55 protein-coding genes and 1 tRNA gene (2 of these 56 cut by a window edge) are annotated in these 57671 nt (G+C 45.1%); 31 read left to right on the top strand and 25 right to left on the bottom strand.

Features of this window, described 5'->3' with window-relative positions:
- On the bottom strand, positions 1 to 472 hold the 5' portion of the coding sequence (locus tag E2R66_RS10340; protein ID WP_133229146.1) for a ParB/RepB/Spo0J family partition protein. 449 nt of this gene lie to the left of the window's left edge; 472 of the gene's 921 nt are visible here — the first part of the coding sequence; the start codon lies at positions 470 to 472; its stop codon lies off the left edge, out of view.
- 5 nt (positions 473 to 477) lie between these two features.
- Positions 478 to 1281: a ParA family protein gene (locus tag E2R66_RS10335; RefSeq protein ID WP_133229148.1), complete on the bottom strand. Its 804-nt coding sequence runs from the start codon at positions 1279 to 1281 to the stop codon at positions 478 to 480.
- Positions 1282 to 1752: 471 nt separating this feature from the next.
- Here E2R66_RS10335 and E2R66_RS10330 point away from each other — a divergent pair, with 471 nt between their 5' ends.
- Positions 1753 to 2274: an NADPH-dependent FMN reductase gene (locus tag E2R66_RS10330; protein ID WP_133229150.1), complete on the top strand. Its 522-nt coding sequence runs from the start codon at positions 1753 to 1755 to the stop codon at positions 2272 to 2274.
- 17 nt (positions 2275 to 2291) lie between these two features.
- On the opposite strand, the gene E2R66_RS10325 is transcribed toward E2R66_RS10330, so the two are convergent.
- Positions 2292 to 4253 (bottom strand): gliding motility-associated C-terminal domain-containing protein, encoded by a 1962-nt coding sequence (locus E2R66_RS10325; protein ID WP_133229152.1) that lies wholly within the window; start codon positions 4251 to 4253, stop codon positions 2292 to 2294.
- A gap of 158 nt (positions 4254 to 4411) precedes the next feature.
- Between E2R66_RS10325 and E2R66_RS10320 the strand changes: the two genes are divergently transcribed.
- The 3 genes from E2R66_RS10320 (at position 4412) to E2R66_RS10310 (ending at position 9401) form a co-directional block, all read left to right on the top strand.
- Complete coding sequence (locus tag E2R66_RS10320) at positions 4412 to 5728, top strand: PQQ-dependent sugar dehydrogenase (RefSeq protein WP_133229154.1); 1317 nt, start codon at positions 4412 to 4414, stop codon at positions 5726 to 5728.
- Between the two features lie 242 nt (positions 5729 to 5970).
- On the top strand, positions 5971 to 8040 hold the full coding sequence (locus E2R66_RS10315; RefSeq protein ID WP_133229156.1) for a TonB-dependent receptor: 2070 nt from the start codon (positions 5971 to 5973) through the stop codon (positions 8038 to 8040).
- A gap of 299 nt (positions 8041 to 8339) precedes the next feature.
- The gene (locus tag E2R66_RS10310; protein ID WP_133229158.1) at positions 8340 to 9401 is read left to right on the top strand and encodes a DUF2157 domain-containing protein; all 1062 of its coding nucleotides are present in this window, start codon (positions 8340 to 8342) and stop codon (positions 9399 to 9401) included.
- A gap of 9 nt (positions 9402 to 9410) precedes the next feature.
- Here E2R66_RS10310 and E2R66_RS10305 read toward each other — a convergent pair whose 3' ends face one another.
- Positions 9411 to 9824 (bottom strand): hypothetical protein, encoded by a 414-nt coding sequence (locus E2R66_RS10305; protein ID WP_133229160.1) that lies wholly within the window; start codon positions 9822 to 9824, stop codon positions 9411 to 9413.
- Between the two features lie 19 nt (positions 9825 to 9843).
- Positions 9844 to 10470, bottom strand: coding sequence for a LysE family translocator (locus tag E2R66_RS10300; RefSeq protein ID WP_133229162.1), 627 nt, complete (start codon positions 10468 to 10470; stop codon positions 9844 to 9846).
- A gap of 378 nt (positions 10471 to 10848) precedes the next feature.
- On the opposite strand from E2R66_RS10300, the gene E2R66_RS10295 reads away from it, so the two are divergent.
- Both E2R66_RS10295 and E2R66_RS10290 read left to right on the top strand, forming a co-directional pair.
- Positions 10849 to 11772, top strand: coding sequence for a cobalamin-binding protein (locus E2R66_RS10295; protein WP_133229164.1), 924 nt, complete (start codon positions 10849 to 10851; stop codon positions 11770 to 11772).
- A gap of 83 nt (positions 11773 to 11855) precedes the next feature.
- A complete protein-coding gene (locus tag E2R66_RS10290; protein WP_133229166.1) occupies positions 11856 to 14414 on the top strand; it encodes a family 20 glycosylhydrolase in 2559 nt (852 codons plus the stop codon).
- Positions 14415 to 14518: 104 nt separating this feature from the next.
- Here E2R66_RS10290 and E2R66_RS10285 read toward each other — a convergent pair whose 3' ends face one another.
- Positions 14519 to 15577, bottom strand: a complete 1059-nt coding sequence (locus tag E2R66_RS10285; RefSeq protein ID WP_133229168.1) for a proline iminopeptidase-family hydrolase — start codon at positions 15575 to 15577, stop codon at positions 14519 to 14521.
- A 265-nt stretch (positions 15578 to 15842) separates the two neighbouring features.
- Here E2R66_RS10285 and E2R66_RS10280 point away from each other — a divergent pair, with 265 nt between their 5' ends.
- From E2R66_RS10280 to E2R66_RS10265, 4 genes are all read left to right on the top strand, one after another.
- Positions 15843 to 16040, top strand: a complete 198-nt coding sequence (locus E2R66_RS10280; protein WP_133229170.1) for a hypothetical protein — start codon at positions 15843 to 15845, stop codon at positions 16038 to 16040.
- 202 nt (positions 16041 to 16242) lie between these two features.
- Positions 16243 to 17001 (top strand): endonuclease III, encoded by a 759-nt coding sequence (gene nth / locus E2R66_RS10275; RefSeq protein WP_133229172.1) that lies wholly within the window; start codon positions 16243 to 16245, stop codon positions 16999 to 17001.
- A gap of 137 nt (positions 17002 to 17138) precedes the next feature.
- Positions 17139 to 18146: a recombinase RecA gene (recA, locus tag E2R66_RS10270; protein ID WP_133229174.1), complete on the top strand. Its 1008-nt coding sequence runs from the start codon at positions 17139 to 17141 to the stop codon at positions 18144 to 18146.
- A gap of 129 nt (positions 18147 to 18275) precedes the next feature.
- Entirely contained in the window at positions 18276 to 18527 is a 252-nt protein-coding gene (locus E2R66_RS10265; protein WP_133229176.1) for a hypothetical protein, read from the top strand.
- Positions 18528 to 18562: 35 nt separating this feature from the next.
- Here E2R66_RS10265 and E2R66_RS10260 read toward each other — a convergent pair whose 3' ends face one another.
- Complete coding sequence (locus tag E2R66_RS10260; protein ID WP_133229178.1) at positions 18563 to 19048, bottom strand: DUF4293 domain-containing protein; 486 nt, start codon at positions 19046 to 19048, stop codon at positions 18563 to 18565.
- A gap of 434 nt (positions 19049 to 19482) precedes the next feature.
- Here E2R66_RS10260 and truA point away from each other — a divergent pair, with 434 nt between their 5' ends.
- Positions 19483 to 20268, top strand: coding sequence for a tRNA pseudouridine(38-40) synthase TruA (truA, locus tag E2R66_RS10255; protein ID WP_133229180.1), 786 nt, complete (start codon positions 19483 to 19485; stop codon positions 20266 to 20268).
- A 113-nt stretch (positions 20269 to 20381) separates the two neighbouring features.
- A complete protein-coding gene (locus E2R66_RS10250; RefSeq protein ID WP_240049284.1) occupies positions 20382 to 22136 on the top strand; it encodes an ABC transporter ATP-binding protein in 1755 nt (584 codons plus the stop codon).
- Positions 22137 to 22138: 2 nt separating this feature from the next.
- Here the strand turns inward: E2R66_RS10250 and E2R66_RS10245 are convergent, their stop codons facing one another.
- On the bottom strand, positions 22139 to 22390 hold the full coding sequence (locus E2R66_RS10245) for a hypothetical protein (RefSeq protein WP_133229184.1): 252 nt from the start codon (positions 22388 to 22390) through the stop codon (positions 22139 to 22141).
- Positions 22391 to 22797: 407 nt separating this feature from the next.
- On the opposite strand from E2R66_RS10245, the gene E2R66_RS10240 reads away from it, so the two are divergent.
- From E2R66_RS10240 to E2R66_RS10220, 5 genes are all read left to right on the top strand, one after another.
- Positions 22798 to 23676: a cell division protein FtsX gene (locus E2R66_RS10240; RefSeq protein WP_133229186.1), complete on the top strand. Its 879-nt coding sequence runs from the start codon at positions 22798 to 22800 to the stop codon at positions 23674 to 23676.
- Positions 23677 to 23756: 80 nt separating this feature from the next.
- Positions 23757 to 24035 carry a DUF3098 domain-containing protein gene (locus tag E2R66_RS10235; protein ID WP_133229188.1) on the top strand — a complete coding sequence of 93 codons (279 nt, stop codon included), beginning with the start codon at positions 23757 to 23759 and terminating at the stop codon, positions 24033 to 24035.
- A complete protein-coding gene (locus E2R66_RS10230; RefSeq protein WP_133229190.1) occupies positions 24032 to 24829 on the top strand; it encodes an undecaprenyl-diphosphate phosphatase in 798 nt (265 codons plus the stop codon). The genes E2R66_RS10235 and E2R66_RS10230 overlap by 4 nt, the downstream gene beginning before the upstream one ends.
- Positions 24830 to 25016: 187 nt before the next feature.
- Positions 25017 to 25754: a tRNA pseudouridine(55) synthase TruB gene (gene truB / locus E2R66_RS10225; protein WP_133229192.1), complete on the top strand. Its 738-nt coding sequence runs from the start codon at positions 25017 to 25019 to the stop codon at positions 25752 to 25754.
- Positions 25755 to 25820: 66 nt separating this feature from the next.
- On the top strand, positions 25821 to 26771 hold the full coding sequence (locus tag E2R66_RS10220) for a bifunctional riboflavin kinase/FAD synthetase (RefSeq protein ID WP_133229194.1): 951 nt from the start codon (positions 25821 to 25823) through the stop codon (positions 26769 to 26771).
- A gap of 129 nt (positions 26772 to 26900) precedes the next feature.
- On the opposite strand, the gene uvrA is transcribed toward E2R66_RS10220, so the two are convergent.
- Positions 26901 to 29864: an excinuclease ABC subunit UvrA gene (gene uvrA / locus E2R66_RS10215; protein ID WP_192901959.1), complete on the bottom strand. Its 2964-nt coding sequence runs from the start codon at positions 29862 to 29864 to the stop codon at positions 26901 to 26903.
- 383 nt (positions 29865 to 30247) lie between these two features.
- On the opposite strand from uvrA, the gene E2R66_RS10210 reads away from it, so the two are divergent.
- Both E2R66_RS10210 and E2R66_RS10205 read left to right on the top strand, forming a co-directional pair.
- A complete protein-coding gene (locus E2R66_RS10210; protein WP_133229196.1) occupies positions 30248 to 30832 on the top strand; it encodes an RNA polymerase sigma factor in 585 nt (194 codons plus the stop codon).
- Between the two features lie 173 nt (positions 30833 to 31005).
- Positions 31006 to 31686 (top strand): tetratricopeptide repeat protein, encoded by a 681-nt coding sequence (locus E2R66_RS10205; protein ID WP_133229198.1) that lies wholly within the window; start codon positions 31006 to 31008, stop codon positions 31684 to 31686.
- A gap of 412 nt (positions 31687 to 32098) precedes the next feature.
- Here the strand turns inward: E2R66_RS10205 and E2R66_RS10200 are convergent, their stop codons facing one another.
- On the bottom strand, positions 32099 to 32344 hold the full coding sequence (locus E2R66_RS10200) for a hypothetical protein (protein WP_133229200.1): 246 nt from the start codon (positions 32342 to 32344) through the stop codon (positions 32099 to 32101).
- Positions 32345 to 32503: 159 nt separating this feature from the next.
- Here E2R66_RS10200 and E2R66_RS10195 point away from each other — a divergent pair, with 159 nt between their 5' ends.
- Together E2R66_RS10195 and E2R66_RS10190 are read left to right on the top strand one after the other, a co-directional pair.
- Complete coding sequence (locus E2R66_RS10195; RefSeq protein WP_133229202.1) at positions 32504 to 33544, top strand: sensor histidine kinase; 1041 nt, start codon at positions 32504 to 32506, stop codon at positions 33542 to 33544.
- Positions 33541 to 34269: a LytR/AlgR family response regulator transcription factor gene (locus E2R66_RS10190; RefSeq protein WP_133229204.1), complete on the top strand. Its 729-nt coding sequence runs from the start codon at positions 33541 to 33543 to the stop codon at positions 34267 to 34269. The genes E2R66_RS10195 and E2R66_RS10190 overlap by 4 nt, the downstream gene beginning before the upstream one ends.
- A 1-nt stretch (position 34270) precedes the next feature.
- Here E2R66_RS10190 and E2R66_RS10185 read toward each other — a convergent pair whose 3' ends face one another.
- The 8 genes from E2R66_RS10185 to E2R66_RS10150 form a co-directional block, all read right to left on the bottom strand.
- Positions 34271 to 34624, bottom strand: a complete 354-nt coding sequence (locus E2R66_RS10185) for a hypothetical protein (RefSeq protein WP_133229206.1) — start codon at positions 34622 to 34624, stop codon at positions 34271 to 34273.
- A gap of 28 nt (positions 34625 to 34652) precedes the next feature.
- Entirely contained in the window at positions 34653 to 35873 is a 1221-nt protein-coding gene (locus E2R66_RS10180) for an ABC transporter permease (protein WP_133229208.1), read from the bottom strand.
- Positions 35870 to 36622: an ABC transporter ATP-binding protein gene (locus tag E2R66_RS10175; RefSeq protein ID WP_317130766.1), complete on the bottom strand. Its 753-nt coding sequence runs from the start codon at positions 36620 to 36622 to the stop codon at positions 35870 to 35872. Before E2R66_RS10175 ends, E2R66_RS10180 begins: the two co-directional genes overlap by 4 nt.
- Positions 36622 to 37821: an efflux RND transporter periplasmic adaptor subunit gene (locus E2R66_RS10170; protein ID WP_133229210.1), complete on the bottom strand. Its 1200-nt coding sequence runs from the start codon at positions 37819 to 37821 to the stop codon at positions 36622 to 36624. The genes E2R66_RS10175 and E2R66_RS10170 overlap by 1 nt, the downstream gene beginning before the upstream one ends.
- Positions 37822 to 37836: 15 nt before the next feature.
- On the bottom strand, positions 37837 to 39132 hold the full coding sequence (locus E2R66_RS10165; protein ID WP_133229212.1) for a TolC family protein: 1296 nt from the start codon (positions 39130 to 39132) through the stop codon (positions 37837 to 37839).
- A 546-nt stretch (positions 39133 to 39678) separates the two neighbouring features.
- Complete coding sequence (locus E2R66_RS10160) at positions 39679 to 40767, bottom strand: acyltransferase family protein (RefSeq protein WP_133229214.1); 1089 nt, start codon at positions 40765 to 40767, stop codon at positions 39679 to 39681.
- Positions 40768 to 40903: 136 nt separating this feature from the next.
- Positions 40904 to 41173, bottom strand: a complete 270-nt coding sequence (locus E2R66_RS10155; RefSeq protein WP_262710297.1) for a GIY-YIG nuclease family protein — start codon at positions 41171 to 41173, stop codon at positions 40904 to 40906.
- A 46-nt stretch (positions 41174 to 41219) separates the two neighbouring features.
- Positions 41220 to 41293: transfer RNA gene (locus E2R66_RS10150), tRNA-Met, on the bottom strand.
- Positions 41294 to 41529: 236 nt separating this feature from the next.
- On the opposite strand from E2R66_RS10150, the gene E2R66_RS10145 reads away from it, so the two are divergent.
- The 9 genes from E2R66_RS10145 to E2R66_RS10105 all read left to right on the top strand — a co-directional run bounded on the left by E2R66_RS10145 (position 41530) and on the right by E2R66_RS10105 (position 48186).
- Positions 41530 to 41805, top strand: coding sequence for a helix-turn-helix domain-containing protein (locus tag E2R66_RS10145; protein WP_133229218.1), 276 nt, complete (start codon positions 41530 to 41532; stop codon positions 41803 to 41805).
- 2 nt (positions 41806 to 41807) lie between these two features.
- Positions 41808 to 42212, top strand: a complete 405-nt coding sequence (locus E2R66_RS10140) for a hypothetical protein (protein WP_133229220.1) — start codon at positions 41808 to 41810, stop codon at positions 42210 to 42212.
- A gap of 6 nt (positions 42213 to 42218) precedes the next feature.
- Positions 42219 to 42440, top strand: a complete 222-nt coding sequence (locus tag E2R66_RS10135) for a hypothetical protein (protein ID WP_133229222.1) — start codon at positions 42219 to 42221, stop codon at positions 42438 to 42440.
- Positions 42441 to 42464: 24 nt separating this feature from the next.
- Positions 42465 to 44087, top strand: a complete 1623-nt coding sequence (locus tag E2R66_RS10130) for a coiled-coil domain-containing protein (RefSeq protein ID WP_133229224.1) — start codon at positions 42465 to 42467, stop codon at positions 44085 to 44087.
- Between the two features lie 439 nt (positions 44088 to 44526).
- Entirely contained in the window at positions 44527 to 45735 is a 1209-nt protein-coding gene (locus tag E2R66_RS10125; RefSeq protein WP_133229226.1) for a tyrosine-type recombinase/integrase, read from the top strand.
- A gap of 225 nt (positions 45736 to 45960) precedes the next feature.
- Positions 45961 to 46155 (top strand): helix-turn-helix domain-containing protein, encoded by a 195-nt coding sequence (locus E2R66_RS10120; RefSeq protein ID WP_133229228.1) that lies wholly within the window; start codon positions 45961 to 45963, stop codon positions 46153 to 46155.
- An 81-nt stretch (positions 46156 to 46236) separates the two neighbouring features.
- A complete protein-coding gene (locus E2R66_RS10115) occupies positions 46237 to 47136 on the top strand; it encodes a toprim domain-containing protein (RefSeq protein ID WP_133229230.1) in 900 nt (299 codons plus the stop codon).
- Between the two features lie 9 nt (positions 47137 to 47145).
- Positions 47146 to 47631 (top strand): JAB domain-containing protein, encoded by a 486-nt coding sequence (locus E2R66_RS10110; protein WP_133229232.1) that lies wholly within the window; start codon positions 47146 to 47148, stop codon positions 47629 to 47631.
- Positions 47632 to 47814: 183 nt separating this feature from the next.
- Positions 47815 to 48186, top strand: coding sequence for a DUF2958 domain-containing protein (locus E2R66_RS10105; RefSeq protein ID WP_133229234.1), 372 nt, complete (start codon positions 47815 to 47817; stop codon positions 48184 to 48186).
- A gap of 125 nt (positions 48187 to 48311) precedes the next feature.
- On the opposite strand, the gene E2R66_RS10100 is transcribed toward E2R66_RS10105, so the two are convergent.
- Positions 48312 to 49244 (bottom strand): hypothetical protein, encoded by a 933-nt coding sequence (locus E2R66_RS10100; RefSeq protein WP_133229236.1) that lies wholly within the window; start codon positions 49242 to 49244, stop codon positions 48312 to 48314.
- 310 nt (positions 49245 to 49554) lie between these two features.
- Positions 49555 to 52236 (bottom strand): MobF family relaxase, encoded by a 2682-nt coding sequence (gene mobF / locus E2R66_RS10095; protein ID WP_133229238.1) that lies wholly within the window; start codon positions 52234 to 52236, stop codon positions 49555 to 49557.
- Between the two features lie 296 nt (positions 52237 to 52532).
- Here mobF and E2R66_RS10090 point away from each other — a divergent pair, with 296 nt between their 5' ends.
- Complete coding sequence (locus tag E2R66_RS10090) at positions 52533 to 52781, top strand: helix-turn-helix transcriptional regulator (protein WP_158288370.1); 249 nt, start codon at positions 52533 to 52535, stop codon at positions 52779 to 52781.
- A gap of 40 nt (positions 52782 to 52821) precedes the next feature.
- On the opposite strand, the gene E2R66_RS10085 is transcribed toward E2R66_RS10090, so the two are convergent.
- The 5 genes from E2R66_RS10085 to E2R66_RS10065 all read right to left on the bottom strand — a co-directional run.
- Entirely contained in the window at positions 52822 to 53280 is a 459-nt protein-coding gene (locus tag E2R66_RS10085) for a GNAT family N-acetyltransferase (RefSeq protein ID WP_133229242.1), read from the bottom strand.
- A 3-nt stretch (positions 53281 to 53283) separates the two neighbouring features.
- Positions 53284 to 54213 (bottom strand): fatty acid desaturase family protein, encoded by a 930-nt coding sequence (locus tag E2R66_RS10080; protein ID WP_133229244.1) that lies wholly within the window; start codon positions 54211 to 54213, stop codon positions 53284 to 53286.
- Positions 54210 to 54680, bottom strand: a complete 471-nt coding sequence (locus tag E2R66_RS10075) for a GNAT family N-acetyltransferase (protein ID WP_133229246.1) — start codon at positions 54678 to 54680, stop codon at positions 54210 to 54212. Before E2R66_RS10075 ends, E2R66_RS10080 begins: the two co-directional genes overlap by 4 nt.
- Before the next feature lie 12 nt (positions 54681 to 54692).
- The gene (locus tag E2R66_RS10070) at positions 54693 to 56723 is read right to left on the bottom strand and encodes an SUMF1/EgtB/PvdO family nonheme iron enzyme (RefSeq protein ID WP_133229248.1); all 2031 of its coding nucleotides are present in this window, start codon (positions 56721 to 56723) and stop codon (positions 54693 to 54695) included.
- A 108-nt stretch (positions 56724 to 56831) separates the two neighbouring features.
- A protein-coding gene (locus E2R66_RS10065) for a type IV secretory system conjugative DNA transfer family protein (protein ID WP_133229250.1) crosses the window boundary here: on the bottom strand, positions 56832 to 57671 show its 3' end. The gene runs 957 nt beyond the window's last position; 840 of the gene's 1797 nt are visible here — the last part of the coding sequence; the start codon falls outside the window, past its right edge — the gene reads right to left on this strand; it ends in the stop codon at positions 56832 to 56834.

Genomic DNA, 57671 nt, shown 5'->3' with positions numbered 1-57671 from the left:
CTATCATCCGCTGAAAACTCAGGGCCACCTCAATGGCGTTCAGGTCTTCGCGCTGGATGTTCTCTATCAGGGCCATCTCCAGCATCTGCTGGTCGTTGGCGCTGCGGATGTAGGCGGGTATCTGTGTAAGCCCGGCCAGTTTGCTGGCACGCAGCCTACGCTCGCCCGATATTAGCTGGTAGCTATGCGCGTTGATGCGCCTAACGGTGATAGGCTGTATAAGGCCCTGCAGTTTGATGGAAGCACTCAGGTCGGCAAGGGCCTGGTCGTCAAATTCGGTACGGGGCTGAAAGGGATTTACCTCTATCTCGCTTATCTTCACTTCGCCTATGTTGCCCAGGCTTTGCGTTTCTGATACGGGCCCGCCGGGCGTTGTTTGCCTGCCGGTGCTTGTGCCTGTGTTTACGCTCGGCGAATCGTTCAATAGCGCGCTTAGGCCCTTACCCAGGGCGTTTCTTTTCTCTACACTCATAGGGCTTATGCAGTTACGGTAGTAGCCAGTTCTTCGTCTTTCACCAGGCCATTTTTGCGGATGATCTCGCGGGCCAGGTTAAGGTAATTTACGGCGCCTTTACAGTTAGCATCGTGCATAATTACCGATACCCCGAAGCTCGGCGCCTCGCTCAGGCGGGTATTACGCTGTATAATGGTTTCGAAAACCATATCCTCAAAGTGGGTTTTTACCTCATCAACCACCTGGTTAGATAAGCGCAAACGCACATCGTACATGGTTAATAAAATACCTTCTATCTGCAGAGAAGTGTTCAAACGTGTTTGAACGATTTTGATGGTGTTAAGCAATTTGCCCAAACCCTCCAATGCAAAGTACTCGCATTGTACCGGGATGATGACAGAATCGGCAGCGGTAAGGGCGTTAATGGTAATTAAACCCAACGATGGCGAACAATCTATAATGATGAAATCGTATTCATTGCGGATGCTCTCCAACACGGCTTTCATCTTAAACTCGCGATTGGCGAGGTTAATCATCTCAATCTCGGCACCCACCAGGTCGATGTGCGCGGGCAGCAGATCCAGATTGGGGGTATCTGTTTTCTGGATAGCTTCGTGCGGGTCGATATCATTGATGATACACTCGTAGATGCTGTTTTTGATATTACGCGGATCGAAACCTATACCTGATGTGGAATTGGCCTGCGGATCGGCATCGAGCAGCAAGGTTTTGTAATCAAGTACTGCTAAACTCGCTGCCAGGTTTATAGATGACGTTGTTTTACCAACGCCGCCTTTCTGATTGGCCAAAGCTATTATCTTACCCATTATATATATCCAAAATTAATTAAGCGGTTTATTTGAACGTAAAAACACAGCAGAAATTTTTTGGTTTGCCGTGTTTTTTATCCGCGATAAAGATACGCATTAAAACAATTGAGAATTCCACAGCATTTGTCAACTTACAAACAAATTAGGGGGTAATTGGGGAATAGTTGAGTTATTGAATTAATGAATTATTGATTTAAGAAATTTTTGATTTATTGAATTAGCAAATTGGCAATTGCTGTTATACCGGCACACGGCTGATTCGGCAACATCCTTATGCAATAATTCGCTAATTCATTACTCTACTCACCGGGCAGATATTGATTTAGTGATTTATAGGGCGTTACTTTGCTCCTCATAGATAGATGAGTTATTTAGTGCTTTTGGCTAACCGCGAAGCCACGATATTCCACGATGTACGATAATACTGTTACGCGCTAAATCACAAGTTAAAAAATTCAATAAACCCACATGATCACCATTGTATCCGGCACCAACCGCCCCAATAGCTTCACGCATAAACTGGCCCTATACTACCAAAAGCGCATGGCCGAAAAAGGCGTTCAGGCCAACCTATTGGCCCTAACAGACCTACCTGCAACCTTCATCAGCACCGATCTTTACGGCAAACGCAGCCAGGAATTTGCCGGGATACAGCAACTGATTACCGATACCGATAAGTTCCTCTTTGTGATACCCGAGTATAACGGCAGTTTCCCCGGCGTGCTAAAAGTATTTATGGATGCCTGCGATTTCCAGGCAAGTTTTTATGAGAAGAAAGCCGCGCTGGTTGGCCTGGCCTCGGGAAAGTACGGCAACATAAGGGGTATAGATCATTTTACCGGCATATGTAACTACATGCATCTGCACGTAATGCCGCTTAAACTACATATTCCCGCTATCAAGACCGAGCTGAATGCCGAGGGCAACCTGCATTTGCCCGATACCCTTAAATTTACCGACGAACAGATAGATAAGTTTATTAAGTTTTAATTGGCCTGCAAAGCCTCTTACCGCACCAACAGCACCCAGCCCGATAGCAGCGGCGAGTCGTTCTTCAGGTCGATAACGTAGTAGTACGTACCGCCAGGGAGCAGTTTGCCGTTAAGCGTGCCGTTCCATGGTTTGGCGTAGCCGGTGCTGGCATAAACCTGCTGCCCGTTCTTGTTAAATATTTTGATAGTGCTTTGCGCGTAAGTTTCAAGCGCCTCGATGTTCCAGATATCGTTGGTGCCATCGTTATTGGGCGAGAAAGTGTTGGGAATAACAACTTTCTTATACACGCGCACAAAAACCTCGTCCTGCGCGGTGAAGCAATTATTTAATGATGTTACGGTAAGCGTGTAGGTAATATCTTCCATGGGCGATGCCGTTGGCGTTGCCGAGTTCGGGTCGTCCAAATAATCGGTGGGTGACCAGCTATAGCTTAGCACCTCACCAGTACTGCTGCCATCCAGTTTTACAGATTGCCCCTGGAAAATCTTCTTGTCCTTCCCCGCATCGGCAGTGGGCCGGTCTACTACTTTTACGGTGACCTGCTCGGTATTGCTGCAACCATTGGCGCCGGTAACGGTTACGGTGTAAACGGTAGTAGCATCGGGACTGGCAATGGGGCTTGCCACATTGGCATCAGACAGGCCTGTTGCAGGTGCCCAGCTATAACTTGCCGCGCCCGGGGCATTGGCGGTAATTACCGTACTTGCCGACCGGCATATCGTAGCGGTCTGGCTCACCGTAATCACAGGTTTTGGTTTTACGGTAACATCTGCAAAGCGGATGGTTTCGCAGCCCTGCGCCGAGGTAACCGTTACCTGATACTTCCCGGCATTGGCCGCCGTTACATTTCTGATAACCAATTGGTTCTGGCTGGTGGCGGGCAGGTTGGGGCCCGTCCAGCTGTAGAGTACGCCGCCTGTGGCCGTTAAGGTTAGTGTCTCGCCCTCACAAACTTCTGTTGGCGGTATGGCGGGCACCACCGGATATTTGCTAACCGTTATGGTAACCGGGTTTGAGTACACACGGCAGTTTAACGACGATATGTTGCTGCTTTCGGCCACGCCCATGCGGTACATATAATCGCCCACCTGGCTATTGGGAAACACGATATGTAGGGATTTTTCGGTTGCGCCAACAGTATCCACCCAGCCCTTGCCATCGTTAAAATTACGCTGCCATTGGAAAGCCGCACTGGTGTAACCCTCTTCTGGTGTAGCACTGATATCAAAAACTGCGGGCTGCTTTTCACAAACATTTTGGGTAGTAACTGATGTCGAGCCTGCAAAACCCGCCTGCACCACCGGCCCGCAGGCCCTGAAGGTGATATCATCCAATAGCAAATCGTTACCGCAACCACCGGGCGCATTATTTATCATTTTCAATACTACCTGCGTAACTCCCGGCGGCGTAGTGAAAAAAGTTCTTTTCTGAATCCATTGATCGGGCAGGTTTGTTGGTAAAATATCACCGGTATTAGGATCCGAGGTTGGTAAAACAACACCATCAGGTGTTTCGATGATAAATGTAATATTTGGCCTTGATGATTGCCCATTGCAGGATGATGGCAGGATGAGGTTCAATATCCAGGCCGAAAACTCGTAAGTGGTATTCTGGCACAGCGCACCCACGGGTGTGAGCTGCTGAAAAAACTGCCCGGGATTATTTGATGCATTGATGATCATCATATAGCCGTTGGCGTTACCCGTATGGTCTTTAGTAATTGTATGCCAGGATCCGCTGAAGCAGCCGCTGGTACGGCTGCCGATAGAATAACTGCCATCATTGGGGCAGCTATCGGCCGTGTAGTTATAACTGGTTACGAGGGTGCCAAGCGGTGCGCCGGGTCCATTGCCCGATCCAAAATCCTGGTTGATAACCGGGTCTCCCAAACTGCCTTTACACACCTGGGCATGCACCTGTAAGATGCTGAGGACACTAAACAGGAAAATAAAAATAGGTAGCTTTATTGGTCGCATGGGTACACTGTTATACAAACAGTTAATTCGCCAAAAATAAACTTTTTAAGATAGGATGCATGTTTATTATCAATATTGGATAACATTATGCAAAACATAAATCACCAAAACAATGCATCCGGCTAAAAGGTTAATTAATTTACCGGATACGATATAAAATGAAAATTAAATTAATACCAACCCTACTGCTGGCTGTTGCTTTATCGGCATGCTCGCAAAATAAAAAGGCCGACTTAAGCAAACAGGATACCCTGCAAACTCCCGATAGCCAAACGGTTGCCCTCCCCGCCCCTTTCCAAACAAAATCCGCACGCAATTACTGCAAGGTTATTGGCTGGCCAAAGGGCAAGACGCCCATAGCGCCTACAGGCTTTAGCGTAAGCCTTTTTGCCGATAGCCTGGCCAACCCGCGCAATATCTACCTAGCGCCTAATGGCGATATATTGGTTTCCGAAGCGAACACCGAATTAAAAGGCATCAAAAAACTGGGGGCCAAAATCATCGGCGCAGCCGGTTCGCAAAACCTCAATAAAAGCGCCAACAGAATTACCCTGCTGCGCGATGCCAACGGCGACGGCATCCCCGAAACCAAAACCGTTTTTCTGGATAAGCTGAACCAGCCCTATGGCATGCTCATTATGGGCAATTCCTTTTATGTAGCCAATACCGATGGCCTATGGCAATATCCTTATAAAGCCGGGCAAACAAAAATAACCGATCCCGGTAAAATGATACTGTCCCTGCCCGCAGGTGGCTACAACAACCATTGGACGCGCAACCTGCTGGCCAACGCCGCAGGCGATAAAATCTTCGTATCGGTTGGCTCTGGCACCAACATAGCCGAGCACGGTATGGAAAACGAGCGCCGTCGCGCCAACATTCTGTTGATTAACCCCGATGGTAGCGGCGAGACCATTTACGGTGCGGGCTTGCGCAACCCGGTGGGTATGGCCCTGCAACCCGGCACGGGCACCCTGTACACCGTGGTAAACGAGCGCGACGAACTGGGCGATGAACTGGTGCCCGATTACCTGAGCAGCGTAAAACAAGGCGGCTTTTACGGCTGGCCCTGGGCTTACTTTGGCCAGCACGAGGACCCTCGCCCCGAAGTAAAACGGCCCGATATGGTGAAGAAAACCCTCACGCCCGATTTTGCCCTCGGTGCGCATACCGCATCCCTCGGCCTCACATTTTACAATGGCGATAAATTCCCCGCTAAATACAAAGGCGGTGCATTCATCGGTCAGCATGGATCCTGGAACCGCGCTAAACTATCGGGCTATAAGGTAACTTTTGTGCCCTTTGCCAATAACAAGCCCGGTGCCAAAATGGAAGATTTCCTGACCGGGTTTATAGCCGACAGCGTAAAACAGGAAGTTTACGGTCGCCCCGTTGCCGTAATGGCAGCCCGCGATGGCTCGCTGCTGGTAGCCGACGACAGCGGCAATAAAATATGGCGCGTAGCCGTAAAGTAAAAATTTGTAATTGTTGCTGACGGATGACGCTGTATCAAAAAAAAAACCACCTGCACAACAAAATAAAATTGGCGAAGGACATAACTTTGTGACCTTTGTGAAAGATCTTAGTGCTCTTTGTGGTTAATTTTACCACAGAGTACACAGAGGGAGGACCACAGGGAGCACAAAGCCAAGTTTTATTTTTGAATGGTTTTTACTAACCGGTTTATGCTACTGCCTCATTTTTGTTTTGCATCGATATGAAGAAAATCTACTCTGCCGTAATTGTCTTTTCGCTATTAGCTGTCCACGCCATCGCTCAAACCAAACCCAAAGCCGATACCACCAGGCAATTGCAAACTGTTACCGTAAAAGGATACCTGAGCGAGCAACCCGTGTTGAGCGTACCCGCTTCGGTAAGCGTATTAAGCGCAAAGCAGCTAAAACTACAGCCCGATAATTCCTTTGTTACCGCCCTGAATACCGTGCCTGGTGTAAGGGCCGAGGAACGCTCGCCGGGTAGTTACCGATTATCTATCAGGGGCAGCCTGCTGCGTTCGCCATTTGGCGTGCGCGATGTAAAGGTTTATTTTGACGAGATACCGCTAACCGATGCAGGCGGCAATACCTACCTGAATACGATCGATATCGCCAACATCCGCCACATAGAGATATTGAAAGGCCCCGATGGCAGCCTCTTTGGCGCCAACAGCGGCGGCGTGGTACTGCTGAACCCGGCAAATAAAACCGATAGCAGTTATCTTTCGGCAGGCATCAACGGTGGCTCGTACGGTTTGTTCCATCAGAAAGTGTCATTGCAGCAGATGAGCAACAATTCCCGTTTCAACCTCAATCAATCTTACCAAAACTACGATGGTTACCGCCAAAACAGCCGCATGCACCGTAGCTACCTGCAGGGTGGCTATGCCTGGCAATATGCCAAAACCAGCGAATTGCGCAGCACGGTGCTGTACTCCGACCTCGACTACCAAACACCCGGCGGCCTCACCATGGCCCAAATGCAGGCCGACCCGCGCTCGGCGAGGCTGGCCACCAAAACGCTACCCAGCGCTATCGACCAAAAGATACGCATCAATACCAAAATACTGTTAGGCGGCATCACCAATGATGCACTGCTGGCACCGGGCATACGCAATGTACTGGCCGTATTTGGCAACCATGTAGATTTTGCCAACCCCTTCATTACCAATTACGAGCAGCGCAACGAGGATACCTACGGCCTGCGCAGCTATTTTGAGTTTGCGGGTAAAGCCAGCGAGAATTATAAGGGCAAGCTTAACCTTGGACTGGAATGGCAGCAAACCAATTCGCTCATCAGCAATTACGATAACAACAAGGGCGTAAAGGGCAATGTGCAGAAGATTGATAAGATCAACACCAATCAGCATTTCTTTTTTGCGCGCTACGCAGCAGATATCTACAAACGCCTGCATGCCGAAGCGGCGCTCAGCCTCAACTACTACCACTACGCATTCAGGAACACCGCACCGCTGAACGAGGCAGCTTTTACCGACCGTGATTTTAGTCCGCAATTGATGCCGAGGCTGGCGCTGAGCTACAAGATCACCAACGATTTTATCTGGCGTGCATCGGTTAGTCGCGGCTACTCTACCCCAACCACTGCCGAGGTACGCCCCACCAACAATATCGTCAATACCGGCTTGCAGGCACAATTCGGCTGGAACTATGAAACGGGGTTCCGCCTACGCAATCACAATGAAAGCCTGCTGCTGGATGCCTCGGTGTTTTATTACCGCATCAACAACGCCATTGTGCGCCAGCTTAATCCCGACGAAACCGAGTACTACCTCAACGCCGGGGGCACCAAGCAACCGGGTGCCGAACTGGCCTTTACCTGGTGGCTCATCCGCCAAAACAATGTGCGGTTCCTGCGTGGCCTGCAGTTCAATACTTCTGTAAGCATCAGCCGTTTCAAATTCAGGGATTATAATGTGGCGGGCAACAATTACTCGGGCAATAAGCTAACGGGTGTACCGGGCGAGGTGCTGGTGTCGTCCCTGCAAGCCTTGTTCCCACAGGGATTTTCGTTATTCGTACAACACAACTATACCGCCAAAATACCGCTTACCGATGGAAATACCGTTTACGCGGGCAAGTACAACCTGCTACAAGCCAAAGCATCGTGGCAGCACCCCATCGGCAAAACACGCCTGGAAATTTACGCGGGAGCCGATAACCTGCTGAACGAAAAATACAGCCTCGGCAACGATTTGAATGCTATAGGCAGTCGCTATTATAACCCATCGGCACCGAGGAGTTATTATGCGGGATTGGGGATTAGTTTATGAGGGCTTTCGTTTACTTTTAAAATCCACCGCCGCGTATTATCTAAAAGCAAAAAATATCCCTTACCTTTAAAATATTAACCAAGAGACTCTGTCAAAAGCAAAAATAAAAATTTGGTCAATATATCTTTGTGAACTTTGTGCAAAACCTTAGTGCCCTTTGTGTTTAATTTTTACCACAAAGGAAGAAACACAAAGAACACAAAGCCAATTTTATCCTGAGCGATTTTTTAGACACAGGTTTATAACACATCTCTAAACTGATTTTTTTGCCCTAGGGCGATGCGCCACATCTGTACATTATGCCCAAACTCAACCTCGATAAACAAGAAAGCGAATTTTTAAACAGCACCATCTCCCACTGGGAAAAAGACAACTTAATAAATGCTGAACAGGCTGCTCAACTGCGCGATTCCTATGAAATAAAGGGGTTCGACTGGATGCGGCTGGCCAAATACTCGTTTTGGGTGGCCTTGCTGTGCGGCGCGGTAGCCGTTGGTTCGCTAATTGTGGATGATGCTGTTATCAACTGGCTTAAAAAGCTGTATGATACGCCGGATATCGTTATCAGCATCCTTTCGGCTTTGGCTGCCGTTGGCTTGTTTTATCTCGGTCGCCGCCGCGAAAAGCTGTACCCTCAAACGGTGTTCAGCAACGAGGCTATTATCTTCATGGGCGTTTTTGCTACTGCATGCTGCATAGCCTACCTGGGTAAAACCTTCGATAACGGTTCGGGGCACTACTCGTTGCTGTTCCTGGTTTCGGTATTGGTGTACGGTTTTTTAGCCTGGCACATGAAATCCCGGCTCATTTGGCTGTTCGCGCTGGTATCGCTCGGCAGCTGGTTCGGTACCGAAACGGGTTACCAAACCAATTGGGCACTCTACTTCTTGGGCATGAATTACCCGCTGCGTTTCATCTTATTCGGCTTGTTGCTGGTTGCTGCCTGCCATATCCTCAAAAATCAAAAATGGTTCGCCTTTTTTTGGGAACTTACCTATGTGGTGGGTATGCTGTACCTGTTTATGTCGCTTTGGCTGTTCAGCATATTCGGTAATTACGGCAGCCTGGATACCTGGTGGCGCATAAAGCAGCTCAACCTGTTTTACTGGGGCATTATTTCGGCTGTAGTAGCCGGAGGCTTTCTGCTATACGGCCTAAAAAACAAAGATGCCATAGCGCGGGAGTTCGGCATTACGTTCCTCATCATCTTCCTGTACACCAAATACTTCGAGTACTTTTGGGATGGCACCAATAAAACGCTGTTCTTTTCCATCCTGGCCCTATCCTTCTGGCTGGTTGGCCGCAAAGCGGAGAAGATATGGAATGTGGGGAGAAAGACCGGCGCTGTGAAGGGAGAGTAAGAAGAGTAACTATTTTGGTGGGCCGCTAAGAAGATATTCTTGACGCTGCGTGGTATCTGAAATTATAACAATCCTGTCATTACCATTCTTGCGTACTTTGACCGAATATTTGCCATTCTCAATAAACAGATTTCCAATTTTGTTCCTGATATAAAGCGTATCGCCGGCCACACGCCAATCGAAGTGTAAGGTGGCGTTTTCCAAGCCCACAAAACCGCAATGGTTTGCTTGAAAAAGCCACTTGATGCATGAGTTTCTGGTAATCATCATGTCACCTGATTTACTTTCGCAGGTTGTCCACCCCCCTAAGAGAATACTGTCACGGGGTGTAATCAAATTAGGGTTTTTAATTGGGGTATTAGTGCTTTTAAAATTGCACCCTAACAAGATGATAGCGATTATTAAAAAAAATCCTGCTTTCATATCACATCCCTCGATAAGCTTAATGATGCTTAAAAAAAACCAGATAAATCTGCTTAAATACATGGTACAGCGCAAAGCCGAAGAACAGGATGGCAATGGCCGTATCGATAATTTTGGTACTTAGTTCAAATTTCCGTTGCAGGAAGCGGGCAAAGCGGGCGTACAGGAACAGCGCAATGAAAGCACCTGCAGCCGAGCCGATGCTGAAGAAAACGAGGTCGAGTGGTTTATCGTCTATCCATTCGTGGGTGATGAGGTAGGTGCCGGTCACCATCCAGAAGGGGATTTGCATGGGGTTTATAAAGCCCAGCAATATGCCGTATTTGATGCTGGCGTGCTGCGAGTAGGTGGTTTTGGGCGGCTTGTTGCGGTTGAGCCAGGTAATTACAGCCAGCGTACCGAATAACACCGTCATTATCCAATCGATAATGGTATCCAGGCGCACCTCTTCCGACAGCCATTTGGCGCCCAGCATTACCACATAAGTGAACAGAAATTCTACGCAGGAGAAAGCAATGATAAACTTCATCGCCTCCTTAAGGCCGCGGTTTATGGTGATCTGTACCAGCGTAAGGTTGATATTGCCCGGCGGTATATAACCTATAAAGTTGGCTATTACCCCGGCAAGTAAGGTTAGGAATATCATCGGCGGTAAAGATAGTAATTAAGCAGGCATTTGCAGCCGGTGGCGAGGGCCGTAAAATCCTGCAATAGCTTTACACAAGCGTTTTACAGCGGAACACCCGCATTAATTTTTCAATTTTAGTCAAAATATTGTATATAAGACAATTACATCCGTTACTTAAACAACAGGGGCGTTCCAAAGTGTTCCAGAAAAAAATGTAAAACACTGACAATCAATATAAATTTAAAAATAAGTGTTCCACGCAAAAAAGTGGAACACCCGTAAAAAGCCGCTGGGCAAGTGCTGGTCGGCCATGCATAAATTTCGCATATTTGCAGCTTAAATATTGGCAAGGCAGTTTCCTGTAAACTGAAGACTGCCAAGTGCAAACTGAAAAGAATGGCTCATAAAATAGTTTCCCTGTTACCTGCCGCTACCGAAATCGTATGCGCCCTCGGCCTCGAAAGCAGCCTGGTGGGCCGCTCGCACGAATGCGACTACCCTGAAACCGTAAAAGCCCTGCCCGTATGCTCTGAAGCCAACTTCCCCGATGGCATGAGCAGTGCCGCTATAGATACCAAAGTAAAAGAACTGCTGGCGGATGCATTATCTGTGTACACCGTAAAACGCGAAGTAATTAAAGAATTGCAGCCCGATGTAGTGATTACTCAGGCGCAATGCGAAGTATGCGCCGTTTCCCTGCCCGAAGTGGAGCAGGCCTTAACAGATTACCTGGATAAACCCGCCCGTATCCTTTCGCTGCAACCGAATAGCCTGGAGGATATCTTTCACGACATCGGTACCGTAGCCACAGCGCTGGATGCTATCGAAGTCGGTGAGCGATTAGTGGAGGATTTGCAGGAACGGGTAGATATCATCCGCCATAAGTTGAAATTCCTGGAAAACAAACCTTCCGTGGCCTGTATAGAATGGCTGGAGCCGATGATGGTATCGGGTAATTGGGTGCCCGAACTGGTGACTATTGCCGGCGGCGTACCCGTATTAGCGCAGCAAGGTAAACACTCTCCGTATGTAAATTGGACCGATATACAAACTGCCGACCCGGACGTAATCATCCTGATGCCCTGCGGATTTTCGATCGAGCGTACCATGCGCGAGATCGATATCCTGCTACAGCAACCCGGCTTTGCCGATTTAAAGGCGGTAAAAAACAACCGCATCTACATAGCCGATGGCAACCAATACTTTAACCGCCCCGGTACACGTATTGTAGATTCGGTAGAGATACTGGCCGAGATACTGCACCCCAAACAATTCATCTTCGGCAATGAGGGCTCGGGATGGATCAAATTCGCACTTTAAAAAATATTTTAAAAAGTTAAGCAAACATCGTAAATCGATATTTTGATTATATTTACGGTTCTCAACCTCATATAATTAAAAATATGCGCCGTATTATTATCCTGCTGCTTGTTGCTGCTGCCCATCTACATGCTTTAGCCGCTGTCGGCGATGAGCCGAAGTTCAACGCCAAAGATTTATATATCAGATGGCAGGTGGTAGATAATAACTTCAAGAACAAGCAGCAAGCGCTTACGGCCATTGTAATCACCAACAAAGGCAAAACCAGCTTGCCCGCAGGCGGATGGAAGTTCTACTTCAACTCCTCGCGTAATTTCCTGCCCGAGGCTGCCAGCGGCAACGCCACCATTGCCCAGGTAAACGGCGACCTGTACAGCATCACCCCCAACGCTAAATTCGCGGAGATAAAACCCGGCGAAACCGGTCGCATAGAATACGTTTGCGAATCGCCGGTGGTGAATTTTACTGATGCCATAGAAGGCCCCTACCTGGTTTGGGATACCGATCCTGCAAAAGGGTACGCACTCGGCGGGTTCACGGTGGCTCCCTTCAACCCTACTTACCAGGGTCTCATTACCCCCGAAATTATCTACAACCAAAACAAAACCATACTGGATATCCCCGCCGCCGATTTGCAAAAGATAATCCCTACACCGGTAGGCTATCAGGAAAATGCGGGCAGTTTCATCATCACCAATGCGGTCAGCATCATCAGCGACCCACTCTTCGACAACGAGAAACGCTACTTTATAACCGGCATAGAAAAACTGCTGGGCAGCAAACTGAAGGGCACGTCAACCACCCAAAAAATCAGCTTTAAAAAGGATGCCAGCCTGGGTGCCGAAGCATACAAGCTCAGCATAACACCCGATGGCATGACTATTACCGCCGCTGCACCCGCCGGTTTGTTCTACGGCATCCAGTCATTCAAAACCGCTATCAGCGCAGCGCCATGGGTAAAGCCACAAGCCGCTATTACCGTGCCCTGCCTGGAGGTGAGCGATGCACCGCGTTTCCCATACCGTGCCGTAATGCTGGATGTAGCACGTAACTTCCAAAGCAAGCAGCAGGTTTTGAAGCTAATCAACCTGATGGCCGTGTATAAGCTAAACACCCTGCACCTGCACCTTACCGATGATGAGGGCTGGCGCATAGAGATACCCTCGCTGCCCGAACTGACGGCCATCGGCTCTAAGCGCGGCCACACGCTGGATAGCAAAACCAACCTCCCCGCCTCGCATGGCTCTGGTCCCGATTTTAGCAATACCGCCGGTACCGGCTTTTATACCCGGGCCGATTATATCGAGATACTGAAATACGCCACCGAGCGCCATGTGACCGTAATTCCTGAGATAGAAACCCCCGGTCACGCCCGCGCGTCTATCAAAGCGATGGATGTGCGTTACGAGCGTTTGCTGGCTGCCGGCGATAAACCTGGCGCAGAACGTTACCTACTGCGCGATTTGAACGATAAATCCGATTACCGCTCGGTTCAGTACTGGAACGATAATGTAATAGACGTATCGCTACCGGCAACCTATACCTATATTGAAACCGTAGTAGGCGATTTGGTGAACATCTACAAAGATGCCAACGCTCCTCTGCCTGCCATCCACTTTGGCGGTGATGAAGTGCCCGCCCACGTTTGGGAAAAATCGCCCGCCTACCTTGCCCTGAAAGCTACCCACCCAGAGATACAAAGTACCGGCGACCTGTGGTACTACTTCTACGGCCGCGTAAACGATATCCTCAAAAAACGCAACATCAAACTCTCCGGCTGGGAAGAAATGGCCCTGCGCAAAACCCTGGTAGACGGGCAGGGCACCTACGTACCCAACCCCCAATTTGTGGGCGAGGGTATGCAGGTAGATGTTTGGAACAACGTACTGGGCGACGGGCAGGAAGACCTGGCCTATAAGCTGGCTAACGGCGGCTACAAGGTAGTGCTTACCTGCGTTACCAACCTGTACTTCGATATGGCTAACTACAAGTCCTTCGACGAGCCGGGTTACTACTGGGGCGCGTTTTTGGGCATCGATAAGTTCTTCTCTTTTATCCCCTACGATTACTTTAAAAATGCCGATGTAGATAAAAACGGCATTCCTATAAACCGCAATCTGTTTGTAGGCAAACAGCGCCTTACCGATTATGGCAAGGGCAACATTATAGGCCTGCAAGGTGCCTTATGGACAGAAACCGTTAAAACCGCCGACCGGATGGATTACATGATCTTCCCAAAACTAATCGGTTTGGCCGAACGCGCCTGGGCGAAAGACCCGGCATGGGCCATGGAACGAGATACCGCCAAAGCAAGGGAACTGTATAACCAGGATTGGAGCAAATTCCTGAATATATTGGGCAAACGCGAACTGCCGCGTTTGGCTTATTACAACGGCGGCTACAGCTTCAGGATACCTAAGCCAGGTGTAATTGTTCAGGACGGCAAATACCAAAGCAGTATCCAATACCCGGGCTTAACCATCCGCTACACCACTGATGGTAGCGAACCAACGGCTAAAAGCAAGGTTTACACCAATCCTATCGACGCGAAAGGAACCGTAAAATTCCGCGCATTCGATGACAAGGGGCGTGGTGGTAACACTGCCGAGGGGCCTGCTTTCGAGCAGAAACCTGTACTTTAGTCAATAGACCATAGTCCATAGCAAAAATAAAAACTGCTATGGACTATGGTTTATCGAACCAGCGACAATCTACCATGGTCCATGGACTATCGACTATGGACTCTCTACAGCTCCACCTTCTTCAAGCCGTTGTTTACGCCGGTGATGAATCTGGATAAACCACGCATATAGGTCTGCTGGTCGTCGTACATGCTCATGTGGCTGCCGTTCTTGCAATAAAGGTAACTGCCGTTCTGCACCTGTGTGGCTATCCAGGCCATGTGTTTCGGGTCCATGGTATCGTATTCGCCACCGATGCTTAAGGTTGGTACAGCTAAGCCCTTTATCTCTTTTTTGCGGTCCCAGGTAGTCAGTTTGCCTGCAATGCCGAATTCGCTTGGGCCCTGCATGGTTACGTATAAGGATTGATTGGTTTTGCCTAGCGAACGGGTCACCGGCTCGGGCCATTCGGCACTTGGCATCCGCAGGATGTGTTTTTCGTAAAAATTGGGTTGTAGTAAACCCATATAATTAGGGTTGGCAAAATCTCTTTTGGCTTCGATATCGCGTATCTGGGACAATACTTTCGGGTCCATTTGTTTAGCCAGCACTTCAGAATATTTGCCGTAATCGGGGCAGCTCACCATCATGTTAGAGATGATCAGGCCTTTGAGATGTGCCTGGTACTTCAGCGCATATTCGGTAGCTAAAATGCCGCCCCAGGAGTGGCCAAGCAGATAAAAATTATCCTTATCCAAATGCAGAGCCTGGCGCACCTGCTCCACCTCTTCCACATAGCGGGGCAGATCCCACATGGAGGTATCTTTCGGGTTATCGGAGTTGCCGCAACCCAACTGATCGTAATAAATTAGTTCTATGCCTTTTGCCGGCAAAAAGCTTTCCATGCATTCGAAATATTCGTGCGTGGCACCCGGGCCGCCGTTCAGCAGCAGCAATTTCATGGTGGGGCTGTTACCCAGTTTTTTAGTCCATACCCTAAACTTGCCTTTGGGTGTATTGATAGTTACCATTTCAACGCCGCCGGTTTTAACGCCCGAGGTGGTGTCTTTAAAATAATCACCTAAAGCCGGGGTCTCGTAGGGTTTCGCAGCGGGACTAACACAGGCAGATACGCATGCAGCAACAATAATTACCGCTGAAAGGATAAGGGTTCTTAATTTCATGATGGGGAAGCTGATTTTGCCTTAAAGCTAAATAAAAATATGCTATCGCGAATAGCACAAAGGCCTTTGCATGTACTTTTTTATGTGGCGATGCGACCGGTAATGGAGCCGGATTTACCTGCGTCGGACCAACACAATGAGTGTCGCTTTAGCCAAACATTATCAGGAGGTTAAGAAGACGAAAAAAATTTCATTTAATTTTCATCTTTATAAAATAATCGTGTTTAACAATCGTTATCTTTCTAAATAAAAAAACAGATAGCTTATGGGTGAAACCTTTACAACAAATTTTTACGCGGTCACTAACAAAGCTCAGATGAAAGAATCAGGAACAATGGAAAATCTGGACGCGGACTCAGTGATATTCTATCACTCTATCCATGCCGAGCTGAACCTTCTTAAAAAGAAGCCAAAGCTGCAAACCATCCACCACATCCTTGATTATTCAAAGAGCTTGCGCTAAGCACCGCCCCCCCCCCGACACTGGTTCATGAATCCTACTTATTGGCAAGGCCGATGGTTGGATTTATGAACCTTTCTAGTTTAAGTCCATGGTCCATAGTCGATAGTCCATGGCAATATTCATTTCCATATATCCCGTTAAATAGGGATTATTGTAATGTAAAACTATGGTCTATAGACAATCGACCATGGACTAAAAAACCATGTTAAAAACCGAACGCTACCGCCATTTTGTAGAATACTTTTCAAAGAACCAGCCCGATGCGGTTACCGAACTGCATTACGAAAACCCTTACCAACTACTGGTGGCTGTAATTTTATCTGCCCAATGTACCGATAAGCGCATTAACCAGGTAACACCAAAACTTTTCGAACGCTTCCCCGATGCCGCCTCGCTAGCTGCTTCGGATGCCGACGAGATTTTCACCTACATCCGCAGCGTAAGCTATCCTAATAACAAAGCCAAACACCTGGCTGGCATGGGCAAGATACTGATGGAAAATTTCGGCGGCGTGGTACCTTCGGGGCTGGACGAATTGCAGATGATGCCGGGCGTAGGCCGCAAAACGGCTAATGTAATCGCCTCGGTAGTGTTCGATGCGCCGGCAATTGCGGTGGATACGCACGTGTTTAGGGTGGCTAACCGCCTGGGATTAGTGCGTGCCAGCACGCCCCTGGCAGTGGAAAAGCAACTGGTAAAAAACCTGCCCGAAAACACACTGGCCATAGCACATCACTGGCTGATATTGCATGGGCGGTATATATGCGTGGCCCGCAGCCCGAAATGCGACATTTGCCCCCTAACCTGGTTCTGCAAATACTATGCGCAACACAATACCGAAACCGCGCTATTGAAAGCCGAAGCCCTGAAATTGAAAAAGGTAAAGGATGCTAAAAAGAAGAAAGCCCTGAACGCCATAAGCAAGGAATTGAAGAAGCGCAGTGTTGATAAAGATATTTGATAGGACGGATGCCTTGGGGTAAATTCATGCGGCAGTACCACACGCTTCATTGAAGCAGAAATAATAATAAATATTTACTAAAATTATTAGCAAATACCGAAAACACTTTTTATATTTGTTCCACGAAAAAAAAAGAGATGAGCAATACAGATAAAATGAAGGCACTACAGCTTACCTTAGATAAGCTGGAAAAATCATACGGAAAAGGTACGATCATGAAGCTGGGCGAGCAAGCCATAGAGCCGACAGAAGTAATATCAACCGGCTCCATAGGCCTGGATATTGCCTTAGGCGTAGGCGGTTTACCAAAAGGCCGGGTGATAGAAATCTACGGCCCGGAATCATCGGGTAAAACAACACTTGCCATACATGCCATTGCCGAATCGCAGAAAAAAGGCGGCATTGCTGCATTTATAGATGCGGAGCATGCTTTCGACAGGTTTTATGCCAAGAAATTGGGTGTGGACGTAGAGAACCTGCTCATCTCTCAGCCGGATAACGGCGAGCAGGCATTGGAAATTGCCGATAACCTCATCCGCTCGGGCGCTATCGATATCCTGGTTATCGACTCTGTTGCGGCGTTAGTACCAAAGGCCGAAATTGAAGGTGAAATGGGCGACTCGAAGATGGGCCTCCATGCACGTTTAATGTCGCAAGCCTTACGTAAGCTGACTGGTACCATTAGCAAAACCGGTTGCTGCTGTATATTCATCAACCAGTTGCGCGATAAAATTGGCGTAATGTTCGGTAACCCGGAAACCACGACAGGCGGTAACGCTTTGAAGTTCTACGCTTCGGTACGTTTGGATGTGCGCCGTATATCGCAGATAAAAGACAGCGACGAGGTATCGGGTAACCGCGTTAAGGTAAAAATCGTTAAGAATAAAGTGGCTCCACCATTCCGTATAGCCGAGTTTGATATTATGTTTGGTGAAGGTATCTCCAAAGCCGGCGAAATCATCGACCTGGGCGTAGAGTACAATATCATCAAAAAAGCAGGTTCATGGTTTAGCTATGGCGATACCCGCCTGGGCCAAGGCCGCGATGCTGTTAAACAATTGATATTGGATAACCCCGAGTTGATGGACGAACTGGAAAAGAAGATAAAAGCCACTGTAACCGGCGATAGCCTTGCGGAAGCATAATTGGGATCGCACCGATTAAAAAACGTGTGATTGCACCTGTATAAACGACGAAAGCCTTCCGATTGGGAGGCTTTCGTCGTTTATAGAATTATAAGGACAAGATTTTCAATTTGATTTTTACGGTAGATTATGGATGCAGATATATTACGGTTTGAAATATTTCACAAGATAGAACAAGCTAACCATCAACAATTGAAAGAACTTAATAAGTTGATAACCGACTATCTCTGCAATCAGGATAGTAATGATGACGAATGGGATTCTTTACCGGAGTTTCAAAAACAGCAACTTAAAGCCTCAATGGCGCAAGCGGACGCCGGCTTAGGCACGCCTATTAATGAGGTTATGGATAATATCCGCACAAAACACGGGCTTGATTAAGGCCAGTTAAATCCTTAAGACACTAAAATCCGAAATTATCTTAGCCTATCCGCCGATTTTACGAGCTTCTCGTCGCGTTGTATGGCCTTAAAGGCAAAGATGATCAGGATAATGCTGAGCGAGGTAAGGAACAAGCCAATCCCCATGTTTCTGTATTCGAGGGTAATTTCGCCAACCACCTTCTTTACGGTTTGCGCCATCCAGAAACTGTAGCCAATGAACACCAAAATAGCACTGTAACATAAAGCGATCTGCTGTTTGCGGTTCTTATAAAGGAATATGATAACCAGGGGAACCAGTGCCGCGATTACGGTAACGATTGGCAGCGCTGCAAAGGTCTCCGTTTGCTTATAGTCGCTGAAACCGCCTCGTGTTTGTACACCAGTTACTGAAATAGTCAGCATTGGCCCGTCAAGTACACCGGGAGCAACGGATACGTCTTTTGCCAGCGGGAAAACAAACAGCCCGAACATCACAATAGAGGCCGCCAGGAGGTATATACTTTGTATTCGTTGTAGCATTTTTATAATTTAAGATCAGCAAAGATAATTGTTTTCACAATTGATAATGCCTATTTGTTACTGCCACCGCAAAGATGAAATAAAGATGTATTTTTATCTGAAAATTTCAAAATGGGGTTAATAGCAATCATCGTCTTTCTTGTGTATGCCTATCTGGGCTATAAGCTTAAGCGCAAACCTATAGCCTGGGGATTTATTGGCTTAGGTGTATTAATCTCCCTCCCTTTGGTGGGTACCCCCTTTTTATTAATAACAAATTCACCAGACGCCAACCTGGTTTATTGGACTACGGTAAATATGCTTAGTATTATTATTACAATCGCGGTTGCCATCTACATTGCCTATCGGAACAAATTGATTTTTAGCAACAACATCCACAGCAGTTAATCTTTTCGGGCACTGCCTACGTAACAGTAGTTTATTACCTTTGCTCCGTGGCAAATACTCAGCGTTATTTTATCGAACTGGCTTACGATGGTACCAAATACCACGGCTGGCAGGTGCAGCAAAATGCCGTAAGCGTACAGGAATTGCTTAACAAAGCCCTATCCACCCTATTGCGCCAGCCCATAGAAACCACTGGTTGCGGTCGCACAGATACCGGCGTACATGCAAAGGAATATTTTGCGCATTTTGATCTTCAGTCAATGGACTATAGACCATGGACCATGGACAAAAGAAGCCTCAACTCCCTCCTCCCCTACGATATCGCTATAAAAAATATTATCCCGGTAGCTCCCGAAGCGCATGCCCGTTTCGATGCAACGCTGCGGAGCTACGAGTACCACATCCATTTTGAGAAAGACCCTTTCCGGCATGGCTATTCCTGGCTACTGCGCGACAGGCCCGACCTGGATTTGATGAACCAGGCGGCAGCAATCGTCATGGAATACACAGATTTTAGCTGTTTCAGCAAATCTAATACGCAGGTTAAAACCAATAATTGTAAAATTGTAAAAGCAGTATGGGAGCATACCGAAAAAGGCATCGTGTTCAAAATATCTGCCGACCGCTTTTTACGTAACATGGTAAGAGCCATAGTAGGCACGCTGATCATGGTTGGCCGCGCCGAGATACCGCCGGAGGGCATCCGCGATATCATCGAAAGTATGAACCGCAGTAAAGCCGGTGCCAGCGTGCCGGCTTGCGGACTCTATTTAACAGAAGTGAAGTATGCGCCCAAGCCACTGAAGAGCGAACAAAAGTTTGATAAGCAATGAGTAAAAACCAAGATAAGAAAGACGTTCAAAAAGCTCCCCCTGCAGGGGGTGGGGGGGGCTCGGCACCTGCCATTACCGGCAAAGCCTTCGATTGGCATTTACTCAAGCGCGTGATGCGTTACGTAAAACCGTATATAGGTGTGTTCGTACTGGCAGGCTTCCTTACTGTTTTTTTGGCGGTGGTCGCGCTTATTCAGCCCATACTTATCCAGCGCACACTCGATAAATATATCCTCACCAACAACTACCAGGGGCTGGTTTTTATGGTGGAGCTGATGGTGGGCCAACTCATCATCCAAACCGTGGCGCAGTATTACCAAACGTATCTCACCAACTCCCTGGGCCAATCCGTCATCCGCGATCTACGTATCGATGTATTCAACCACATCACCAGCCTGAGATTAAAATATTTCGACCGCACGCCAATTGGCATGCTCATTACCCGTACGGTATCCGATCTGGAAACCATTGCCGATATCTTCTCCGAAGGGCTTATCTCTATCATGGGCGATATGCTGCTGGTGATTGCTGTAATTGGCTACATGCTGGTTGAGGACTGGAAATTGGCGCTCATCACGCTTATTCCTATGCCCTTCCTTTTTGCATCCACTTACGTGTTTAAGGAGGCCATCAAATCATCCTTCCAGGAAGTGCGCACGCAAGTAGCACAGCTCAACACCTTTTTGGCCGAGCACATCAGCGGTATCAGCATTATCCAATACTTCGCCCGTGAGGAGCAGGAGATGCGCAAGTTCCGCTCGGTAAACCAAAAATACCGCGATGCCAACATCCGCTCTAATTGGTACTACTCTATCTTTTTCCCAGTAGTGGAGATTTTGTTTGCCATTTGTATGGCACTGTTGGTTTGGTACGGCTGCAAACGGATATTGACCGACCAGCAGATAAGTATGCTCTCGGCCGACCCAAAAGGGGTAACCATAGGCAAGATAACCGCTTTTATTGCGCTGCTGAACATACTCTTCCGCCCTATACGTCAGCTGGCCGATAAATTCAATACCCTGCAAATGGGTATGGTAGGTGCCGACAGAATTTTCAAAGTGCTGGATACCGACGAGGTAGCCGCCGATAACGGCAAGCTTGCACCTCCGGCATTGCAGGGCGATATCGAATTCAAGGATGTTTGGTTTGCGTATAACGACGAAAACTGGGTACTCAAAAACATCAACTTTCACATTAAACCCGGCGAAACGCTGGCGTTAGTAGGTGCAACAGGCGCAGGAAAATCATCTACCATCAATATCCTCAACCGTTTTTATGAGATAGGCAAAGGCCGCGTAACAGTAGATGGCGTAGATATTAAAGATTATAAGGTAGACTATCTACGCTCCAAAATTGCAACCGTAATACAGGATGTATTTTTGTTTACGGATACCATTGGCAATAACATTAGCCTGAACAATAAGCAGATAAGCCGCGAAGAGATCATCGCTGCCGCAAAAGACGTAGGCGCGCATGAATTTATAGAACGCCTGCCCGGCGGGTATGACTACAATGTAATGGAACGCGGTGCAACCCTCTCGGCGGGGCAGGCGCAATTAATTTCGTTCATCCGCGCATTGGTTTATAACCCCACTATATTGGTTTTGGATGAAGCAACTTCATCTGTTGATACTGAGACGGAATTGCTGATACAAAACGCCATCAATAAACTGATGCAGGGGCGCACGGCCATTGTGATAGCGCACCGTCTTTCCACCATACAAAATGCCGACAAAATCATCGTGCTAGACCATGGCGAGATAATGGAAAGTGGCACCCACCAGGAACTGCTGAAGATTGAGAACGGATACTACCGCAAGCTTTACGATCTGCAATTCAATTCGGCGGGGATAGCTAAGCCGGTTTAACTTTACTTAGATTCCAAACCACGGGCGTCATCGTCAGATGCATCGGGTTGATCGTCTTTCGGGGCCTTCTTTATCGGGGTAACCGGTTGCTCCTCATTCTCATGTTTTTTAGCAACGTCCTGCTGTTCGGGCTCGTCGGCATGGTATTGCTTATCGCGGTTTTTTACTACGCTTTTGTGTCCTTCGTCGGCAGGCCTTTCGGTAGGCGTATCTGCCGGAGATGGTTTATTATGGTCGTTTGCGGGTGTCGTCATGTAAGGATAACACCAGGTTACCTAATTTTGTTGACCGCTGATTTTTCGTTTATGATTTATTTTAAAAAGGTACTCAAGAGAGGGCTACGCCGTTTAAATGATTTTAAGATTTCGTTGATAGTTTCTGAACCATGATTTACCTGATTAGGGGATTTCATGATGAAAAGAGTCATGGCAATCCTTTAATCCTACTAATCAAGGTTCAGAAAAAAATCCTGTTCAATCTTTCAATCCCTTAATCCTGTTCTTTTTCTCTCCTTTTGGGTCGTGTAGTTAATAATTGTTAATTATCCCGCATAAACTTTTACCTTTAGGGCAGGTTTGCTATTTTCGCAAACTACGGTGATAGCTGTGAGCTAGGCTTTCTTAGTCTCATAGTTAAAATCTTACATCTCATATCTAAAAATATGGAAGAATTCGAAACAAGCGCATCGGCCAGGAAAACCAAAACGATATATATATCTACCGTTTTTGGTATTGCCATGGTTTTATTGATGATAGGGCTGCTGGGGCTGATATTAGTGAATGCCAACAACCTCTCGCGCTACGTGAAAGAGAACATTGTAGTAAATATTTTTATGGACGATGCCGCGCACGAAACCGATGTGCTACAGTTTCAGAAACTACTGGAAGGCAACCCCATTGTAAAACAAACCCAGTACGTAAGCAAGGAACTTGCCGCGCGTAACCTACGGAAGGACCTAGGTGAAGACTTCGTGAAATTCCTGGGCTACAACCCGCTTTCGCAATCTCTTGATGTGTACCTCAAGGCCGATTACGCCAATAATGCCGGCATCGAAAAATTCAAGGCCGAACTGCTGAAGAACCCTTTGGTGAAAGATGTAAAATACCAGCAAAGCTTAGTTGACCAAATGAACCAGAACTTAAAATCTATCATCCTGGTGATACTGGCCTTCGCCGGCATATTCGTGGTACTATCGGTGGCGTTGATCAACAACACCATCAGGCTGGCCATCTATTCGCAAAGGTTCCTGATTAAATCGATGCAGTTGGTGGGCGCAACAAAAGGTTTCATCCGCAAGCCATTTTTGCTGTATGGTATCTGGCATGGCCTCTTAGGCGGTCTGATCGCTATATTGATACTCATCGGCACGCTTTACCTGGCTTACCAGCAAATACCCGATTTGGTTATCCTGCGCAACTATACCGAGTTCGGCATCGTGTTCCTGAGTGTTATTGGCATTGGCGTTATCATGTCGGCCATGAGCACTTACCTTGCGGTAAACAAATTCCTGCGTTTAAAAATATACGATTTATATAGGTAGGTTATTGGTTCACTGGATCAATTTTTCATTGGTGCAGCTAAATCAATAAATCACTCATTCAATAATTCACTAAATAAAAAATGGCACAAGTATCAAAACCGGCTGGCCCGGTTAAAACAACCGCTTCGGCAAAAACACAGCCGGTAAGCAACGCCCCACAGGCACAATTCGTGTTCAGTAAAGAGAATTATCTTTGGCTTATTATCAGCATTGCTGTTGTGGCCTTCGGTTTCGTGCTGATGAGCGGTACCACAGACATTTACAGCACAACAAAAATAGTTGTTGCCCCGGTGGTAGTGCTGGCAGGCTTTGGTTTGGGCTTTTACGCAATTCTAAAAAAACCAAGCGCTAAAGCATGAACGATCTTCTACACGTAATTGTATTAGCAATAGTTGAAGGCATTACTGAGTTTCTGCCTATATCGTCTACCGGGCATATGATTATTGCCTCTTCTATAATGGGCATCCAAAGCAACGATTTTATCAAGTTGTTTACAGTGGCCATACAGTTAGGCGCCATACTTTCGGTTGTGGTGTTGTACTGGAAACGCTTTTTTCAAACCCTCGATTTTTATTATAAACTGTTCGTAGCTTTCTTGCCGGCTGCTGTGTTCGGCTTGTTGTTCAGCAAAAAAATAGATGCCTTGATGGAGAGCGCGCTAACCGTAGGTATAACCTTATTTATCGGCGGTATCATCTTGCTGTTTGTTGATAAATGGTTTAACCAGCCCGATGTTAAAGAAGAAAAAGAGATAAGCTATTTGACTGCCCTCAAAATCGGTTTCTTCCAATGCCTATCTATGATACCCGGAACGTCGCGCTCTGCTGCTACTATTGTAGGCGGTATGTCGCAAAAACTGAGCCGTAAGGCAGCTGCCGAATTCTCGTTCTTTTTGGCCGTACCTACTATGTTTGCCGCAACGGCCAAAAAGTTATTCGATTTTATCCACGACGGCCATGTTTTCACCGGCGAAGAAATTAAGCTACTGGCCATTGGCAATGTGATTGCATTTATAGTGGCTTTGTTGGCTATCAAAACATTCATCTCTTTCCTGGAGAAACGCGGCTTCCAATTATTTGGCTGGTACCGTATTCTGGTAGGCGGGATTATCATTATCCTGATACTTACCAAACACGACCTGCAAGTGATATAAAGCTCTCTTAAAAATATTTATTGATAGCGATGCGCCAAAAAGCCATCGCTATTTTTTTGTCTGAACTCGAATTAAACGAATTTATTGAATGCACAGAAAGGGTGATATGCTTTTCAAATGCTGACTATTCTCAAAATTCCTTAAAATTCGAGTTCAGACGCTTACCTTTGCCGCTTAAATCCTTACATTGAGTACTACTTCTTTCAACAACATACAGCAATTTGCCGATGGCCAGCTTTTGCTGGTAAACAAGCCCTACAAATGGACCAGCTTTGATGTGGTAGGCAAACTGCGCAACGCTTTTAAGCCCTTAAAGCTAAAGGTGGGCCACGCAGGGACGCTGGACCCATTGGCTACCGGCCTGCTCATTATCTGCACCGGCAAAATGACCAAGCAGATAGACACCTTCCAGGCCGAAGAAAAAGAATATACCGGCACCATGGTGCTTGGCGCAACCACCCCTACCTATGACCTGGAGAGCGAGCCGGAGGCGAAATTCGATACCACGAACCTTACCGTAGAACAGATAAAAGCTGCCACAGCGCAGTTTACCGGCGATATTCAGCAATATCCGCCAGCCCATTCGGCTATAAAAATAGATGGGGAACGCCTGTACGAAAAGGCCCGCCGCGGTGAGGAAGTAGAACTGCGCCTGCGCAACGTTACCATTAGCGAATTCGAGATAACGCGTATAGAATTGCCCGAGGTAGATTTTAGGGTAGTATGCAGCAAGGGCACTTACATCCGCTCGCTGGCGAATGATTTTGGCGCCGCCCTTAACAATGGGGCCTATTTATCGCGCCTGCGCCGCACCCGTAGCGGTAATTACCGTATAGAAGATGCGCACGAAGTGATGGAATTGGTGACTAGCATACGAGATTTAAAAAGCGTGCAAGCAAGTGATGCATCAATTGCGGGTCATTAATTTTGAGTGATAACAAAAACGTTTCTCGTATAGGCTTAATGCCATTACATTTGCGCTAACACTACTATGAAGATTTACCACCACATCGATGAGTTCGTTCCAGTAAAAAATGCCGTAGTTACTATCGGCACCTTTGATGGCGTGCATATCGGGCATCGCAAAATAATATCGCGCTTAAAAGAACTCGCCGCAGCATCGGGCGGCGAAACAGTTATCCTTACTTTTTTCCCGCATCCGCGGATGATACTGCACCCCGAGGATGAAAATATCAAGCTCATCACCACTATTGCCGAAAAAGCTTCGCTGATGGAGCAGCTGGGGGTAGACCATTTGATTATCACCCCTTTTTCCAGGGATTTCAGCAACCAAAGTGCCGAGGAGTACATCCGCGATGTGCTGGTGAAGAAAATTGGCACCAAAACAATCGTCATAGGTTACGATCACCGCTTCGGTAAAGACCGCAAAGGTGGCCTCGAAGACTTGCTGCGCCTTGCGCCCGAATACGGTTTCGAAGTATTGGAAATACCGGAGCAGGACATCAACGATGTAGCCATCAGTTCCACCCGCATTCGCACTGCCCTGCTCGATGGGGAGATCGATATCGCTAACGAATGCCTGGGCTACCCTTTCTTCATCACCGGCAAGGTTATACGTGGCGACCAATTGGGCAGGCAACTGGGCTACCCTACCGCCAACCTGATGCTGGAGGAGCAGTACAAGCTTATCCCATCGGATGGCATCTATGCTGTGCGCGTAAATGTAGAAGGAAAAGACTACAACGGCATGGCCTATATAGGCCACCGCCCCACCGTTAACGGCATGACACGCAACATTGAGGTGAATATCTTCGATTTCAATCAGGAAATATATAATAAACAGCTCCGCATGGAGTTTCTTCATTTCGTACGTCACGATATCCATTTTGCATCGCTGGACGAACTGGTTGTACAACTAGGGAAAGATAAAGAAGATGTGCTGGCCCTACTGGTGCTCGATAATCCGCAGTTTAATACCTAACGACGCAACGCAAAACCTTCTACTTGGTCGTCTTAAAATTAATAGATAGCAACTACCTATAATAAAAATAGCGATAGGATTCACCCATCGCTATCTTTATTATGCTACACCTTCAGGGAGCATAGGGGGCTACTCAAATCTCTCTTTCAGAAACGCTCCGGTAAAGCTATCTTCCTGTTTGATCAAATCTTCGGGCACGCCCTCGAATACCACATTACCGCCACGGTTGCCGCCGCCCGGGCCAATGTCTATCACCCAATCGGCACATTTTATCACGTCCATATTATGTTCTATCACAATGATGGTGTTGCCATGATCCAGCAATGCATCAAATGATTTCAGCAGCTTTTTAATATCCGCAAAGTGTAGGCCGGTGGTTGGTTCATCAAATATAAAGAGCGTTTTATGCGTGTTATTGCCTTTTACCAGGAACGACGCCAGCTTGATACGCTGCGCCTCGCCGCCAGATAGCGTGTTGCTCGATTGGCCTAATTGCACATAACCCAGACCGACATCAACCAATGGTTTTATCTTGGCCAGTATCTTAGGCTCTTTGCCGAAGAACTCCAGCGCCTCATCAATAGTTAACTCTAATACTTCGGATACATTCTTTTCATTATAAGTAACATCCAGTATATGCTGTTTAAATCGTTTACCGCCGCAGGCCTCGCACGTTAAAAAGATATCAGCCATAAACTGCATTTCAATCTTCACTTCTCCTTCGCCCTGGCAAACATCGCAACGGCCACCTTCTACATTGAAGGAGAACGCGGATGGTTTCAGCCCGGCGGCCTTGGCCACTGGCAGTGCCGCATAAAGGTTACGTATCTCGTCCCAGGCTTTTACATAAGTAACCGGGTTTGAGCGGGATGAACGACCAATTGGGTTTTGGTCCACCAGTTCTACCTGTTCTATTTTTGCGATATCACCGTCGAGGCCGTCGAAACTGCCGGTTTGCTCACCATTGTAGTTACCCAATGCCTTTTGCAGTGCAGGAGCAAGTACGCGTTTTACCAAACTGGTTTTACCCGAACCGGATACGCCTGTCACCACAGTAAGCACACCAAGTGGAAACTTCGCGTCCACATGGTTCAGGTTGTTTTCGCGTGCACCTTTAATCTCTATATAATCGTTCCATTTGCGGCGATGAGAAGGGATTGCGATTGACTCGCGGCCACTCAGGTACTTACCGGTAAGGCTATTATCATCTACAATGATTTGCTCATAAGTCCCCGTGAAGATAAGATTACCGCCATGCGTGCCGGCTTCAGGGCCGATATCGATAATATGATCGGCCGCTTTCATTATCTCTTCCTCGTGCTCCACTACTAAAACCGTGTTGCCCACATCGCGTAGCGACTTTAATACGCCGATAAGGCGCTGGGTATCGCGCGGGTGCAGGCCTATGCTGGGTTCATCTAACACATAAACCGAACCTACCAGGCTGCTACCCAACGAAGTTGCCAGGTTGATGCGCTGAGATTCGCCACCCGATAGGGTGTTGGAAAGGCGGTTAAGGGTGAGATAGCTGAGACCCACATCATTTAAAAATTGCAGGCGGTTGTTAATTTCCAGCAGCAGGCGTTTGCCTATCTTAACATCGGTAGGGCTAAGGTTAAGGCTACTGAAGAATGCCAGCGCGGTATCTAAAGGCATCAGTACGATATCGGTAATAGATTTACCGTCGATTTTTACATACGATGCATCCTTGCGCAGGCGGCTGCCTTTGCATTCGGGGCAAGTGGTTTTGCCCCGGTATCGCGATAGCAAAACCCGGTACTGTATCTTGTACGTTTGCTCCTCCATCTCCTTAAAAAAGTCGTCCAACCCGCGGAAGTATTGGTTACCGCTCCATAGCAGCTGTTGCTGCTCCGGGCTAAGTTGGTTGTATTGGCGGTGGATGGGGAAATCGAATTTTATGGAACTTTTCACCAGCCTGTCGTTCCACTCGCGCATTTTTTCGCCACGCCATGGCGCAATGGCTCCCTCGTAAACGGTTTTGCTTTTATCGGGGATAACCAGGTCCTCATCTATACCGATAACCTTGCCGTAGCCTTCGCAACGCTTGCAGGCGCCGTAAGGGTTGTTGAAACTGAAGAAATTTGCCGATGGTTCTTCGAAACGCATGCCGTCCAGCTCAAAGCGGTCGCAAAAGAAGCGTTCCACAGCCCCCTCTAAATCTCCCCCGGCCGGGGAAATGTTTAATTCTAAAGCCCTTCCGCTAACCAGCGGAGAGGGTTTGGGTGGGGCATCATAACGTACAAAACAATCACCCTTACCTTCAAAAAAAGCGGTTTGGATACTGTCGCCAAGGCGGCTGATGGTTTCGTCCTCGTCGTTTTTGGTAATACGGTCTATAACTATCCGCAACGAATCATTCGCCGCAAGTGGCGCGCTTTCCGGTTCTGCTTCAGCCGCTGCTTTTTTACTTTTGCCTTTCGGCTTTACGCTTTCCGTTTTTTCCTCGAATGCTTTATTATCGATGCTTTCATCTTCCAGCATGCTCTCTATTCGGTTCAGTTGACCATTGTACTCTACACGGATAAAACCTTTCTGCATCAGTACCGCCAGCTCCTCTTTAAGGCTGCGGTTATTATGCGGATGCAGCGGGCAAAGGATGGTTACCTGGGTATCTGTAGGCAAGCCCATGATAAAGTTGATCACATCGGTAACGCTATCTTTTTTTACCACGCCGCCAGATACCGGCGAAATAGTTTTGCCTATGCGCGAAAAAAGCAGCTTAAGGTAGTCGTATATCTCGGTACTGGTGCCCACTGTAGAGCGTGGGTTGCTGGTAATTACTTTTTGCTCAATGGCTATGGCAGGTGCTATGCCTTTGATATAATCTACGTCGGGCTTGTTCATGCGGCCCAAAAACTGACGTGCATAACTGCTCAGGCTTTCTACATACCTGCGCTGCCCCTCGGCGTAAAGGGTATCAAACGCCAACGACGATTTGCCTGACCCCGACATGCCGGTAATAACCACCAGCTTGTTCTTGGGGATGGCCACATCCATATTCTTAAGGTTGTGCACCCTGGCCCCTTTTATGATGATATGTTTTTGCGGGTCTTTTTCGGCTTCTTCGATCATTGCTTGTTTAAAATGTCCATGGTGGATATACCGTGGAAATAAACGTTTTATATTTAATATGGTGTTAAACTTTCGCTATATACCATAGTCTAAAGACTGTAAACGCTTGGAGCCGCAAAAATCCTAAAATATTTAGCTTTTTCCAAATGGGTTTACATCAATATAGAGATATTGTAGCGTTTGGGCGAATACTTGCAATGGGCTGACATGTACGTAAAATGATGATGACATGACATGGCACCCCCTCAAAAAATATTTGTTTTTATTTTTAAGATTATTATATTTGAGGGTAACATTTTTCAACCCCTAAAAGAAACGCTATAGATACAACTCTACTCAATAAATAACGATAAAGATTTTAATTTAGTTTATTAGTAGTTTCTATGGATTTTCAATTGAAAAGTGATCAGGATTTAATCCATCTCTATGTCGGCGGTGACGAAGCAGGACTTGTAGAGCTCATCCGCAGATACCAAGCCAAAATTTATACTTCTATATACTTGCTCGTAAAAGACGAGGCGCTTGCCGAAGATATTTTCCAGGATACGTTCATAAAAGTTATTAATACGCTAAAAGCCGGCAAATACAACGAGGAGGGCAAGTTTTTGCCGTGGGTAACCCGTATTGGCCATAACCTGGTGATTGACCATTTCCGCCGCGAAAAACGTGCGCCAATGGTTAGCAACGGCGACGACTTCGATATATTCGAGGTGCTGGGCAATTATGATGAAAGCGCTGAAGACCGCCTGGTGCGCGAGCAAACCCATAAAGATTTAAAATCGTTGATACAGCTGCTGCCATCCGAACAGAAAGAAGTGCTGATTATGCGCCACTTTGGCGATATGAGCTTCAAAGAAATTGCCGACGTTACCGACGTAAGCATCAATACCGCCCTCGGCCGTATGCGCTACGCCCTTAACAACCTCCGCAAAATGATGCAAACCAAAGAGCTGAGTTTGAAGAATTAGGGATTAGCCATTTGGCGAAACGATAAAACGCGATGAAAACCAGCAGTGGCATTTTCATCGCGTTTTTTGTTAAGTGGCGGGAGTAAATCTAACTGCCGACCTTGTAATTATAAAACCAACGATAGGCTGGCATATTATGCTTGAAATTGAAACGGGACATCTAAAAGAAAATCATGACCGACAGAATTGAAATAAAAAATATTGATGATTGGAATTCACTGTTAGCGAAAGCTGAAAATGGAGACAGTGAAGCGCAAAACGAAGTTTCTTCTTACTATGAAGACGGTTTAACAATTAACGATGCAATAATTGTTAAAATTGATAAACAACTAGCATTTAACTGGACCAAAAAATCATACCAAAGTGGCGATATACAAGGCATTGAAAGGTACGCTAACTATCTGTGCGATGGAGAGTATAAATATTGTGAAAAGGATGTTAATTTGGCCATGCAGCTTTACGAAAAAGCTATGGATGCTGGTTCGGGTACCGCAGCATACAATTTAGGACTTGAATACAGAAACAAACAAAACTTTGGAAAGGCCTTTGAACTTTACTCGAAGGGAAACCAATCAGAACTCACAATCGGCCTGTGTTATTATTACGGTATTGGCATAGAAAAAGACAAAGTTAAAGCGTTGGAATTTTTTAACGCAGTGAATAAAGGCTACAATACAGAATACGATATCAACGAAGCTAATTTTTTGATAGGCAAAATGTATTTAGAAGGCGATGTTGTTGAGCGCTCAATTGAAAAAGCAAGGTACTATCTGGAACTTGCGGATAATGATGGTGATCATCGTTCGGCACAAGAGCTCTTAATTGTGATTGGTCGCCGAAAAATGATAAATTAAATACTTTGCCAGCGTTGAGCGACAAAAGTGCACTGAAAACAAAGAAGGTCACTCTTTCGAATGGCCTCCTGCCAGCGCAGTCGAAAGTAAAAGATTTCCCACCCAATTTGTGGAAGATTTGAAGCCGAATTGATAAACTAATCGAGAATTCGCAAATATTATGGTTGCTTAGTACCTTTATTCAGTCATAGACAAGTGGGGCTTTCAATTGATTAATCACGGCATATGAAAATAAACATTTTGCTTATCATGGGGTATCGGGTACCACATAGTGCTTAATGATAGAAGTTGCTCAATCAAGCTTGAACTAACGGGAGGTTCCCGGCATTTAATGTTAAAAATTAAAAGTTCTTCAGATGGGAAAGCGAAATTTTCACATCTTATCTTGTTACTCGTCAAAACACTCGCTGTATCAGCGGCATTTATAGAAAGTCATGTCTGTACTTTCGTTACGGCTGCGATCAGCAAAACCATATTCAATTAGTAAAGCGAACGTATCGTAAACCTGGCTGCGCTCGATTGTCAAATCGGATTTTCTCAATTGCGAGATGAAGGAATCCGGATCTATAGGGTCCTCCAGAACGAAAAAAGCCCGCCATATGTGGCGCCTGGCCTGTAATTCCCTGGCCTGCTCTCTACTGGTTTGTCTATAAGTCATCTGATGCAAATAAGGGATTAAGAACCGCTTAAAAAAGGAGTATCGATAGAAAGGCAATATGTTCCTATAGAAACCCCAAGCGCGTAATTAGAGATACTTTGCTTTTGAAAATAAAAGGCGGTACTTTGTAATGTGGTATCCCGGACTATCCTTACGCGTTTGCGTGCCCTAATCTTCTCTGTACACTTTGCGGTGTTACTGGGCTTAATGGTTTTTACCTGCATCCCCCTTACCATAACTTCTTCGCTACCCATACAAATCTGGATCAAGCAATTAGCTTTATATGCCGCCCTGGTAGGTGTATTTTACCTCCATCTAAGGATACTTATTCCAAAACTGCTTTATAACAACCGTGGGGGGACCTTTGCGCTGCTCGTTTTCCTGATCTGTATCACCGCTGCGTTGTTAAACCACCAGGCTGATAAATTAATGGACCTTCCTGGCTTGATCCATAAATTTGCTCCTAAAGGACCTGCGGACAGTCGAAATACACCTGTTGGCGACCTCAGTATTATGATCATTACGATGATCGTCATCGGGATTGCCATTATCATATCTGTTACCCGGAAAATACAGGCAGATCAATTGAAGGAAAAAGCACTTGAGAATGACCGCATCGCGGGCGAACTGGCGGTTTTGAGGTCGCAGATCAACCCGCATTTCTTTTTCAACGTATTGCATACTATTTACGGGCTCACCGAGATAGATACTGACCGGGCCCGTGAAGCTATTTACACGCTATCTCACATGATGCGTTATGTTTTATATGATACCCGTCAGCAATCAACCACCCTCGAAAAAGAGCTTCACCTTATCGATAGTTATCGCCAGTTAATGCAATTGCGCCTGCCGGAACATGTGCAGGTTGTTTTCAACCGACCAAAAAGCCCGATTAACGCCCCGCTTTCGCCGATGTTATTGCTCCCGTTTGTGGAAAATGCCTTTAAGCATGGCATCAGCACGGTGCAGCCGAGCCACATTTACATATCAGCGCAATTATCTCATGGAGCTTTGCGCTTTGAGGTACGTAATACTTTATTTGCGGAACCGGCAAACGAAACGGACGAGAGTAGCGGTATTGGCCTGGCCAATACGCGGCGGCGCCTGGAACTGATTTACCCGGACAAATACAAACTCACTGTTAAGGAAGATCACGAGCTTGAGGAATTCAGAGTCGAACTTCAAATATCACTTTCATGACCATTAACTGTATCGCCGTTGATGATGAGCCGGTGGCTTTAGAGATGATCGCCGCTTACGTGGCCAAAACCCCATTTTTAAAACTGGTTGATAAATGCGCCAGCGCCATAAAGGCACTGACCGTTCTGGATGAACACCCCGAAATACAGCTTGTTTTTTTAGACATTAAGATGGCTGACCTGAACGGCCTGGAGTTTGCCGGAAGGATTAACCGTAGTGACACCCGCCGGTTGGTACGCTTTGTTTTTACCACCGCTTTTGACCAGTACGCGCTGGAAGGGCACAAGCTAGCCGCTCTGGATTACTTGTTAAAACCTTTCAATTTCGCTGATTTTACACGCGCAGCTAACCGTGCACTGGAATATTTTAAATTACTGGAACAGGAACACGAGCCGCAGTACCTGCACGTATATGCTAATTACCAACAGGTACGCATCGATATGGCACAGATCCTCTACGTAGAAAGCATGGCTGACTACATCAAGATCTATTTGGAAGACCACGCCAAGCCGGTGATGACGCTGATGACCTTAAAAGTGGTGGAACAAAAACTACCCACTACCCATTTTGTGCGACTGCACCGCTCGTTCATCGTGGCCAAAAATAAAGTAACCGCCATAACCAAAGCATCCGTGCAGGTTGGCCAAACTACCATCCCGGTTACAGAACCTTACCGGGAGGTGTTCGGCAATTTTATGAAAAGCTGGCGCCTGCCTGGTTCCTGAATTATTTTGCCTTTTTAATCACATAACTCATATCGCCCATCGGGCCGCCCTTCATGTAGAGCACGATCTGGTCAGTGCTTTTTACCTTACCGGTCATTTTAAACTGCTGATCCATGATGGGGAGGGTGAACGCCAGGCTGTCGTCCTTGAACCAGCCATCGGTTAATTGAATGGTGTTGCCGTCAGGTCCCTTGGTACTGCCGCTTAGCTTTTGTCCGTCAACTTTAAAATCATAGGCAACCTCAATTTCATTATTGATGGAACCTTTCCAATGGCCGCTAATATCGGTGGCCGCATAAGCTACAGTTACAATGGCCATAGCCATTAGCGCGAGAGTCAGTTTTTTAATTTTCATGGCTTTAGGTTTATTGGTAATATTTGATTTATTCATATCGCAAAGCTTCTATAGGGTCAAGCCGGGAAGCTTTCAGTGCCGGGTAGTAGCCAAAGAAAACCCCGATAAGCGTACAAAAACCGAATGCTTCAATGATTGATGCTTTATCGATAACAGGCTCCCATTTTAGCGCGTTGGCGATGACAAAAGCCAGCGTCTCGCCTATCAGGATACCGATGAGACCGCCGGTAACGCTGATGATAATAGCCTCTGTTAAAAACTGGCTAAGGATATCCCTGCCGCGTGCCCCAATCGCCATGCGCAAGCCAATCTCTTTGGTTCGTTCCGTTACAGAAACATACATAATATTCATGATACCAATTCCCCCGATGACAAGCGATATGGCTGCTATGGCGGTCAATAACGCGGTAAGCAATGTGGTGATTGAGCTGAGGGTTTGGATCAGCTCGGCCTGTGTGCGCACTGTAAAATCATTATCCTGGTTAGGGCGGAGCCGGTGCGTTTTACGAAGGATCTTTTCCATTTCATCGGCGGCGGCCTGTGAAAGGTTTTCAGATTTGGCCGAGGCATTAAAACTGCCGAAGTAAATGGATGCGATGACCCGTTTCTGAACGGTGGTATAAGGTGCCAGGATGATATCATCCTGATCCTGTCCGAATGTATTTTGCCCTTTTTTGTTTAGTATGCCGATAACCTGGAATGGAATTTTATTAAAGCGAATGATCTTACCGACCGGATCGACTCCTTTTGGAAATACATTATCTACCACGGTTTGACCCAGCAGGCAAACTTTTCCGTAAGTGTGTACATCCCGGTTTGAAAACATTTTACCGTCTTTGAGCGATATATTTTTGATGGCTAGATACCCCTCGCTTACACCTTCAATGGTGGTAGGCCAGTTAAGCGAACCATTGATCGCCTGTCCTTTTGATTGGGATGAAGGTGATATGGCATTAATATAAGTAGATTCCTTTTGTAAGGCGACAAAATCTTTTTCGGTCAGCGTTTCTACGTTAGCCCCCTGTAAACGCGCGCCGCCAGGTGCGTTGCTATTAGGCATCACCATAACTAAGTTTGACCCCATGCTAGACAGCGAACTATGTATACTTGCGGTTGAGCCAGCGCCTATAGCACCGATAGTAATTACAGCGGCCACACCAATAATTATACCGAGCATGGTTAGTACGGCCCTGAGCTTATTGCGTTGCAGAGCCAATAGCGCGAGCCTGATCAGATTTAAAACTTTCATACGTGGTAATCTTCGGTTTCTGGTAAGGCGGCCAGCATCTCTTTTGCTGAACGTACCTGCTGGTTTACTTGATCTTTCACCACGCGGCCATCCCTTAGCGTGATCGTACGGCTGCTGAAAGCTGCGATATCCGGTTCGTGCGTCACAAAAACAATAGTTTTGCCTTGGTTTTGATTCAAGTCCTGCATCAAAGCCATAATTTCATAAGACGTGCGTGTATCCAGGTTACCGGTAGCTTCATCGGCTAATATCATCACCGGCTCGTTCACCAGTGCACGGGCAATGGCCACACGCTGCTGTTGGCCGCCCGACATTTCATTGGGCATGTGATTTATCCGGTCGCCCAGTTTTACAGCTTGCAGGGCGGCGGCGGCCCGTTCCCGACGCTCTGCTGCCGTTACTGTTGGGTTATAAAATAGAGGTAACTCCACATTTTCCAGGGCAGTAGTACGCGGAAGCAGATTATAGGCCTGAAATACAAAACCGATCTTTTGATTCCGAAGTTTGGCCAGTTGATCCCGGCTCTGTTCGCGCACAGATACGCCATCTAGCAGGTAAGTTCCGCTGCTTGGTTTATCAAGGCAGCCCAGGGTATTCAATAAGGTTGTTTTGCCCGAGCCGCTGCTACCCATGATGGTTACAAACTCACCGGCAAATACATCAAAGCTTACACCTTTCAACGCCCGCACAGTTTCTGACCCCATCTGGAATTCCCGCATTATATCATGTAACTCTAAGATCTTTTTCATTACGGCTTTTTGTTTTTATCATTACCGCCCGGGCTCGGCAGGATAGATGTACCGGCTTCGGCCTGCAACGGTACAGGCAGCGAGGACACAACGGTATCTTTTACAGATAACCCCGAAAGGATCTCGGCGTGGGTATTATCATCGAGGCCGTAGCGAACCGGTGTTTGTATCAGGTCCTTTCCTTTTTTAAGCCATACGCTCCCCGGTTTACCCACCCCTTTGGCAGCATTACCGGTATTAGCTACCGGCATTGGTTTTAAAGTAAATTGTTTCTTTAACGAAGAATCGGGCGCAAAATTCAGAGACTTGGAACTGACCATCAGCGCGTTTTTGACCTCTTTGGTATAAACATTGATATTGGCGGTCATCCCGGGTTTCAGCATCAGGCTATCGTTTGGAGCATAGATGATGGTTGTATAGGTCACCACATTTGAGGTGGTTTTCGGGTGCAGGCGAACGTCAAATACTGTTCCTTTAAAAACATCATCTATATAGGCATCAACCGTGAAGCTGACGCGGTTACCAATCTTCACATTGCCGATATCGGCCTCATCCACATCTGCCTGTACCTGCATTTTTGAAATATCTTTAGCAATCACAAAAAGCGTTGGTGTACTAAATGCCGCCGCAACGGTTTGGCCTAAGCTGACACTGCGCGAAAGCACCACACCATCTACCGGCGAATAAATATCTGTATAGGACAGGTTTTTTTCAGCTGAACGGAGCGCAGCCGAAGCATTATCGACCGCTGCTTTAGATGAATTAAAATTATTCAGAGCCGATTCATAGTCCTGCTTACTGATAGAGCCGCTACTGTACAACAGTTGCTGCCTGTTATAGAAATTCTGGTTATAAACCAGCTGGCTTCGCTGAGTGCGCAAGGTAGCGCTGGCCTGATCGACCGTTGCCTGCAGTAGCGATTTATCCAGTTGCGCCAATAACTGGCCCTTTTTTACCTTGGAGTTAAAATCCGCGTTGATCACTTTAACGATGCCCGACACCTGGGTACCTACCGCTACAGTATCAACCGGTTGAATAGTTCCGGTTGCTGTGACGGTTTCAGCAATATAACCATAAGCGGGCACCTCTGTGGGCAATACTACCGGTTTTTCTTTCTTTTTTGTCGTAATGAACCAAATACCGCCAAACACTATAATAATGGCTGCGATAATGAGCGTTCTTTTTGTATTTTTTTTCATAATGATTGTGCGCGGTTAAAGTTTAACGGGGGTGCCTTTGTAGAATTCGTAGATCTCTATCGTAAGCGCTGCATTATACTTAGCCTGAATATATTGCTGTAGGGCCTGCGTATACAGGTTTTTTTGCTGTAGAAAGTCAACCATATTGACAACACCCACTTTTAATTGCTCATTGGCAACGCGGTAAGTTTCCTGATTGTATTTAAAGGCCTCGGCTGCCGCGTCATATTGATTTTGCGAATTGACGACATTGATGTACGCCTTTTCGATAGTAAGTGTAAGGGTTGTTTTGGTATCTTTTAACGAGAGTTTAGCCTGATCGATGTTGATCTTTGCTTGTGCCCGGTTCACCTGGTTAATCTTGCGGGTAAAAATGGGTATCGACAGGCTAAGGCCCACCTGCTGGTTAAAGCCGTTGTTCAACTGGGTAAAATAACCACTCCCCGCGCCCTGGTAGCTGCTGCCGGCAAAGCCCGAGGCGGTAAGGGTTGGCAGGTAGCCAGAATTGGCCTTTTGAAGCCCAAATTCGGCCGATCGAACATACAATTCGCCACTTTTTACCTCCGGTCGATCTTTTAGCGCAGTTTGTTGTACGTTCAGTAGATTATCTACCGCTTTTTTAGAAATGATAGTATCAGGTGTGATCACATCAAAGCTTGTAGCACTCAGCTGAAGGAGTTGTTTCAGACTGATCAGGTCTTGCCGTTGCGCATTTTCGGCAGTAACCAGTGTGTACTTATCGTTCGCCAGTTGTGCTAAGAGCTGGGCAACGTCCTTTTGCGCAATGCTGCCGGCATCAAGCCGTTTTTTGGCCCGATCTACCTGTGCCTGTGAAGTAGCAACTACATTTTGCTGGTAAATGATGGTTTCCTTATCCAGTAAAATATTGAGGTAATACTGGGTGATTTGCAGGGTTAAGTCATTAACCTGTTGCAGGATACTCAGGTTTGCCCGCTCCACCTCTACATTCTTTTGCTGGATATCGCTTTTAATATAACCGCCCTGATAAAGGGTCCAGGACGAAGTCAGTCCGTAGTTACCAGACCCATAAACCGCGTCATTATGGTAGTGGTTGATATACTGAGTGGCAGAGCCATATAAATTTGGTAGCGCAGCCCCCCTGGAAAGTATCAGTTCCTGTTGGCTGGTTTGCTGGCTTAGTCGGGCACTGTTCACTTGAATATTGTTTTTCTTGGCATAATCCAGGCAGGTCTGCAGGTCCCATTTTACAACGCTCAGGCTGTCCTGGGAAAACGCTGCCACCCAGCCGATCTGGCAGATGAAAAATAAAAAAAATGCCTTTTTGGTCATATGCTATGATGCTCTTTAAAGGCACAAATGAGTAACATAAAACCCGTAAAAAAAAAGAGAGTCGATACTAACCCGATTTGTATCGACGCTTTCGGTATTCCGTAGACAATCTGCGTTAAACCGCTTTGGGAGCGTTGTGCTTAACCCCAAAATTGACAAAAAAACAGGCTCGAAAATACAATAACATCAGATCTTCCCTTTAGTACCAAAGTCAGTGTGTTTGTACTAACCACCTATGACCGACCGCTGTGGCAATTAAAGTGCGGAAATTCTTGCATCAGGCGAAAAAGGCAGATACGAGTCAAAAATGGTTTCTTCAGATCATTTTCCGCTTAATTGGGGCTATCGAATTTTGATTTGATGATGCGCCGTATGAAGGCCTGCCGAAGAAGTTTCAAGTTGTACCTACGTTGAACCCAATATAAGAAAGGCATCAATTAGCCCCGTTCAATTACCCTGTGCAGATACTTGTGTCAGTTTGTGGTTCCCGAAATAGCAAACTTTACTTCCCTAACACATTCACCATATACTGTTAATTGCGATACCCTAATTGCTTACATAAAAGCGTTCGCGCATTTTTTTTAAATACCTTGCAGCTGGCATTTCAATTGCATAATAAGTGATTGCACTAAACACTAATGTTCCTATAGCTACGTATAAAAAGCTGACAATCAGATAGTTATTAAGGTTAATGCCCAGTATTTTTAATACCTTATCAAAGGTTTCAATAAACAAAAAGTGATTTACATATAACGAATAGGATATTAGGCCTAAAAAGTAAACAGCTTTACTGGATAAAAACCGATTGACCATATTTCTTTCTGTTATATAAACGATAAAAAAGGGCATCGAAAGAATGATCAAAATGTCCGTCCTTTTAAAAAAAAGTAAAGCAAATAGCGGAATGGCTAAGTATTTTACCAACACAACTTGTTGTTTTATTCTTTCGAAACTCAAATAGGCAAAAATACCTAATAGATATGCTGCAATAGTTCGTAAAAAGCTAGCCGGACCACGGGTGAATGAAATTACCGGATAAAAACCGTGATTTTTATATAAATAATAATAATTACCCCAGTTTAAAAAAGCACTTCTAAAAGTGCTTATCGCTATAAATATGATAATTGACGCCATTAGTAGTATCCAGGCTTTGTTCCTAATTTTCCCTATAAAATAAAACGCTACCGGAAAGAAAAAATAAACAACCCATTCGTTTGTTAATGACCACCCTGGTAAAATCAGGGAGTCGTTTGAAAAATGAAATATCCCCTGTAATAAAGTTAAATTTACAATGAGGCTTTCAAAATCACGGGAATGAAAAAGAAGAAAATATAATAGCGTTACAACGATATATAAGGGAAATATCCTGGAAAATCGCTTATACATAAACGCTTTATAATCATTTTTAAATAGATGATTATTAAAGTTGGCCGATGATGTTAAACTTAATAAAAAGCCACTTAGCACAAAAAATAAATCGACCGATAGATAACCATGACCAATAAAAACCGATAAATAATCGTTAATCGGCTGCGGTTTTTTATGAAAAAACACCCCATACCAATGGAAAATAATTACATAAACAGCAGCCAAGCCGCGTACACCTGTTAAACTCTTTATTTCATTATTGCCCATAGGTTTTGAACATTGGCGAGTATACCGCTTAAACGGTAAACATAATCATAATAACAAGAAAAGCCCCTTTTTCAAGGGGTCTTCTGCCAATGTAGCGGGGAGCAGGATCGAACTGCCGTCCGCTTACCAGCGGATATTAACCTGCGCGCAAAACATCTGAGCTATCAAATTTTGATTTAACGATGCCCCGTATAAACTGCCTTCCATTAGCAGTTTTAAGTTGTTTTTCGCGTTTCACCGCTTCGGCTTTTGTTGGATACTCTTCGATATGAGCAATCACCCATGGGCGATATTTTATCGTATGCCCTTTAGTGGCTAACTCGTTATGAGAAAGGAATCGGTTAGCCATATCGGATGTACTACCGATGTAAATTTGGTTGAAAGTTGGCGAGTATAGCGCGTAAATGGTAATAACGAGAAAAGCCCCTTTTTCAAGGGGCCTTCTGCTAATGTAGCGGGGAGCAGGATCGAACTGCCGACCTTAGGGTTATGAATCCTACGCTCTAACCATCTGAGCTACCCCGCCGGGTGGTTATTTATACTGATAATCAGCTTTTTACGATTTGTGCCGTAAGTGGCTTTTTTCAGTTGTCAAACTTGTTAACGGTTTTGTTAACGGTGCGCCTTTCGGTGCGTGGAGCGCAAAGGTAAGAAAACGCCGCTTTTTTTTATAATCTTTTTTCTTTTTGTTCCTGATGGCTTGGCGGTAAGCACTTTGGAATATCGTTTAAAGTTTTTACCTTCATAAAAAATCCTGAACCGATGGAAGTGATATGCTTTGAAGATCGCGCGTTTTACGCGATGATTGATAAACTTGAAGCTTATATAGACAGCAAAAAACCTAAACAAACACAAGGCGACAAATGGGTGTCCGGCGAGGAAGCCATGCGCATGCTACGCATTACCAGCAAAACTACGTTGCAGAAATTTCGTGACGAAGGAAAAATCCGATACAGCCAGCCCGAGAAAAAAATCATACTATACGATGCTGACAGCATCCGCGATTTTATTGAAGATTTCACTTATGAGACATTTTAAGCATGGATATTTCTGATATTATAAAAACCATTATTACGGTAGCGATTGCTGTTATAGGTTGGATAGCTGCACATTATTTCAGCAGCAAACGGGATAAGACACTAAAGCGGCGAGAGATTATTAGCAAGCATCTGATTGATACGTATAAAATCCTTGCCTACGATATCGTCCACCGGGAATATTCAGAGGAAACAGTGCGAAAACTTGAACTTCCATTAGTTGAATTACAGTTATTCGGAACCAAGCGACAAATCGAGCTTGCAAAGAAACTGGCGTATGATATTCAAAAAGGCGGAACAATCGATATTAATGATCTAGTAAACGACTTAAGGGCCGAACTTAGAAAAGAGCTGGAACTGGAACCGATTGACGAAAATATATTTTTGCTACGCTACAAAAAAGATTAAGTTTATATGGAAGAAGAACAAGACCCATCGCCGGAATATATAAAAGGCTTTAATCAGATGTATAAACTGAAACGGGAAATGCCAGAAGTTGCACAGCAAATGCTATCTGCCAAAGCGGAGGGCGAACGCTTTAAGGGTATGGCTGCCGGGGCAAGGCAATACGAACTGGAACGCATACGTGAAGTTTCGCAGAAAGGACGTGAACAATCGCGTGAACGTGAAATTTGATTTATCCTTACAGCCTAACTATCGATGTCAGAAAACCTGGGAGAAAATCACTTTTATGCCATGAGGGTTATCGATGCTGCCGAAGTTCATATTTCGGAAGCAGTTAGCGGTCGTGGCTATACTTGTCTTGGATGCGGTAGAGATATGCAAGCAGTCAAGCATAAGACGCATGTAACTGACTTTTTTCGGCATGACGCTAAGTACGTTAAGCAGAACAATAAATGTACTTTTTCGGATCATCAATACCGTAAGCATATTGCAATTGATTCTTTAGTTTTAGAAAAAAGGATTAAGGTGCCGGCGATTTACAAATTCAACCCTAATAATTTTGACGACCCGCCAATGACGTTGAAATCTTCGGATTTCGTTTATGCCACAACCGTTAAAAGGAATTTACTTTTTTTCGAGGATGCATCAGGCCTTGTCGCGATAGGTTCAGAGTTGCTCCTGGATAACTGTATCATGTTGTTTCAACCGGACGTTGTTCTCTTTCAAGATCAACAACCCATCTTACTCGTACAAATCGTAAAGAAATTTTCAATATCAGAAGCCGATAAAGCCAACTTACGGAGACTTCGAATAAATACGCTGCAAATCACACTCCCAGAGGATTCCCGGGAAGCTATTTTTCAATCGCTCTTTCAATCAGGGCGTTCAAAATGGGTCTATACAAATGAACAACAATTCACAAACTACTTACGCCCTTCCGGCGGCAATTCTGGAAGAAGTGAACCAATTGATGAGTTCGAGAAACGGCTTCACACAGAATCTGTCACGTGCAGACGAAACCAAATTGCGAACCTCATACGATCTATTAATAAATGCTATCAATCAGAACAATACCGCGAAATTGAGTCGAGAGTTACAAGTCGCTTGCGAGACGAGCGCCGAACTGTTGAAACTTATCGAAAACAACGGATTGATCTTGAGGCAGCAATACGAGAAGACGTTGAAAGACATTCTAAAGACGAACTGGAACGAATTGCAATCAGCCAATTGGAGCTTGACGAAAAACGAAACGGATTTTCAGAAGACAAAACAGACTTGGAAACGCGATATCGAGATAAGGTTGCTGAACTTGAAAACGATGTCCGAACTCTTACAGAGCAAAGAGAAGAATTTACTCGACTTGAACACGCAGCTAATAATGCTACAAAAGAAACTCAATTTGCGATTGAACGAGAAGAACGAGCAATTAGCGAGCACGTACGAGACACAGAACTCGAATTTAGCGAGCGCCTTATTGAATTATCAGGACTTACAGATAGAATTGCAGAAAGTATTGGCCGAGCAATCGCAGGAACTTCAGGCATACAACGCCGAAAGGATGATTTACCAAAAGAATTTGAACAACTTGAAATCGACTCTCGACAACAAAGTGACGGAGAGATTGAACGAATTTGCCGAGAAGAAGAAAATCTACCAGAATGGGCTAGACTTGAAGAAATCGAACTTGCAAGAGAGTTTGAACAGTTACGCAGACGATTTGATAACACGTTTACAAGCCGAGATCGTAGTGACAATACCAGAATCTCAACAACACTTAATACATTACTTAACAGACGGACCAAGTTGGCAGATCTCGAATATGTTAGACGACTCATCGAAAGTATTGAAAAAGAAGCTTATAAAAACTGGGTACGATGAGAAGTCCTATAGACGACTTTTTGAAAAAAATTCAGGATAACAAGGTAAAAGTAATCTTGCCTGTCTAGCATATTGCACACACTCTACAACACACTATAACTAACAAATTGACTTGATTCTTTCAGGCATGTTTGGTAGACTATAATTGATTTGGCAGGTAGCACCATAGTAGCACTTTGTTCAAATCAATATGAATGTGTGTGCATTTAGATAATTGACATCTATAAAGATTTTGTCGGTGTCTGGTCTCATTCCGCCCTCATCCTGAGTGAGAAAGGGTGGTATTTGCCGGGTGTTGATGTTTGTTGTTTATGTTAGATAAAACAAACATTTAAACCCTTAGATACCGTTTGTGAGATATATCGAAATGCATTGTTTTTGACCTGTAAGGTAGCACCACAGTAGCACGGCTGGGGCGCACCGGAAAGAATGTGTTTTCATGACCTCTGCCAAGACTTTCAATTTCACCAAGCCTGCTTTAATAGCCTTAAAATTACCTGATTCCGGCAGCCGTATCTATTATCGGGATACCCGTGAAAAAGGCCTGATTCTTGATGTCCGGGCCAGTGGCACGAAATCGTTTTACCTGTATAAGAAAATTGACGGGCGACCCGAGCGCCTTTTCCTGGGAAGTTTCCCGGATATAAGCGTTGAAAATGCCCGCAAGGCTGCCTCGGTCTTAAAAGGCCAGATTGCTTCCGGCAAAAACCCGCAACAGGAAAAGCGCAACATCCGCGATGAAATGACCTTCCAGAAACTATTTGATGAATACATGTCACGTTACAGCAAACAGCACAAAGAGACCTGGAAGCAAGACGAGGATGTTATCCAAAACCATTTCAGCCATTTCCTTCACAAAAAGATTTCTGCCATATCAAAGAATGAGGTGCAACGAACGCATGTCCGTATCGGTCAACATAACGGAACCTATGCAGCCAATAATGCAGTTGCCCGGTTGCGGGCTATCTTTAACAAGGCCATTGAATGGGGATGGCAAGGGAAAAATCCTGCCGAGGGTATTCAGGAATTCAAGGAAGTTTCGCGCGACCGGTTCATGCAGCCGGAGGAACTGCCGAGGTTTTTCGCAGCACTGAATGAAGAAGAAACTACTATACGGCATTATACCTGGTTGTTACTCCTTACAGGATCTCGCAAATCGAAAGTAACGGCAATGCGATGGGCGGATATTCGCTGGCACCAGCAGGAATGGCATATCCCTAACACCAAGAACGGCGATCCAATAATTATCCCTTTAACGCCGCAAGCCATGGAAATCTTAAACGAACGCTGGCAAAAGGCTTTAGTGGAATGCGGACAATCTGCTAAGAAACCAAAATGGGTATTTCCAAGCAAGAAAAGCAAAACGGGTCATATTGCCTGCCCCGCACATAGCTGGAAAAAATTATTGGAAACAGCTGAAATAGAAAACTTTCGGATGCATGATCTGCGCCGGACATTAGGAAGCTATCAGGCGATTACCGGGGCAAGTTTGCAAATCATCGGAAAATCGTTAGGACACCGTTCACCGGAGGCAACTTTGATTTATGCAAGGCTGCATCTTGACCCGGTCCGGGCAGCGGTTGAAAAGGCTACTGATGCGATGTTTCGTATTTCCGAAAACAGTGTGGCGATGAATAATCATTCATGACGGTTTTGAAATTTGCGATGACCAGCTTCGGGATGGCAAGCAATGGAACATCGTATAATGCTATTGCACATGAATACGATTGTATTTTTGCAAATTGATGTTTGTTGTTCTTTATTGATGCGCCAACTTTTTTTGATTTTGGACGGCGTTTTATTTTATAACATTCCCCGTTTCCTGTCATTCGATGAATCGCTCGGGACTGTTATCACTTTAACGGAGAATATAATGCCGACTAAACCAAAACCGAAAGAAATCATGAACCGCAAAGAGGCAGCGGCCTATATCAATTATGCGCCTAATACGCTGGCCACATGGGCCTGCAAGAAACGTTACAACTTAAAATATTTCAAGATTGGTCGCGCCATTCGCTATCACAGATCCGACCTGGACAGATTTCTTGAAGACCGGTTGATCAAATAAATCCGGGATAAGGAGGTGTAACCAATCCTCCCTTATCCCTCCCTTACCTAACAACCTGATTATTTTTATAAGGAACGCCCGATGAACATCGAACAGGCGAAAGCCATTTCTATGACTGCAATCCTGGATGCCTTGCGTATCGAACCCGCATCTGAAAACAAAAAAGAGGCAAAATACCTCTCCCCTTTCCGCAACGAAAAAACCGCCAGTTTCCATGTCAGCAAGCACATGAACAAGTGGTATGATTTCGGGGAAGGCAAAGGCGGCGATACGGTTGCATTCGCCTGCTTGTGGCTCAAATGTCAGGGCAAGGACAGCAACGTATCGGACGCTTTGCGCTGGCTCGGTAACATGACCTTCAATCCATCCGCTTATACCGTGAAACCTGTCGCATTGGATGAAAAACCGAAATGGGTCGTTACCAGGGTCAATAAAATAGAAGACCTTTTCCTTATCCGCTACCTGGAGCATCGCGGCATCCCGCTTTCTGTCGCGGAGAAATACCTGGTAGAAGTCTACGTAAAGCACTCGGTAAAAAACACCCGCATCTATGCGCTGGGGATGAAGAACGAGGATGGCGGTTACGAGTTGCGCAATTCTTTTTTCAAAAGCTGTACCGCACCTAAAACCATCACCTTTATTCGCGGCTCCGTGGCGAAGCCCGAGCGCGTCCATTTGTTCGAAGGATTCATGGATTACCTTTCGGCCATCATCCGCAAGGAAGACGTGCTGCAGGACGATGCCATTATCCTGAATTCAATCAGCATGATCCCCCATGCCACAGGGTATATCCGCAATTACGGTTACAAAACCGCGATGACGTGGATGGATAACGACAACATGGGCAGGGAAGCGACAAGGGTGCTGGCAGAATTTTTCCAGACTGAAGCCGAACTGCAGCATGTGCCGATGAATGATTTATATATGCCGCATAAAGATGTGAACGCATGGCATATGCATCAGCTCAACCTTTCTTTGTAGTTGGCAGCGATGATGAGCCAATCGCTGTTCCAGGTCACCGAAATCGAAATCACCTACCGCAACCCCGTCAGGCCGAAAGACAGGCTGAACGTATCCAGCCCAGCGGAAGCCTATGGCATCTTGTCCTTCTCCTGGGACTATGCCCGCATCGGCCTCGTGGAAGAGTTCAAGATATTGCTGATGAAAGGCAATAGCTGTATCGGTGTTTCTAGTATCGCGAGCGGCGGCGCAGCGCTTTGCCCGGCCGATCCCAAAATCGTTTTCGCGACCGCGCTTAAAGCGAATGCGTCAAGCATCATCCTTGCGCACAACCACCCTTCCGGCAACTCGCGGCCCAGCGATGCGGATAAGGCGATGACGCAAAAGTTCTACGATGCTGGGAAGCTTTTGGACATCGCCGTACTCGACCATATCATCCTCGCTACGGATAATTACTTTTCGTTCGCGGATGAGGGCCTGATGCCGATTGGTTACCAAAAGTTACACCCTGGATAGCCTTCCTATCGAATGAGCCGATAGTTCGTTGCATGAGATTAACCGAAGCCGCTCGTTCACCAACTATAATTTTCCTCTGCCTTTCAGGCATTCACCCGCCCATCCAAAATTACAGCCGGTTCGCTCACTAGGCCTCCGGTCGGCCATCTCCTGCAACCATCAACTCAACAGAAAGGCTAACCAATGAAACTTTTTACCCAAACACAATACGACCAGCTCATAGAGAACGGAAAAGATATGGGCGAATACAAGGATCATCATCCTGTCGTGCGATTATATATCACCGGCACGGCTTGCACCTGGCTACTGACGGAACTTTGCCCGGACGAGCCCGATATCGCTTTCGGCTTATGCGATCTGGGGATGGGTTTCCCTGAAATCGGCTATGTCAGCATCCAGGAAATAACAGATGCGCAAGGCCCATTTCAAAGGCTTGAACGTGACCTGTATTTCAACGGGGAATATCCAATCAGCGTTTACGCAGAAGCCGCGCGCGACATCGGGCAAATCACACTCGATGAGACAGTCCTGAAGCAGGCGGCTTACAAACTTTAAGCCCAAGACGCTTAGCCCGCCAGCCGGGCTAAGCATTATCCATCCCAGATAAAACGCCAAAGCCGTAATTGATAGGTTAGTAGCGCTGGCTATTCTATAAATCTTAACGGAATTGGAATTGCGTTTTAGGACTTGTTAAATTCTTTTATGTTCTCAAATTGCCTCTTGTGTTTTTTATCATCGAAGAAGTACCTGCGGTCGCCCCTGCTCTCTTCGGGGTAAGAGCCTTTGAATAATTGATACAAACTGGCGGCACTGTTAGATGCGTGTTTTCGTTTTGTATCGGAAAGGTCGAAAACTTTGCTTAGAAGCGTGCATACTTTAATCATAGATAATTCTCCGCGCGTGGTCCAATTCTTTCGCTCAAGCTCAATAAAAAGTTCGGCCAAGTCCTGCTGTCTTCCATTCCATTTTATTCTTAGCCCATCATCAACAACCTCGCTGACAGATAGAACTTCCGAGGCACTTTGAATTTCCATCATTTCCAATCGGTCGGACAGATAGTAGATATAGACTTCAGTCATAACGTCCGAAATGACTTTCGGTAAAGATAATCCGCTAAAATGCGAGATTTGAATATTAGGACTATTCAAGACATTTCTGTAGTGACTTAATAAATTTCTTATAATAATTACATTATCCGTGATTCCCGCGAATATATAAGAAGCCTTTGCGTGTTTCAATGCTGCCTCAAATTCAAAAGACAGATTGCTAATTCTTTCGTGAATGATGTCACTTATGAACTCTACAACCGAGTCCTTGTCGTATTTCTCGACCTCATTTTCGATAGTTTCGTTGCTGAATTTGTTCCTAATGGCATGATACTTTTTGTATCCAATAATAAAGTCGCTATTAATATAGATGCGATCCGCGTTCGGAATAGTATCAACAGGAAAGGCTATGAAATTATATTTATATGTTCTTTTGTATTGTTTTAAATCAGAAAAAAACTCTATTCGGCGTTTTCTATACAAGACGGGCACCGGCACGTCTTCATTGAATAAAATGCCATCTATTTTTTCAAAAAATGCTGATGAGTAAGTTATCGATGCTATCATATGTTTTTCAAATGTAATCACACAATTCCTTTGATTCAACTACATCCTAACTACGTAGTTATGGTATTACAAGGAAACAGGTTTAAAAGCACCAAATTAATAATGTCTTTTGCCTCTACCTGATGGCTTTCGATTCATCATAAAACAAATCAAAACATCTTATTAGACTCCCTTTTCTGATTGTTGTGATGATTCTCCATCTATTGCTATTGATTTAGGTTTTTGCCAGTAAATTAATTGTGAAATACTGAAAATCAAAATTTTAATTTCTATGGATTTATTCATCAAATTTAATCGTCGGTTTGGTGCCCTAGTGTTCAGTTAATTTCAGGTTGTCTTTTTTATACACCTCCTTGTGCTGCTGCTGCCTATAATCAATGTCCTGATACTGGTGGCTAACCAATTCAATCGCCGATTGCCGGTTGCCCAATTGAGCAGCATGTTCCAGGAGAGCCGCGCAATCATCTGTATAAATATGAGCGGCATCCTTGCCCCGCGAAACCGAAACATAGAACTGTTTTGCATCAGTAGCGGTGAATGTCGATGTCGGTTGTGAGATAAAAACTTCATCCACTGTTTTGCCCTGGCTCGAATGGCTGGTGGTGCAATAGGCGTGATCGAGATGGCCAAAATCTTTATCCAGCATGTATGTCGTTTTTGATTTGCTGATCAATACGACATTGCCATTTTTAGCCACCTTACTAACGGTCAGCATCTGGCCGTTATCCATGCGCCTGTTGCTTTTATCAAAGGCATTGCGTGTGATCCGCACGGTGTCGCCTTTGGCCAGGCCGATCTCCGTTTCTTTATAGACATCGTAGCAATCGGCTTTCAGTAGCGGTAAATATGCTTCCTGTTCGTGATTGCTAATGGTAACGCCGCAATGGGTGACTTCTTTTACCAACCACAGGCTGCCGCGTTTAATTTTCGGCAGGTTCTGGCTAAACTGGATTTGTTGTCCTTCCGCAAAGTTGCGCCAGTCGCTTTTTTGCGCCTCTGTCAGGTTGAGGTTTTCCAGTTTGCGCGCCTTGATCTCTTTTTTGCCGATCAGCCCCGCCGCTTTGAGTTCTATTCTCACTTGTTCGGTGACCGCTTTGCCCTGGGCGTGGGTCGGTGAAACAATCAGGGTGGATTTGCGCTTTTTAACCGCCTTTAGATAATCTTCGATCAGCTGGTCATTCGGCTTTAGTGGATCAACCTCTTTGATTGCCCCGATACTTGTCAGCTTGATAAAAGAGCCGTGTATATCGCCTTTAGACAGATCTTCAACGGCGGCGCGATAATCCACGTTTTTCTGCCGGTGGATTTTCGTTACCTCCGCTGTTCTAAGTACTGCGGCCATATCAAGGATACGTAAGGCATCCCCGCGTACCACACTTGAATGCTGGCGCGTATCCCCGCCAAATATCAGACGGCAATCTTGTTGATGCGCTATCGTCAGTAACGCGCTGGTGTCTGCGATGCCCAGCAGACCCGCTTCATCCACCCAAAGGATTTGATTGTGCAGCTTTTTTTGCAATTCTTTATCCTGCAACAGTTTTGCCACCGTCTGCGCGTCGGCAAAGCCTTCTGCTGCCAATACGCCACGTGAAGCTTGCGCCGTGGGCGCAACGACAAACATTTTTTTTCCCGCCGCTGTGAAATGTTTGTCGGCTTCCATCATAATCGTTGTTTTGCCGGTGCCTGCCGCCCCGCGCACAATAGTAACTTGATGCGTGGTCGTGAGCAGATGCTCAATCGCTGCCGCCTGCTGGTCATTCAATTTAGGATCAAAGCTAGGTGCGGCGTTATATAATGGCAGAAAGCGGTTCTGGCCCTTTCGCGCCAGTTCGACCATCTGCCGTTCTTCGGCCAGCACGGCTTCGGTCGTGCAAAGCGTTTTGTATTGTTCCGTGATGCGAATAATCCGGCCATCATGATTAAAGCAATCGCCAATACCTTGTAATGAGATATGCCGCTGGCCTATACCTTGCCTATACGCTATTGCCAGGAGGCGGCGATCCTGCATCACAGAAACACGCTCGAAGGAATGCCGTATGGCAAAATCCACACAATCGGCATCAACCGATTGATCCGGGCCTTTCTTCGGGCCGTAACGTACAGGCTTTGTACCGTCGTGCGAATAGTGTTTTGCGAGTTCCCGCAACTGGTTTCGCCACGTCAATTTAAGTTCATCCATAGATAAACCTTTTTGTTTCTTAGCGCGGGTTTTGGCACCAAGTTCACCTAATGCCCTGGCATCGGTAATACCCTTGTCCTTCGCAATTTGGCCGATCTCGCTGGTGCGTTTGCTGAACAGGTCAATGGCCACTTGCGGCACGTTTTCAATTTCAAAGGATTGATTGGTGCGGCGTATGCCATAGCCTAAATCCGTCAGTTTATCCGAAAGTGTTTTATGAAACCGCGCCTGATAATACGGCATATCACGGTTAATATCGCGAAACTGGCCAGCTTTAATTTGTTGTTCGGCTTCATCCCAGGTCGCGTTAAACACAAAGCAATGGGTGTGCAAATGCGGGTCCGGCAAATGTCCGTCCACCGGCCTTGCTGTTTGATGGGTGAATGAGGCATAGAGCAGTTCATTGGTATCGCGATCTTCGCAAGCCCCGCGCTTTCGGACACGGGTTTTTGCATCCGCTTCAATATCCTGCATCGTTTCACGGACGGATTGCTCAAAAGCAATAAGGATATGGTTATCATCAGACAACGTGTGCACGACACTTACCGATTTGGGGCAATGGAAATTAATATCATACCCGACGGTTCGGTTCCCTTTGGTTCGGCTGGTAAGCGGCAGCCCGGTACGTGGATTAATATTTTCGCAAAGGGCAAAGAATATATCTTTTGTCGCAGGGCCAGTAACGCCCAACCGATCCGCCAAGCGACCAACAAGCCGCCCGGGCAGTTCCTGATTATCTAAATAGTAATCCGTTTTCTCCAACGCATCGGAGAAATAGGTTTTGGCATGTCTCGACGACTTGCTTGGTATCATACGTATCATGAATGGATGATACAACGAAACAGCGCGGACACGCCGTCATTATCAGATAATCAATAACAAACTATAACGGTTTGGTTTTACCGCGCACAGCCTGGCAGTGCTTCCTAAAGCAGAGTTTGCCGTCAATAAGAATTTCATCAGACTTCTTCCCTAAGCGTAGCTTAGATTTAAGTACGGAGAGAAGGTTGGAATTAGCGTAGACCTGGCTTACGACCGTTCAAGCTTTATGCGGCAGCGCATCCTCATGATACAGGCTTATGCGGATTGTATCGATGCAATTAACAACAATGAAATCACCTAAGAGGAAAGAATATATGATGAACCAAACCATCGAAACCATGGGAACACCAGCTACACTAACTATCCCCAAGATCATGAACACGGAGGAAGTATTGCAGTTACTAAATATCAGCAGGTCCACGTTTTATCGGGGTATCAAAGCGGGGCGGTATCCGAAACCGTTTAAGCGGAGTACTAAGCTGAATGGATGGGATGCCTATGAAATAGCAAGGATGGTTAAAGAGGGATGTTATTAAAAAGGATGACCTCTTTTAAAGAGGTCATCCTCACATGTTTTTATTTACGATAATAATAGAATATCTTTTCGGTGAATCGCCATTTTTCGTTGTAAAGCGTCTTATTAGAATCAATGAAGCCAGCCTTTTTATACAATTTTTCCGCTGTCAAATTTTCCACTAAAAACATTATTTTTATTTTGTCGATGTCTTCGGATAATGAAATTATTAATTCAACTAATTTTTCTAATGCTTTAAGTCCAATTCCTTTGCCTTGGTATGCGAAATCAATCATATATCTGTGGATGTCGTAGATACCTTCATCATCTTTTTGAAACATGGCAAAACCTACAATTTTGTCATCATTAAAAATTCCATATGCATGAGCGTCAGGTTTAACTGACCATTCAGCTAAAGAATTCACGTTCGGTAGTATAAATCCGGTTTGTGTTGGTCCAACGTGCAAATTTATGCAGTCTTCCCAATTTGTTGAGTCGATTTTTTTTAAATAAATATTCATGTGTTAAGGGTTTTTATTGGTAAATAAATATTTCCTCTCTCTTAGTATAGAGCCAAATTTAACCTTATCAATAGCTTTTAATCTCTTATATAGGCTTGGTAATTTATAATGAGGAATTGATGGTAAAATGTGATGAATTGTATGGTAGCCGTCATTATGAGGATGAAATAGTAACCTATGTATTATTCCTGTATTAGAGAATGTTTTTGATACGACAACTTCAAATTGTTCATAGTCGTGTTCAGCAGCTTCTCCGATAAATCTTAAAACAGGAAGAAATACGGTTAGAGGGATAAAATAAGCAAAAAGCCAAATAGCAATGACGGAACTAACCGAGTTTAATATCAGATAAAATAATGAGCAAAAAATCAGGTTCCAAATTATTCCTTTTATTAAAGTTCTAAAATCTGTACCGATAGCTCTCCACCAACTTGGAATATAGATGGGTAATTTTGTAATAATCTGCCTAATATATTTCTTTCTATCCGTTCTATCAATTTGCGATAACCCCAACAAAATGTGTCTTTTATAATCGGGATCTACATCTGATCCAAGATACTTATGGTGCAAAGTATGACTTGCTCGATAATTTTCTACAGTGCTAAACACTGCAAATGCTGCGAAAATATTAGTTAGCAAGTCGTTTGTTTTTCTGCTTTTCCTTAGCCAATTAAAATGAGATCCATCGTGCACCACACATTCTAATCCCCGTAGCGATCGGCTTGAAAGCAAAATGCAAAGAATATATAATACGCTGATCGTAAAATAACCTATATCTTCTCTATATACGTATAAAAGTGTACTTGGTAGCCATATAAATAAATAATCAAAAAATACGTAAAAGAAAAACATAGAAAGATTAGTCTTGTTTAAATCACCCAAATCAGATTTAATTTGATCTGGAATTTTATAGCCTGCTGGAGTACTAATCATAGTTCCGTTAAATTTTTTTCATAAAATACACTATTAGGATCCTCTTCATATCCTTCAAAAGGTTCAATCAATTTAAAACCAAACTTTTCGTATAACGCAATTGCTTCGGGTTGATAAATCCCAGTCTCTAATTTTAATATATTAATATTATTAAGCGTAGACCAATTAAGGATATTAAGCAATATTTCTGTACCAATTTTATTTCTTCTATGCACTTTAGAAACATACATCCGTTTAACTTCGCCCCATGTATTATCTTTAACAAGAATACCCCCGCACCCTACAATTTGATCCTCAGATCTAACAATGATGAAATAAGATTTTCTTATTTTAAAATCCTCTGAAAAAGCTGGATGATTACTTTCGTCAGGATATAAAGTAGCATAATAATCGTCTGCCTCCTTAAAAAGTTGTTTCACTTGCGCATCATCAACATTTCCGATTTCCAAAACATATTTTTGATTCATTTTCTTATTGGTTTAAAATTTAACTGGTATAAAATGCCACCCTTGATTGAAATTTCCATGTGGTTCAAACATTATTAGGTCAGGAATATTTTCTTTTCTTGCACCCTCTAAATCTACTACCTTATTGAATCTACTTGAAACTATCATGTAACCGCCTAATATCTTTTTGATTGAGTACTTTGACCGTTGTTTAACGTCATTTAAGGTCTCAGACATTTTTAGTGTGGAATAATCCTGGGGATCTTCCGAATAACACAGTGTTTTTTTTGTTTTATAATGTGATATAGTCGCCAAGTTATTTTTATCTATTTTGATGTTCCATAACTGGCTTTCAGACATGTTAAAATAACTTAAAGTCGGTTTCATTTCTTTATTCATTTCAAAATCAATAGCAAAAGGAGATGATATTGACAAAATGTAGTAAAAATCATCAGACTTTAGTATAGCGTGTACTTCTCTTACAACTCTAAAACCGACACTGTTAAAAATACTTTCTCGTTCAAGATGTATCCTTGATGAAGCTTTCATGAAATCAGAAGAATAATAAAAACATCCACCCTTTAAAATATGTTCATTTGATCGTTGGCTTTCAGAATTATTGTTAGTTTGATAAGGCTTCTCTGTAAACTCGGTTTCAGCTCTGTTCGAACTATAATTGTCATCTGTCCATTCCCAACAGTTTCCAAAGAAGTCTTGTAGATTAAATTTATTAGCGGGATAAGTATCTACATTTGTTAGCTCTCCTAATTTAGAGTCACGAAAATTCGCATTTATCACGTTGGGGTCTTCTCCCCACCAAAAGTTTCCATCATTCCCCGCTAAAGCGGCATATTCCCATTCGTTCTCTGATGGTAGTCTATATTTATATCCGGTGATTTCCGACAACCAATTCGTATAATCAATCGCGTCATAGTATGAAATCCCTGTAATAGGCAACTTTATTCGCCTATTATCAATTGTGAATTTCCGATAATGATACCCTCGTTCATGTACAAAAATATTCCATTCTTCAACAGTAACAGGAAACCTTCCCATTGCTATAGGTTTCCTAATTTCTATCTTGCCTTTATCTTTTAATTGAGCTGTTCCGCTTTCAATAAAAACCATGTCGGGACAATAAGCCATATCCTTGAAGGTTTCATTAGATTTAATATGCTCAGCATGTTTTCTTTTAGACCGATAAATGAATCTTTCTATGCTGAATGGCAATGTTCTTAGAAAAACAGGCAAATCTTCGTGTTTTTCTCCATAAACAACTGGATAAATGTTAGGTAAATTATTGAAATAAAATTGGTCGCCTTCTTTAACTAAAACAAAATGTTTTTGATTGGGCGACAGTGTACCATAGCTTGATAAAAATCTAATCAATGCACTGAAGTTCGGATCGTCAAATCCCGCCCCGTAGCCAATAAAAATAAATCCATATGATAAACTTAGACTTCTTTGAATGTATTGTATAAACTCACTGTTGATTAAATGTTCGTAAGAAGATATACCTAAAACCACTGAGTCTGCCTGTACGAAAGAACCATGTAAATGAAAAATATAATCTAATGGATTTTGTTTAAAATGTAACGCAGAAGATCTATCTTTCCAAGTAATACTTTTTTTAGGGTAAGATAAAGATTTATCACTAAACAGATTGTCGTAGTTCGTTGTAAGTATTGGCAGTTCTAATGATATTATCGATTCTAACAGGTTATAATTTTTTACTTTAATACTGCCAACAGATTCGTAAAGCCAAGAGTTCCACTCTGGATTGTTTGGATACTTTAACTTTCTCTCAATCAAAGTTGCTATTGCGAGCCAATTATCAATGTCATTTAGCTCCAAAATCTCTAATAACTTACCTGATGCATCCTCATTAAGGGGAGGAGTACCATAAGTTTTACAGTGACTGATGCCATTTTTCAGAAGTCCTTTCCAAGATGATGTGGGATGATTATTACTTGAAGCTATGCTAACGCCGGCACCTAAAACAAGACAGGCTTGCTTATTCCTAATCATTTCCCTTAAAACATGCGGTACTTTATCTATTATCATAGGAATTATAAAGTTTGTGAATGATATTTAATTTTGCCATGTCATTATCAAAATCTGAGATTAATATCTATATAGCTAAGTAGAGGTATAAAAAAATGCAATTAAAGCTTACAGATACGGATTTTTATCAAACCTCGCTTTACCATCCTTCCCAATCATTTCTTCCCCCATTTGATAATAGGGTTGCTTCGCAAATAATGTCGGCGGCTTTGCCCCAATAAACACAAACATAGCATCACCTGATCCGCGCCGCACTTCATCCGGTGCAACCAGCGGACGGGCGTTGGCTTTCGGGTCTTCCAGCCCGAGCCGCGATTTTATGCCCGTGATATGGGAGGTTTGCCCGATGGCTGTGCTGATGTAATCCGCAGTAAAATTATCGTTTACCGAAAAATATTGCTTCACCGCCGTATTGCCAACAAACACTTCCCACTTATCGCCATAAATACCTTTTAGTTGTATGAGCGATTGCAGGATTGCCCAAACGGTTAGATTGAACCCGGCATAGGTAGACAGGGCATTTTCAATTTCTGGGAGATAGCCGAGGGCTGCAAATTCATCGAGCAGGAAACACACCCGTTTGTTAGGCTTGCGCACCACGGCACGCATGCAGGTGGTGACCACGAGCCGTAGCCATCTTGCATGCGATTGTAGTTTATCTACAGGAATCACCACGTAAACAATGGTGTTGCCCTCGCTTAATGTTGCCGGATCGAAACCAGACTGCATAGATTTTTGCAAAGACGGGCTTTTCAGAAAGTCCGTGCATTGTATCAATGTAGCCATGATGCTGCCGAAGGTTTTATCTCCGGCTTTCATCAATTGCAGAATGGCGTTGGCTGAAGTGCGTATTGCTTCGCCGTTTACCGGGTCAATATTGATAGCCATATCCGCCAGCAGATTATCCCAATCATCGCCGGAGAGCCGTACCCATTTCCAAAGCTTTTC

Origin of the sequence: Mucilaginibacter psychrotolerans (assembly GCF_004519315.1) — a bacterium.
Taxonomy (GTDB): domain Bacteria; phylum Bacteroidota; class Bacteroidia; order Sphingobacteriales; family Sphingobacteriaceae; genus Mucilaginibacter; species Mucilaginibacter psychrotolerans.
The sequence above is the reverse complement of the archived record's forward strand: the minus strand, read 5'-3'. Positions and strand labels throughout refer to the sequence as shown.

Bases quoted from the DNA above. Each gene is read 5' to 3' on its own strand.
- E2R66_RS10170 (WP_133229210.1), bottom strand. From the start codon at position 37,821: ATGAAAAAAAATACAAAAAGAACGCTCATTATCGCAGCCATTATTATA.
- uvrA (WP_192901959.1), bottom strand. From the start codon at position 29,864: ATGATCGAAGAAGCCGAAAAAGACCCGCAAAAACATATCATCATAAAA.
- E2R66_RS10310 (WP_133229158.1), top strand. From the start codon at position 8,340: ATGCCCAAACTCAACCTCGATAAACAAGAAAGCGAATTTTTAAACAGC.
- E2R66_RS10130 (WP_133229224.1), top strand. From the start codon at position 42,465: ATGTCAGAAAACCTGGGAGAAAATCACTTTTATGCCATGAGGGTTATC.
- E2R66_RS10075 (WP_133229246.1), bottom strand. From the start codon at position 54,680: ATGAATCAAAAATATGTTTTGGAAATCGGAAATGTTGATGATGCGCAA.
- E2R66_RS10220 (WP_133229194.1), top strand. From the start codon at position 25,821: ATGAAGATTTACCACCACATCGATGAGTTCGTTCCAGTAAAAAATGCC.
- recA (WP_133229174.1), top strand. From the start codon at position 17,139: ATGAGCAATACAGATAAAATGAAGGCACTACAGCTTACCTTAGATAAG.
- E2R66_RS10235 (WP_133229188.1), top strand. From the start codon at position 23,757: ATGGCACAAGTATCAAAACCGGCTGGCCCGGTTAAAACAACCGCTTCG.
- E2R66_RS10125 (WP_133229226.1), top strand. From the start codon at position 44,527: ATGACCTCTGCCAAGACTTTCAATTTCACCAAGCCTGCTTTAATAGCC.
- E2R66_RS10115 (WP_133229230.1), top strand. From the start codon at position 46,237: ATGAACATCGAACAGGCGAAAGCCATTTCTATGACTGCAATCCTGGAT.
- E2R66_RS10290 (WP_133229166.1), top strand. From the start codon at position 11,856: ATGCGCCGTATTATTATCCTGCTGCTTGTTGCTGCTGCCCATCTACAT.
- E2R66_RS10190 (WP_133229204.1), top strand. From the start codon at position 33,541: ATGACCATTAACTGTATCGCCGTTGATGATGAGCCGGTGGCTTTAGAG.
- E2R66_RS10295 (WP_133229164.1), top strand. From the start codon at position 10,849: ATGGCTCATAAAATAGTTTCCCTGTTACCTGCCGCTACCGAAATCGTA.
- E2R66_RS10085 (WP_133229242.1), bottom strand. From the start codon at position 53,280: ATGAATATTTATTTAAAAAAAATCGACTCAACAAATTGGGAAGACTGC.
- E2R66_RS10100 (WP_133229236.1), bottom strand. From the start codon at position 49,244: ATGATAGCATCGATAACTTACTCATCAGCATTTTTTGAAAAAATAGAT.
- E2R66_RS10320 (WP_133229154.1), top strand. From the start codon at position 4,412: ATGAAAATTAAATTAATACCAACCCTACTGCTGGCTGTTGCTTTATCG.
- E2R66_RS10140 (WP_133229220.1), top strand. From the start codon at position 41,808: ATGGATATTTCTGATATTATAAAAACCATTATTACGGTAGCGATTGCT.
- E2R66_RS10145 (WP_133229218.1), top strand. From the start codon at position 41,530: ATGGAAGTGATATGCTTTGAAGATCGCGCGTTTTACGCGATGATTGAT.
- E2R66_RS10070 (WP_133229248.1), bottom strand. From the start codon at position 56,723: ATGATAATAGATAAAGTACCGCATGTTTTAAGGGAAATGATTAGGAAT.
- E2R66_RS10165 (WP_133229212.1), bottom strand. From the start codon at position 39,132: ATGACCAAAAAGGCATTTTTTTTATTTTTCATCTGCCAGATCGGCTGG.
- E2R66_RS10230 (WP_133229190.1), top strand. From the start codon at position 24,032: ATGAACGATCTTCTACACGTAATTGTATTAGCAATAGTTGAAGGCATT.
- E2R66_RS10135 (WP_133229222.1), top strand. From the start codon at position 42,219: ATGGAAGAAGAACAAGACCCATCGCCGGAATATATAAAAGGCTTTAAT.
- E2R66_RS10110 (WP_133229232.1), top strand. From the start codon at position 47,146: ATGATGAGCCAATCGCTGTTCCAGGTCACCGAAATCGAAATCACCTAC.
- E2R66_RS10330 (WP_133229150.1), top strand. From the start codon at position 1,753: ATGATCACCATTGTATCCGGCACCAACCGCCCCAATAGCTTCACGCAT.
- E2R66_RS10335 (WP_133229148.1), bottom strand. From the start codon at position 1,281: ATGGGTAAGATAATAGCTTTGGCCAATCAGAAAGGCGGCGTTGGTAAA.
- E2R66_RS10315 (WP_133229156.1), top strand. From the start codon at position 5,971: ATGAAGAAAATCTACTCTGCCGTAATTGTCTTTTCGCTATTAGCTGTC.
- E2R66_RS10120 (WP_133229228.1), top strand. From the start codon at position 45,961: ATGCCGACTAAACCAAAACCGAAAGAAATCATGAACCGCAAAGAGGCA.
- E2R66_RS10200 (WP_133229200.1), bottom strand. From the start codon at position 32,344: ATGACTTATAGACAAACCAGTAGAGAGCAGGCCAGGGAATTACAGGCC.
- nth (WP_133229172.1), top strand. From the start codon at position 16,243: ATGTTAAAAACCGAACGCTACCGCCATTTTGTAGAATACTTTTCAAAG.
- mobF (WP_133229238.1), bottom strand. From the start codon at position 52,236: ATGATACCAAGCAAGTCGTCGAGACATGCCAAAACCTATTTCTCCGAT.
- E2R66_RS10240 (WP_133229186.1), top strand. From the start codon at position 22,798: ATGGAAGAATTCGAAACAAGCGCATCGGCCAGGAAAACCAAAACGATA.
- E2R66_RS10080 (WP_133229244.1), bottom strand. From the start codon at position 54,213: ATGATTAGTACTCCAGCAGGCTATAAAATTCCAGATCAAATTAAATCT.
- E2R66_RS10305 (WP_133229160.1), bottom strand. From the start codon at position 9,824: ATGAAAGCAGGATTTTTTTTAATAATCGCTATCATCTTGTTAGGGTGC.
- E2R66_RS10250 (WP_240049284.1), top strand. From the start codon at position 20,382: ATGCGTTACGTAAAACCGTATATAGGTGTGTTCGTACTGGCAGGCTTC.
- E2R66_RS10210 (WP_133229196.1), top strand. From the start codon at position 30,248: ATGGATTTTCAATTGAAAAGTGATCAGGATTTAATCCATCTCTATGTC.
- E2R66_RS10180 (WP_133229208.1), bottom strand. From the start codon at position 35,873: ATGAAAGTTTTAAATCTGATCAGGCTCGCGCTATTGGCTCTGCAACGC.
- E2R66_RS10325 (WP_133229152.1), bottom strand. From the start codon at position 4,253: ATGCGACCAATAAAGCTACCTATTTTTATTTTCCTGTTTAGTGTCCTC.
- E2R66_RS10280 (WP_133229170.1), top strand. From the start codon at position 15,843: ATGGGTGAAACCTTTACAACAAATTTTTACGCGGTCACTAACAAAGCT.
- E2R66_RS10185 (WP_133229206.1), bottom strand. From the start codon at position 34,624: ATGAAAATTAAAAAACTGACTCTCGCGCTAATGGCTATGGCCATTGTA.
- E2R66_RS10260 (WP_133229178.1), bottom strand. From the start codon at position 19,048: ATGCTACAACGAATACAAAGTATATACCTCCTGGCGGCCTCTATTGTG.
- E2R66_RS10205 (WP_133229198.1), top strand. From the start codon at position 31,006: ATGACCGACAGAATTGAAATAAAAAATATTGATGATTGGAATTCACTG.
- E2R66_RS10300 (WP_133229162.1), bottom strand. From the start codon at position 10,470: ATGATATTCCTAACCTTACTTGCCGGGGTAATAGCCAACTTTATAGGT.
- E2R66_RS10105 (WP_133229234.1), top strand. From the start codon at position 47,815: ATGAAACTTTTTACCCAAACACAATACGACCAGCTCATAGAGAACGGA.
- E2R66_RS10160 (WP_133229214.1), bottom strand. From the start codon at position 40,767: ATGGGCAATAATGAAATAAAGAGTTTAACAGGTGTACGCGGCTTGGCT.
- E2R66_RS10285 (WP_133229168.1), bottom strand. From the start codon at position 15,577: ATGAAATTAAGAACCCTTATCCTTTCAGCGGTAATTATTGTTGCTGCA.
- E2R66_RS10245 (WP_133229184.1), bottom strand. From the start codon at position 22,390: ATGACGACACCCGCAAACGACCATAATAAACCATCTCCGGCAGATACG.
- E2R66_RS10265 (WP_133229176.1), top strand. From the start codon at position 18,276: ATGGATGCAGATATATTACGGTTTGAAATATTTCACAAGATAGAACAA.
- E2R66_RS10090 (WP_158288370.1), top strand. From the start codon at position 52,533: ATGAAATCACCTAAGAGGAAAGAATATATGATGAACCAAACCATCGAA.
- E2R66_RS10175 (WP_317130766.1), bottom strand. From the start codon at position 36,622: ATGAAAAAGATCTTAGAGTTACATGATATAATGCGGGAATTCCAGATG.